Here is a 55,294-nt window from a genome sequence, read left to right as displayed (position 1 = left end):
ATTTACATTGATCTCTTCTGCCAGTTCTCGCACCGGTGGCAACGACGCACCGGGTGCGAGCTGCCCGTTCTGCACCAGGGCGCGGATGCAGTCAGCGATCTCCTGGGCGGATTTGCCTTTGATTTTAGTCATTGTCCTATGCCAATATTTATTTAGACACAGACAAAGTGTATCGGAGTTCAAAGCGCTTGGGTATGTGCGAGCGGCTGACGCTCCCTGTGAATGAGGAGAGGCTGACATGAACGAACGCAGTGCTGATTCACCCACTCAGACCCGCCATGACCAACATGGCTTGTGGCCTGTCGCCGAGACCGTCGACGACTTTCGGCGCAACCTGGCAACGGTCAATGCCCGTATCGAGGCCGCCTGCGCCCGGGTCGGGCGTGACGAGAGCAGCGTCCGCCTCTTGCCGGTGAGCAAGACGGTGGACGAAGCGCGCATCCGTCTCGCCCACCAAGCGGGTTGCCTGATGCTTGGCGAGAACAAGGTCCAGGAAGCCAGCCGGAAGTGGGAGGCGATGCGCGACCTGCCGGCGCTGCGCTGGTCGGTGATTGGCCACCTGCAAACCAACAAGGCCAAGGTGGTCGCCCAGTTTGCCAGTGAGTTCCAGGCGCTCGACAGTCTTCGCCTGGCGGTTGTGCTGGATCGTCACTTGCAGGAAGCGGGCAGGTCGCTCGATGTGTTTGTCCAGGTCAATACCTCGGGCGAAGACAGCAAGTACGGACTGCGTCCTGAGGATGTCGCGGGATTTCTTCGAGAGATGCTGGCGTTTCCTTCGCTGCGCGTGCGAGGGCTGATGACCCTGGCCGTGTTGTCAGCGGAGCCTGCGCGCGTGCGCACCTGTTTCGCACTGCTGCGCAACCTGCGCGACCAACTGCGTCAGGATCTTCCCCCCGAGATCGAGCTTGATGAGCTGTCGATGGGGATGTCCGGCGACTACGAGATTGCCATTGAGGAAGGCGCCACGGTGGTGCGGGTAGGGCAAGCGATCTTCGGTGCACGCAATACGCCTGACTCCCATTACTGGCCTACGGCTTCAACAGCAGATTGAGCTCGATTCACTTATTGAAGGAACGCACCCGATGCACACTCACAGGCTGATTATTCGCCGGCACGACAAGTTACTTGGCCATTTTGATTCCAGTACACCCGATGCTCGGGACGCGATTCGCGAGATCGCCTCGCGTTTTCCCGAATCCGAAGGCTTTGAGGTGCAACTGTTCGTTGCACAGCAGGAGAGGCGCTTGCTGGAGAGCGGCCCCGAAGGCATTCGTCTGATCAGCATTGAGCCCGTTTTCACAAGCGCGGCGCTCGAAGGCTGAGCCACATCGGGCAACTTTTTAAACTTTGCAGCCATCTTCGAGCAACTGCTGACGTTGCGCCATAGTGTCGACCAGTTGCGGGCGATGGAAGAGGCCAGGGTCCGGTCGCTGCGGGGTCACCAGACTATGGTGCCGGGGGAGGCAGTTCACTTGTCTTTCCTGAAATTGCAGGAGGGGATCGCCGGGCTCGAGGAAGTGCTGGCGACCCTTGCCGAAGCTACCGGTGACGTACCCAAACTTTAACCTCTCCAGGCTGAAGGGATGCACTCACGCGCTGTTCGCTCTGGCGCTATCGGTGGACAGCCCACGGACGTCTTAGCGCAGCCTGCGCGATGTCCGGCCGACTCTTCGATCCAGGGCCAGCAGCACACCACCGATCAAGAGCGCTGCGCCGGCGACCATCAAAGGCGACTTGGGCGCCGGAGAGCGCCATCCGCCTTCCACGCTACGCTGCTGATCAGAGGGACCGAACAGGTTGCCTGAAGTCGTGTCGCACTGCGGGCTACGATTCAAAGCGGTGCGCGTCAACCAACCGGAGAGTTGTGGGAAGCGCGGTAGCAGAAAGTGGGCGATGCGAGCCAGGGTTGCTGCGCTTCCCACGGTCGTGCTGTTTCTAGGCGCAATGGCGCACGTGACCATGGCTCTGGCAACCCGATGGGGATCATAGACGGGCGGTGGCGGTTTGAGCGCATGACCGGTGAAGTTGCCACCGTCGCGAAAACCTGGCGTATCCATCACCGCAGGGTAGATGTCGCAGACTTTGATGTCGGGGAATGAATGCAGCTCGCCGCGCAGCGCTTCGCTCAATCCACGCAATCCGTATTTGCTGGCCGAGTAGGCCGCAGCATAGGGTTGCGCGACCCAACTGCCGAGCGATAGGGTATTGATCAATATGCCGCGCCGCTGCGCCTTGAAGTATGGCCAGGCGACATAAGCGCCGCGCAGGTAGCCCAACAAGTCGGTTTGGAGCACCTGTTCATGTGCTTCCAGGGGCGTTGTCTCGAAGTTGCCAACCGCGCCAACCCCTGCATTGTTGATCCAGATGTCGATCCGGCCATTGCCGAAGGAGGCGGCTTGCTCGGCCAGGTTGCGCATGTGGTCGTTGTTGGTGACATCGGTGGGCACCGCCACGGCCGAAGCGCCTCGTTCGGCGCATTCCTGAACAACTTCATCAAGCGTATTTTCATCGCGCGCGGCCAACACCAGGCGAGCACCCTCGGCGGCGAAGGCGTGAGCCGCAGCGCGGCCGATGCCGCTGGAGGCGCCGGTGATAACGACCACTTTGTCATTCAATCTGCCCGCTGTCAGACCCACCCCGGATTCGGGGCGGGCTGGAAAGGTGATGGGATCCGAGGGAGCTGTAAATGGCTGCTCGTGCAGTGGCAGTCGCGCACCGTCGGCCAGGATCAAGGTGAGGCCCTCGATGGTGCCAACGAGCCGGTTTGGGAACACGGGCTCACCGGCGGGATCGAGCTCATCCAGGTAAAACTGGCGGCCCTCCATCCAACCGACGGCGGTCATCAACTCCGGACCCAAATAATATTTGCCGTCCAGGAAAAACCCGGAGAAAGGTCGTGCGCGCTCGAGTTGTTCTACGACGTAGCGCTCTCCGACCTTCATGCCTGTTGATGGATCGATCATGGTGACGCCCTCCGATTCGCTAGTGTTGCGATAGAGGCTCACGCATTACGCAACGTTCAATCGAAGTGACTCAATGGTGCTCCCGGTGCCGCTTCCCGGATGGAGGTTCACACCCTGGCTGCTTGAACATCTTGAGTCTGGAGGGGGCAATACCGCGGGTAATCGGTAAAGCCTTGTTCTCCACCGCCATACATCCCGGCGGTATTCAGCGCATTCAACGGCCAGCCATTAGCGATACGCTGGGGCAGGTCGGGGTTGGCGATAAAGGGCCGGCCAAACGCAATCAGGTCGGCCAGGCCGGCGTTGATCAGGCGGGTCGCGCGCTCTGCGGTGTAAAGCCCGGCGTAGATAATCCGCCCTGAGAACGTGCTTCTAACGTCACGACGAAAGTCTTCGGGCAGGTCAGGGGCATTAGCCCAGTCCGCTTCGGCAATGGAAAGGTAAGCAATGCCTTCCTGTTCGAGCACCTTGATGGCTTCGATGTAGGTGTGGTGCGGGTCATCTTCCACGAAACCAATGTAGACGCGGTCCTCTTGAGTGCTGGTGAACAGTGGGGTGAAGCGTACGCCCACACGGTCGGGTCCGACGACGGCGCTGACGGCTTGTACCACTTCACGTAAAAAACGCAGGCGGTTTTGCAGCGAGCCGCCGTATTCATCGGTGCGCTGGTTGGCGTGGGCGGAGACGAACTGGTTGACCAGATAACCGTTGGCGGAGTGAATCTCGACGCCATCGAACCCGGCACTCAAGGCATTGCGCGCCGCCTGGGCGTAGAGTTCGATCAGTTCCTTGATTTCGGCGACACTCAGCTCGCGCGGCATAGAGGGCTCGACCAGCGTGCCGGTGCCCGGTCCGGTTTCGATAAAGGCTTTGACCTTCTGCGCCTGGATGGCGGACGGTGCGACAGGGGGCGCGTTGTCCGGTTGCAGGGCGCTATGGGACACGCGCCCGACATGCCACAGTTGTGCAAAAATAACCCCGCCTTCGGCGTGTACGGCGTCGGTCACGGTACGCCAACCCTCGATCTGCGCCTGGCTGTAGATGCCCGGTGTCCAGGCATAGCCCTGGCCACGGGGTTCGATCTGTGTGCCTTCGCTGACGATCAAGCCGGCGGTGGCCCGTTGCTGGTAGTAGCGGGCCATCACTTGCGTGGGTACGTCACCGGGCTGCCCGCTGCGTTGGCGGGTCAGGGGCGGCATGACGATCCGGTTTTTCAGCGTCAGCGGGCCCAGCGAAGTGGGTTCAAACAATGAGCGATGCTGCATCGGATATTTCCTTTCGGTTTGAGCGTGGCGGGCTTGGGCATCAGCCACCGCCACGGCCTGGGTCATTGCGGCGCGGGGACGTCGAAACGCCTCCTGAAGGATGAGATTAGCGGTTGTTCAACAGGTCGATCAGGACCTTCGCCGTTTCGCTCGAAGACCCCGGGTTCTGGCCGGTGATCAACAGACCGTCGCGAACCACGTAGGAAGCCCAATCTGCGCCTTTGGAATACAGGCCGCCGTTAGCCTTGAGCATGTCTTCAACCAGGAAGGGCACCACGTCGGTCAGACCGACCGCGTCCTCTTCGGAATTGGTGAACCCGGCCACGTTCTTGCCTTGAACCAGTGGAGTGCCGTCGGGATTTTTCACATGACGCAGGACGCCCGGCGCATGGCAGACCAGGGCCACAGGTTTGCCGTCGGCCTGGAAGGATTCGATCAGTTGGATGGAAATCGGATCTTCCGCCAGATCCCACAGCGGGCCGTGGCCACCCGGGTAGAAAACCGCATCAAAATCGGCCGGCGAGACGCTGTCCAGGCGTACGGTGCTGGCGAGCAATGCGATGGCCGCCGCATCGGCTTCGAAGCGGCGAGTCAGGTCAGTCTGGAAGTCTGGCTCGTTACTCTTCGGGTCGAGCGGTGGCTGGCCACCGTTTGGCGACGCCAGGACGATGTCAGCGTCGGCTTCCAGGAAGGCGTAGTAGGGCGCCGCCAGCTCTTCGAGCCAGAAGCCGGTTTTACGGCCAGTGTTGCCGAGGGTGTCGTGCGAAGTCAGAACCATGAGAACTTTCATTTTGATGTTCCTGTTTTGGATTGAGTGTACGTGGATCTAATTAGACCGGTCGTCTAGTCGATGGGGTTACCTTAAATGCGATTAGACCAGTCGTCTAGTGAAATTCGATTATTTTTTTGCGAACGCCTTCCAGAGCGAGAAAAAAGGGGGAACAGAGAGCAAGAAAGCAGGCGCGAGCGTTGGAGGGCTCGCTCGTTGCGCCAGTACCGTCAAATGTGGAGGACCGTTACCGATCCTTATAGGTCAGGACAGATCGAGCAGCTTGCGAGTTGTCGCCAGCGCCGTTTCGAAGGGCTGGACACTCTTGCTGATCTTGACCATTACGCTGGCACCGACCCACAGCTGATACAGGCTTTGGGCGACCGCATGAGGTGGGTCATCCGACTTCAGGGAACCTTCAGCGATCCCGATTTCAATCGCGCTCGCAATTCGGTCAATGATCCCGGAGGTGCCTCGCTTGAGCACCGCTCGCATCGTTTCCGAGAGATCGGCCACCTCGACACCCAGCTTCACCGCCAGGCACTTGCCCTGGCAGTCCTCGAAAGATTGGGTTTGTTGCCAGACGTCCCAGTACTTCATCAGGCGCTGGGCCATGGTCAGGCCCGGCAGCGCCAGGACGTCATCGAGTTCGGCGAGATAGACCGAGAAGTAGCTTTCCAGCAAGGCTTCGCCAAAAGCGTCCTTGGAGCCGAAGTAATGATAAAACGACCCTTTGGGCACACCCGCAGTGGCCAGGATTTCATTGAGGCCCACGCCGGAATACCCCTTGGCGGCCATGATTCGCTGGCCGACATCTAGGATTTCCTGGCGCACATCAGAGGTTTCGCGAGTCTTTGGACTGTTCATGGTCGGCATGTTATTCCGTACTAGACGATCAGTCTACTCGTGGTGGATTGCCGGCTCATCAGCGCTCGCCAAAGCCCCGCGTATCAACGACGCGAATGTGTCTATCGTCTCATCTCCCTGATGGCGACCCCGAACCATTGCACCCGCAAGGGCTTCCCCAGCGCCAACGAGTCCCGTGCAGCGTCGCTGCAACTCCGCTGCGGATAAAGGCGTGTGGGGCTCAAGGACCGCGACGAACATTTGTACGCAGTTATCCAGCAGTTCCTGAAAAACCAACGCTTTCTCGGTGCTGCCTGCCAACGCCGCGCCCACGGCGTGAAATTCATCGGTGTTGTCTGCCGCGCATTGGATATAGGCGCTGGACAGCACCTGGGCGGTCTCTTTCAGGCTGCGAGGGTGGCTGGACATGGCGTTGCGAAAGGCGCTGACCCGCTCGGTATCGATCCATTTATAAAGCTCGATCAGCAGTCCAGATCGAGTGCCGAAATGGTCGTAGACCACCGGTTTGGAAACACCTGCGCGGACTGCGAGATGCCCCAGGGTCAATCGGTCTGCATCTTCTTCACGCACGATCACTAATGCGGTGGCGAGTAACTGGCGACGGCGGTCGGCGTGCGAAAGCCTTCGCGACGCTGGAGCAGGGGTGGAGCGATTGACGTCTTCTTGCACGGTATTAACCCCAGGGAAAATAAAACCTACCAACGGTAGGTTACGAGTTTCGGCGACTCGTGTTAGCGTTCCTACCAATAGTAGGTTGTTACCCAAAACACAAGGAGAACACTATGTCCATGCATCCAATTTTGTTGATGGGCGGCTCTGGCGCCATTGGCCATCATACTGCCCAGGCGTTGCGCGCCGCTTATCCGGACGTGCCGCTGCTGATCGGCGGCCGAGACCTCGCCAAGACTCAGCACGCTGCCGAGCAGATGGGAGGGGCGCAGGGAGTGGTGATTGATCCCTCGGCCGAAGGCCTTGGCCTGGGGGATCGCCCCGTCAGTGGCGTCGTGGTTTTCTACATGGATCACACGCTGGCAGGGCTGCATTTTGCCCAGAAACGCGGCGTACCGCACCTGAGCATCTCATCGGGCGTTTTTGAAATCGCGCCGCAAATTGCCACTTACATGCACACCCCAGACGCCGCTCCCATCGTCCTCGGTTATGAGTGGATGGTCGGCGCGACGACCGTGTCGACACTGAGTATCGCCCAGGCATTCGGCAAGGTGCATGACATCCGCATCCACGCGCTGGTGGATGAGCAGGACACCGGGGGGCCGACCGTCGCAGCCGATTTCGAACACCTGAACAAAATGTTGCCCGCCGCGTTGACGTGTCGTGAAGGTGCGTACATTTGGCGTGAAGCGCAGGACGCCAAGGTCGGCTTCTGCGCCGTCGATGGCACGCCAATGGAAGCCACGGGCTTCTCGTCCATCGATGTCGTTGGCCTGGCCGCCGCGACGGGGGCACCCAATGTCCAGTTCAACCTGGCCAGTGGCGTGAGTTCAACCCGACGCCAGGGCGGATCAATGTCCACCGAGATCATCATTGAGCTTGCCGGTGTGAATCGCCAGGGTCACTCTCTGCGCACCCGACACGCCTTGATTCATCCGGCGGGCGCTGCACCGCTGACAGGCCTCTGCGTGGCGATGAACCTGGAGCGATTGCTTGGGTTGGACGGTCAGGCACCGACGCCTCCAGGCTTGTACTTCCCCTATCAGTTGCTCGATGCGGCTGAATTCCTAAAACGCCTGGAAGATGAAGGAGGGGAGCTGCGTGAACTGCCGGAGCAGTGAAACTGCTCCGTCGCCTCAGCGCAGCAAAACGAGGCGCACTGAGATAAGGGGGCAGGCCTTGAACAGGCGCGATGGATCATTGCGACCATCGTCCTGTTGGGGTTAGGTTCTCACCGTCGATCACAGCCTTGTTTTCCAATTCCTTGGGTAACACCTTGCGCTGATTTTCTGCGCTTCCCTCAATTTCTGTTGTTTCTTTTCGCCCCATACCACGGCATTCAAATGTTCTGTGCGCCAGGACGGCGCCCGGACTCTCATTTGGTGAAGGATTGCCTGCGCGAAATGGCCGAAAATGGGCGAAAAAGTCCTTCTGTTTACTCTTCAAGTCTCGGTTGTCAGTAGTTGGCACGAAAATAGGTTAATAGTGATTAATCGATTGTTGAACAATCGTGGTCACCCTATTTCCAACTACCGAGAGTTCCCAACATGCAAAACGGTCAGCAGGGAAAGGCCGAGCAGGTGGCGATTCAACTGCGCGAAGACATTATCGGTGGTCGCCTGCTGCCGGGCATGGCGCTGGTTGAAAGCGAGCTGGTCAATGCCTACTGCGCTTCGCGCAATACGGTGCGTGAAGCGTTGCATCACCTGGGTCGGGAAGGGCTGGCCAGTTATGCGCGTAACAAGGGTGTGATCGTTCGCCGTCTGGGACCGGATGATGTTCGCGACATATTCAAGGTGCGTCGCACCCTGGAGTTGCAGGCGATTGCCCAGAGCAAGCCGCTTCGCGAATACCAGTCGGATTTGATGCTCGATGCCATCGAAGCCGCCCAAGTGGCTCAGGATCGCGAGAATTGGCAGGCTTTCGGCACACACAGCCTGAGGTTTCACCAACACATTGTCGGCTTGATGCGCATCCCGTTGTTCAACGAGTTCTTCACCCAAGTGATGGCGCAGATGCGCCTTGTGTTTTCCCTCGCCCCCAATGAAGAGCGCTTCCAGAAGCCCTGGCTTGAGCGCGACCGCTACATCCATGACTTGCTGGTCGAAGGCGACAAAAAGGGCGCAGAAGAAGCGCTCGGCAGTTACCTCAATGATTCCGAACGACTGCTCCTGGACATCTTGGGCAGCCATCCAAAACACTAACGAGGACACATCATGTACAAGGATTATCCAGCGGCTTATCAGGTCAGCAAGGGTGCCGCATTGCAGGTCGACAAAGGCTTTTACGACCGCATTCGCGAAGCGAAGGATGGCCGTACCCTGGTTGAGCAATTCGAAGTGCCGATCCGTACCGGTCGTGCCTGGAAAGTCCCCGCCGGTCATGTGTTTCGTGTGACCACACCCGTTGGCCCCCAGGTGGGCGACTTTAACGTCTGGAACGCCAACGATCCCCGTGAACGCATGTGGGCGGCGCGCACGCGGCAACTGCAAGGCGCGCACGTCACCACTTATGACCGCCTGTGGTCGAACCTGCCGTTCCTGCGTCCGATGGTCACCATCACCGACGATAGCCTGGCCCATTACGGCATCGACGAACATGGCGGTCGCCTGCACGACTTGTTGGGCACCCGCTGCGACCCGTATGTGAACAAGATGCTGACCGGCGAGGATTTTCACCACCACTGCCACTCCAACCTGACGCGCGCGGTACTGCCGCACGGCCTGACCGAGTTTGACGTGCACGACGTGCTGAACATTTTCCAGTGCACGGGCCTCAATCATGACGACATGTACTTCATGAAAGCCTGCCCGGCCCAACAAGGTGATTACCTGGAGTTCTTTGCCGAGATCGATCTGCTGTGCGCGCTCTCGACGTGCCCGGGTGGTGACTTGTCGCTGCCGATGTGGGGCCCGGATGCGCAAGACCCGCTGACGGTCTGCCGGCCGTTGGGCGTGGAAATCTACCGGTTGGATGAAGACCTTCTAGGCGATTGGCAACAACCGGCGCGCGCCAGCTACAACGGCAATCACGGGTTGCTGATCCCAAAGGCCGCCTGGGAAAAGTAAGGGCAAGGTAGCCTTGGCCTGAGGTGATCGCTCACCTCAGGCTTGCCCCTCGGCAGGCTACGCCGAAACCTTCTCGTCCTCAGTCGCCTGCACCGCCTGCGCAAGATCCTCGGTCATGCGCAGCTCCACGCCTGTCGCCGAATACTGTGCCGCCGCAGCGAATGGCGCAGAGGCTACCGGCACCGGGTGCTCACGACGACGCCAGACGAAGAACGCCACCATCGCCAGATTGATCACCGCAAACGCCCAGAACAGACCTGAAGGTCCGGCCCAGGTCATGACCGGCGAGATGGTCATGGGGCTGACGGCGGAACCGAGTGAGTTGATCAGCAACAGGCCCTGGATCATCCGCACCAGCGCGCCATCCGGCGCGCTGTCGGCGGCGTGACTGACCGCCACCGGATAGACCGCGAACACCCCGCCACCGAGCAGGAACATGACCAGCAGCATCGGCCAACCAGACGGTGGCAACAGCACCGCCGCGACCGACAGCGCAGCACAGGCGGCGGCCAGAATGATCAGCACGCTTTGGCGGTCCTTGCGGTCCGACCAGCGCCCGACCGGGTATTGCAGGACCATGGCGCCGAAGATCACCGCGGCCATCATATGCCCGACCTCGGTGACATTCAGTCCGACCTTCTGCAGGTACAGCGGCAGCAGGGTATACACCGCCGCAATGGCCACCCCGGAGCCAAAACAGCCCATGACGCCGGTCGGCGTGATTTTCAGCAACTTGGCCGGATGCAACGGCTCTGCGCGCTCCACCAGCGGCGTAACTTTGGGAAGCATCACGATCGGCACCAATGACAGCGATGCCAGCATGGCGGCAATGGTGAACGGCACCGCGTCGCCCGCGCCCATCACCGTGCCCAGGCTCAACTGCCCCAGCAGGCCTGCGCTGTAGAGCGCGATCATGTACAGCGCCAGCAGGCGCCCACGAATTTTCGGTTCGGCCACCAACAGCAGCCAGCTCTCCACCACCAGGTAAACACCGACAATGGCCCAGCCGTTGATCAGGCGCAGCGCCGACCAGATCCATGGATCGCTGCACAGGCCTTGCAGGGAAATGGTCACCGCGATCAATGCAGCGAAGCAGCTATAGGCCCGAATGTGACCGATGCGGGAAATCAGCCGCTCGTTGAAGATCGACCCCAACGTCAGTCCGATGAAGTACGCCGACGACACCACGCCCACCATCGTCGCAGAGAAACCCATGGCATCCAGGCGCAGCGTCGTCAGCGACGACATCAACGCGCTGCTGATGCTCATGATGAATAAACCCAATAGCGGAGCCAGCGCCATGGACAGCAATTGCACAGACATAACGACCTCAGTGGACAAACAGACAGGTAGCGTTGCTGGCGGTGGCTTTATTGGAATTGTGCAGCGGGCAACTCAGGGCGCGCATCTTAGCGGGCGGCAAGGCGCTGTTGAAGAGCGTGGCCGGAAGATTTCCGCCGAATGTTCACGCGAGCCGATATTTGGCATCTTGTCGAGTTTGCTGGCACTGAACCTTGGCAACGTTGAGGGTGCCTTCAAACGCCTCAAGCGCCGCGTGAACCTTTTGCAGCCCGAGGATCTGCGTCATCAACTCGCGCTTTTTGTCGGTGATCGCCTTGTGTACCGAGTCCCAGGGCAGCGCCTCGCCTTGGTGATCCTTGAGGATCAGCTGCATTTCCTTGAGCTTGAAACCCAGTTGCTGGGCGCATTTGATGAAGGTCAGCAGCTCCACGCTTTGCTGGCTGTAAATCCGATACCTGCCCTCGCGCCGGGGCGGCGCCAGCAAGCCGATGGCTTCGTAGTGACGGATGGCTTTAACGGTCGTACCTGACAACTGGGCGGCTTTGCCGATGTACATGAAACGTCCTTTTTTCACACGAGAGGGGCGCACAAGCGCAACGCCGCATCTTTACACAGCCATGCCCGTTTGCAAGGTCATGCGGCAAGCCCGTGCATCAACGGCGGGCCATATCCCGAGCCTGCTTGAGCCAGGTTTCGCGCTGTTGAGGGGTGGAATCGAGGATCGGCCCGAACGTCAGGGTTTTCAGCGGCTTTATGCCACAGAACGCCAGGGTGGTCTTGCGCATCTGGTGCAGGCCGGGCATGCGGTAGACCCACTTGTAGTACCACGATGGCGTGTCCATGGTGACCAGCAGGTGAGCGGTCCTGCCGTGGAGCAGCTTGGCGGGAAAGGCCTTGCCTTCGCGGTACTTGAAGGCAAAACCGGGCAGGAACGTCCGATCGAGAAAGCCTTTCATCAGGGCCGGTATGCCACCCCACCAGATCGGAAAAACCAACGTCAGGTGCTCGGCCCAGGTGATATCGGCCTGCGCCCTGAGCAGATCGGGTTCCAGAGGCTGGATCTGTTGGTAGCCGTCGTGCAGGATCGGGTCGAAGCTCAAGTCACCCAGGCGGAGCACCCGCACATCGTGCCCGGCACGCCTGGCTGTTTCGACATAACACTCGGCCAGTGCACCGCAGAAACTGTTCGTTGAAGGGTGACCCAGAATCACCAGTACCCGTTTGCTCATGATCACTTCATCCTGAAAATTGGGTATTGAGCATAGGGTGTGCCCTTAGGGGGAGAGTCAACGGATGGCACCCGCAGCGGTTATTGCTGGTGGAGATCGGCAGGTTGCGCGCTGAAAGCGCAGCAGACGACACTCGCTTGGGTGTCCAATCACTGGGTGGTCGCCTTTTGATTCGGCTGGATTCGCTCTAGAATCAGCCCCGCAGTCAACGTGACTGCGCTCGTGAATCAGCAAGGAAGTCGATATGCAATTTGGAAAAGCCATGGCGTTTGCCCTGGCATTGAGTCTTGGTGGATGCGCAAGCTTCACCAAGGATGAAGTGGCGCGGGTGGATCTGCCCTCGATGGCCAGCTACGCGAACAAGCCCAACGTCTATGTGGATTTCGATTTCTATCAGGGCGACCCTGGCAATGCTCAGGCCAACGAGGTTCCGCAGGCACGGGAGATGCTCAAGCCCGACCTCAAGCGTGCATTCAATGAGTCCGGTCTGTTTGGTCGTGTCAGCTTTGACGAGTTTGAAAAGCAGCCAGGTGACTACAGTCTTCGATTGAAGGTGTACAACCACGCGCCAGGGGGTGGGCAGATGGCGCTGGCGTTTATCAGTGGTCTGACCCTCACGATCATCCCTGCACTGGCGACCGACCAATACACCATGAGTCTGGAAACCCTGGACGACCGTGGTCAGTCATTGGGCAAAACCAGTAACCACGACGCGGTGAATACCTGGATGGGCATCTGGTTCCTGCCGCTTGCGGGCAATACGCCCAAAGCGGCTGTCACCGATACCTTCAGTCGTCAGGTCAATGCGCTGCTGAAGAATTGGGTCGACAGCAACCGCCTGAAGTATTCCGCTGTTGATGCCCGCATTCCTCGCGGCTGACCTCGATAGACAAGAGCCGCTATCGCGGCTCTTTCTTTTTGCTCACTTGAGCGCCTGAACGAACTGCGGGTCGCTGTACAGGCTCTTGAGCAACGCCTGCACCATCGGATTGTAATTGTTCGCCGCCGCAGGAATGGCGATCGGTCCGAAGAAGCTGCTGTCCCAATCACGCTGCACGTCTTTGGTGGTTTCATACAGCACCTGGTCACCCTTGCGCAGGGTGAAACGTGCAGCCAGTTCGCCGTGGCCAGTGATCACGCCGGTGTTGAGTTGGCTCTTGACCAGTTGGATCTGCAGCTGCCGTTCGGCGCGAGGGTCAAGCAAGCCGGCGTGACGGAGCTCATCGCTGATCGCGGCCTGAATGTGCAACGGCACACTGCCTTCGGGCGAGGAAATCGGATTCAGGCGAACCATCAGAGAACCCTGTCCAGAATCAGCATTCACCTGCGCATCGCGTACCGGTTGCAACGGCGCGTTTTGCTTGAGCTGCTGGACATTCTGAAAGTCGGGTTCGTAGCGGGTCATGGTCACACCGCAGCCTTGCAACAGCAATGCGCAGACGGGGAGGGCGAGGTAGAGCTTTTTCACGGCATATCCTTGCGTGAGAAGAGGAGAAAGCGATTATCAATTGATCGCGTTGGGGCCATCAAGTGAGCATACCGGTGTAAACCAGGGCGTGGGGCGATCAGTCGAGCTACAGCACGACCCGGTAGTAGTCGTTCCGATCTTCATGGGTCTCTTCCAGCACCGTCCAGCGTACAACACTCGGTGTGTCGTTTAGCGCGGCTTCGCCCGCATCCACGTCAGCCAACAGCAGGCTGATGAACGTGCAGATCTGCTTGCGAACCTCTTCCGGCTTGTCTATTTGCGCAAGGCGCAAGCTGAAGGTCCAGTGGTCTGCTGCGCCGTTTTCCGCTTCCCACCGAAACAGGCGCGCGGTGCCGTCTCGCAGTTGGGTCATGGTGGCGGGAGACAACCCATACATTTTGAAGCCCATGTAGTCCTCAGACTTCACGTTGGTCGGTACACCCCACAGGTTAATGTGAAGCAGAGGCTCCGGGCTCAGGCCTCCCTCGACGTTATCGCAGAGAAAACTCATCTGGAACGCGAGGTGCGCGGTCGGCTCGTGTTTGCGGCTCGGCGTGAGCGGCAACGTCCAGGCGACATCGCTGTAAATCCAGCCACTGGCGTCGGTTCTGTAGCTGCTGCACCACTGGCCTGGTGTGTAGGTGGTGTCCAGCGGGCTTTGGCGGAACAAGTCGCTGACCTCTTGCTTGATTAGGTTCGCCAGTGCTTCGCATTCCCTGGCCACTTGGGACACGAAAGCGATGGAGGCGGTGATGGCTTGACCGGTTTCACTCATTGGCAATGCACTCTCAAGATTGGGGCGGCTGGGGGTGAGCGAAAAACACATGTTCGGATACGTTGGGAAGCTGTGGCTTTGTCAGGTTTGTTCCGAAGCCATTGAAGGGCTTCACGGCCAGCAGCTCCAGGCACTCGCCGACTTGCTTGATCCAGCGTTGCAGTTCAAGTCCGCGACCCATGGGGATAGCGGCGACGGCCGTGAGGATGTCAAACCACGAGCGCATGATCAGCTTGCCTTCCCAGCAATCACGGTGATTCAGGGCATTGCTGGCTGCGCTGGTATCCAGGCCGATAAACAGATGAAGGGCATGTTGCCGCTGGTGCTCGTCGAGATATTTTTCCCATTGAATGTGTAACTGCTCGTCACCGCTCAAGGGCGCTCGCCATTTGAATTCCACCAGCAAAATCCGCGTTTGCGCGCCCCAGGTCAGTGTCACCAGAAGGTCTGGCTCGATGCGTCCGTTATGTGGCCAGAACTCCATTTCGGCATGGGTGGGTGCGCCGGTAGGGAAGGCATGCTCGGGATTGCGATGGCGCACCACCGCGCCCCAGAAAGTGGCGATCGCCGCCGGAGACAGAAAGGCCAGCGGGCCGATCAGCGTCGAGGTGATTTCATCTTCCTCGGCCACCCGTTGTTCGGTGGTTTCATCCCTATGGCCCAGATAGCGGCGATAGAGCCTGGATTTCTTGTGGCTGAATGCGTGCAGCATCAGGCGTCCTTTCTGCGATGGCCCAAGTCGGGGCATCCGCTGTATCGGCCGGATCCGAGCCGATTTGAATTTTACCGTCCACGAATCGCCTGTAGGAGCGAGAGCTCCTGTCCTCTGGAATCATTGGTGGCTGGGTTGCTGGCTCTCGCTGCGAAACCATTCCAGGAGGCTGCGGATCTCCGGCGTGTGCTCCTTGCCCGGTGCGCAGAGGAAGTGATACCCGGTGCCGCAGTCCGTTTCTTCGTCGACCAGTTTTTGCAGGACCCCGGTTTGCAGCTCGTCGGAGATGTGCGACGTGCGCGCCATGGCCACGCCCAGGCCGCGTATGGCGGCCAGCACGGCCATGCTGGAATGGGGGACGGTGAGCGCGCAGTCGAACGGCAACGAAGTGAGTTCGTTCTTCTCCAGCCAGTAATCCCACGACGGCGTGGAGACCATCTCGCCACTGAGCAGGCTGCGCCAGCGCAGGATGATCGGATACCTGAGCACGTCCGCCGCGCTGTCGGGCACCCCCAGGCGGGCGACCAGCGCAGGGCTGCACACCGGGAAAATCTTCTCCGGCAGGATGAACTCCGAGAAGAATCCCGGCCAGGCAGCGTGGTCTTCACCCAGGCGGATGGCGGCTTGCCCGCTGGGGTGGTCGAACCGGGAAAATTCGTGGGTGTTGAGCTGGATGCGAATGTCCGGATGGGCCGCATGAAAACCCGGCAGGCGCGGAATCAACCAGGTGTTGGCGAAGGAGTCATGCACGAACAGTTCGACCATCGACTGGCCCTGGGCATCGCGTTCGAAACGGCCGGCGAGGGCGTTGATGTCCTTGAGAAAACTGCGCACCGTGGGCAGCAGTTCGGCACCGGCCTTGGTCAGTGTCATCACCCCGGCACTGCGATCGAAAAACTGCGCGCCCATGACTTCTTCCAGTTGCTTGATCTGATGGCTGATCGCACTTTGGGTGATGTGCAACTCCAGCGCCGCCTGGGAAAAATTCAGGTGCCGCGCACAGGCTTCGAAGCCGCGCAACGCGGTCATCGAGGGGAATTTCCTAATGGCCATGGCCTGGCCTTGCAAACAATCTCATGGGGCATCAATTCCTTTCATTAACGGCAAGATTTTACATACGGACACAATGTACCTTCACTCTTGCGCGACATGAACCCATGGCCTCCACCGTTCCTGCCTCCAGCGTTGCCGATACGCAACGTACCACCAAGAAAAACACCCTGGTCGCCGCCTGTACCGCCCATGCCGCTCACGATGGCCTGAGCGATCTGGTGTACGTGTTCCTTCCGGTCTGGCAGGATATGTTCGCCCTGAGCTATGTGTGGCTGAGTGTGCTCAGAAGCGCCTATGCCTTGACCCTCGCGACTTTGCAGATCCCGGCGACCACCTTGTCGGCGAAGATCCGCCCGGCGCACCTGCTGGTGATCTCCACGCTGGTGACCGCGCTCGGCTGGTTTCTCGCGGGGCTCGCCGGTAGTGCGGTGGCCCTGGGGGGCGCGCTGGTCATCGCCGGCATCGGCGCCAGCGTGCAACATCCCATCGCCTCGGCCATGGTCGCTCGCGCCTATGGCAGCGCCGCCAAAAGACCTCTTGGGCTGTACAATTTTGCCGGCGATATCGGCAAGTCGGTATTGCCGGCCTCGGCGGCTGCGCTGCTGACCTACGGCACGTACCACAGCGTGGTGATGGCTTACGCCGGTGTCGGCGTGTTGGCCGCGCTGCTGATCTGGACGCTGGTGAGGAATGTCGTGACGCCGGATCCGTCCAAAGTGGCCAAGGTCGCCAAGACGCCCGTGCAGGACAACGCGAAGACCAAGGCCTTTGGGCGCGGCTTCCCGGCCCTGTTGTCGACGGCGGTGCTGGACAGCGCGGTGCGCATGGGCTTTCTCACCTTCCTTCCCTTCATCATCAAGGCCCAGGGTGGCTCACTTGCCCAGACGGGGTTCGCCCTGACGCTGGTGTTCATCGGCGGGGCAGTTGGCAAGTTCTGTTGCGGCTGGTTCGCCGATGTACTGGGCAGCGCCAGAACCATTGTGCTCACCGAACTGCTGACGGCGACATTGATCGCCGTGGTGCTGATGACGTCCCTGGACTGGGCCATGGTGGCCTTGCCGTTCCTCGGGGTCGTGCTCAACGGCACCTCGTCGGTGTTGTACGGCGCGGTCACCGATGTGGTGGACTCAGCCACCCTGGAGAAAAGCTACTCGGTGTTCTACACCGGCACCATCGGCGCCGGGGCCCTGGCGCCGGTGTTGTACGGGTTTGCGGGTGACCACCTGGGCGTGACGGCGGCGGTGTTGATCATCGCGGGAACGGCGGCGGTTTCGTTCTTGCCGGTGACGATCGTCAGCCTGCGGCACCCGCGTATTTTCGATCAGTAACGTTCATTTTTGGCTAAACCGCGCCGCATTCCCGCTCGTCCGGAACGCTTCGACGATGTAGTCCACGAATACCCGCACCTTGGCCGGCAGCAGTTTGCGGCTGGTGTAGTAGATCGACAACGGCGCCGGTTCGGCGTACCACTCGGGCAGCACACGCACCAGCTCACCGCGCTCCAGAAACGGCAGGGCATGGGGCATCGGCAGCAAGGCGATGCCCATGCCGGTGGCCGCCGCGCGGGCGATGGCTTCAGGGTCGTCCAGTACCATCACCGGCCGTACGCCGGCCACCACTTGTTCACCGGCGGCGTTTTTCAGACTCCAGGGCAACAGGCGTCCGGTGCTCAGCGAGCGGCGCAGCAAGCCGCGATGGCGGGTCAGTTCCTGTGGATGCGTGGGCGTGGGATGGTCTTTCAGGTACGAAGGCGAGGCCGCCAACACGATGCGCAGGCGCGCCAATTCCCGAGCGATCAATGCATCGGTGAGCTCGATGCCGCCACCGATCGCCACATCAAAACCCTCGTTGATCAGGTCGACCTGTCGGTTATCGAAATGCAGGTCGGGCACCACGTCTGGATAACGGCGCACGAACTCGTTCATCAGCGGCACGAAGTATTCGCGGCCCACGGTGTAGGCCAGCGAGACCTTGAGCGTGCCCGCCGGCTTGCCCGCGCCTTGACGCAGGTCGGTGAGGGCGTCGCCGATCTCGCCCCAGGGCAGGCGTACCTGGCCATACAGGCGTTCACCTTCGGAGGTCAGTGCGAGGCTGCGGGTGCTGCGCTGGAACAGGCGCACGCCCAGCCGCGCTTCCAGTTGGGCCACGCTTTTGCTGACGGCGGCCGGGGTCAGCCCCATGCGCCGCGCGGCGGCCGAGAAGCTGCCTTCGTCGGCGGCGCAGATGAAGGCGTCGAGGTAACTGCTGAGTTCTGTGTTCATGCCCGCACTTTATACCGTTGGTTGAAACTGAACACGCATTTTTGCGACTACCGCGACCAGGTGGCGGCGACCATCATGTGTTCACACCAACCCACTCCCAGAAGGAAAACATCATGCACACTCCACTCAATGGTAAAGTCGCTTTCATCAACGGCGGTTCCCGCGGCATTGGCGCCGCCACCGCCCGCCGCCTGGCCCGTGAAGGTGCCACGGTCGCCATTGGTTACTTCGCCTCGGCCATCGCGGCTGAAGCACTGGTCGAGGAAATCACCGCCAATGGCGGCCACGCCATCGCCCTCAAGGCGGACGCAGCCGACCCGGTCAACCTCACCAACGCCATCGACAGCGTAGCCGAGCAGTTCGGTCGCCTGGACATTCTGGTCAACAGCGCCGGCGTGCTGATCACCGGCTCCGTGGAAGATTTCTCCCTGGAAGACTTCGACCGCACCCTGGCCGTCAACGTAAGGGCCGTGTTCGTCGCCTCCAAGGCAGCGGCCAAACACATGAAGGACGGCGGTCGTATCATCAACATCGGTAGCACCAACGGCCAACGCATGCCATTCGCCGGCGGCGCAACTTACGCCATGAGCAAATCGGCGCTGATCGGCCTGGTCAAGGGCATGGCACGGGACCTGGGACCGCGTGGCATCACGGTCAACAACGTGGCGCCCGGCCCAGTGGACACTGACATGAATCCGGAGAATGCCGAGTTCGGCGCGACCATGCACGACCTCATGGCCATCCGTCGTCACGGAAAGGCCGATGAGATTGCCGCGATGGTGGCTTATCTGGCCGGTCCCGAAGCGTCGTACGTGACCGGTGGGGATCTGTTGATCGATGGTGGTTTTGCGGCTTGAGGCGAAGGGGCCTCTCCGATCCCCTGTAGGAGCGAGCATGCTCGCGATGGTCGTCAACGATGACGCGGGAAACCTGATGCCCCGCGGCGCGCTTCAGTCCATCGCGAGCAAGCTCGCTCCTACAGGGGTTGTGTGTGTCCGGTCTTTTAGTTGATGACGAAACCGGCACCCACCGGATCATCACGGTCGATCACCCAACGCGCCGTACCCAGGATGCTCGCCGTGCCTTTCACCGTTGGCCTTACGGCGCGGGTGCCGTTGAGGTCCACTTCACCCAGCAGGCACCCCTCGAACGTGCCACTGCCCAACAACCCTTCCGACAGGATCGGCTGGTTCAATCCCATTTTCCCGCGTGCCTCGAACATGGCCATCATTGCGCTGGTGCCCGTGCCGCCAGGGGAGCGGTCCAGCTGCCCGGCGCTGAACACGTGGACATTTTTGTAGAGCGCGCCCTCGATGGTCGCTGGATGCCAGAAGGTGATGAAGTTGAGGTCATTGATGTGCGCCTCGGTCGGGTGCTGGATCTTCAACTGCTTGTTGATCTGGTCCCGAGCAATCAAACCCATACGCGACAGTTCGCTGCCGTTGTCCGGGCTGATACGCAGGTCGCTGCTGCTCAGGTCGACGATGCCAAAGTAGTTGCCGCCCCAGACCAGATCGGCCTTGAGGTCGCCGTAGCCGGGCAACTGGATCGGGATGTCCTGTGCAGCCACGTAGGCCGGTACGTTTTCAAAGCGGGTCCACAGCACCTTGTCGCCTTCGGACTTCACTTCGGCCACCACCAGGCCGGCGGTGGTTTCAAAGCGGATCTTGGTGAGGCCGTCCTTGCCGCGTGGCACCAGGCCCAAGGCGACCATGGCCATGCTCACGGCGATGGTGCCGTGGCCACACATGTGCGAGTAGACGCTGCCGTCCATGTAGATCAGGCCCGCGTCGTATTCGGGGCTGGACGGCGGGGTGAGGAACACGCCGAACATGTCCTTGTGCCCGCGCGGTTCCTGCATCAGGGCTTTACGCAGCCAGTCGTAGTTCTGCTCGAGAAAGGCCCGTTTGGCCAGGATGCTGGAACCTGCCGGGTAAGGAATACCGCTGTGGACGATGCACAGGGGTTCGCCTTCGGTATGGGTGTAGATGACATCGAACGTATCTTGCATGCGCATGAGTGCACTCCTGGCTTTTCGGGACGTATGAGGTGTTGGGTCGTTTGGGGTGTTGCTTGAGTTATTTTCGTTCTGACAAAAGGTCGAGGCCGATGCACAGGTCCAGAATGATCACGGCCACCACCACGACCAGGATGGTCGCGCCTGACGCGGCGGCGATGGTCGGGTCGACGGTGTATTGCACGTAGTTGAAGAGCTTCACCGGGATGGTGTTCAGGTCCGGCGTGGTATTGAAGATCGACAGCTCCACGTTGATCCACGACGAGATGAACGCGAAGATCGACCCGGTCACCAGCCCTGGCCTGATCTGCGGCAGGGTCACCAGGAAAAACGTCGTCCAGGGTGATCCGCCCAGGTCGCTTGAAGCCTCTTCAAGGGCCCTTTGGTCTGGCGTCAGCATCGACAGCACCGAACGCAGAACGAAGGGTGAAATGATGATGGTGTGGCCGATCAGCAAGGCGAGGAAGCTGCGCGTCAGGCCCAGGTAACCGCCGAACTGCAACAGCGCCGCACCGAGCACGATGTGCGGAAACACCAGCGGAGAGGTGAGCGCCGCGAGGATCGTGGCCTTGCCGCGAAACTCATAGCGGGCCATGGCCAGCGCCGCTGGCACGCTGAGCAGCACCGCCACGAAGGTCGCCGCCAGTGCCAGGATCGTGCTGGTGGCGAAGGACGCCACGTAGCTGGGGTCGCTGAGCATCTTGCTGTACCAGTCCAGCGTCCAGCCCTGGGGTGGAAAGGCCAGGAACGAAGTGGCGGTGACCGAGACGCCGAGGATGACCACCAGCGGCAGCAGCATGTAGCCGAGCACGGACCAGGCTACCAGCCTGACCAGGATTTGCGTGATCATGAGTGGCTCCCCCGAATGCTGCCCACGCGTCCGGCGATCCCGACCATGACCAGAGTAAAGATCAGCAGCACCACGCTCAGCGCTCCGCCGTAGTTGAAATCGAACACCGAACTGTATTGCTGGAAAATCAGCATCGACAGCACCGAGATGCGCCCACCGGACAACAGCGCCGGGGTGACGTAGGCGCTCGCCGCCAGGGTGAAGACCATGATGGAACCGGAAATGATGCCGGGCATGGTCAGCGGCAACACCACATGGAAAAACGTCGCCCGGGGGCTGGCGCCAAGATCGTCAGACGCCTGTTCATAGGCGGGGTCCACCTGTGCCAACGCATTGCCGGCGGCCAGTACAATAAACGGCAGCAGGATGTAGACCATGCCGATCAGAATGCCCAGTTCCGTACCGAGGAAGCGTATCGGCGAGTCGATCAGGCCGACGTTCATCAGGCTCTCGTTCACCAGTCCCTTGCGCCCCAGCAGCACCATCCACCCGAACGAGCGCACGATGTTGCTGGTGAACATGGGCACCACCAGCAGGATCACACAGGCACGGCGCCAGGCCCGCCACTTCACGACGCGCACCAGGTACCAGGCCAGCGGGTAGCCGAGCAGCAGCGAGATCAGCGTGGTCAGCGCGGCGATGCGGAATGTCACCAGAATCACGTCCCAGTGGTACTGATCGCCCAGCACCTTGACGTAATGTGACAGGGTGAGGGTCTGGTCGGGACTGTTGGTCAGGCTGGCAAAGATCACCACCGCAAACGGCGCCAGGAAGAATGCGGTGAAGAACGCCAGGGCGCCAAACAGCATCAACGACGGCGCGAGAGCTGTGCGTTTCATACCGCTTCCCCGATCAGGTGCAGGTGTGCCGGGTCGAAGCCCAGGCGCACCGCGCTGCCGGCCCGCAGGTCGGCGCGTGGCAGGCCCATGGTGCGTGCCACCACCGGTTGGCCGTCGATCATCGAATGGACCATGGTGTGGCTGCCCACACTGATCACATCGGTCACTGTGCCGTGCATTTCACATTGGCCGGGGCTGGTCAGGCTCGACGCGTCCAGCACCTGCAAATGCTCGGGACGCAACACTGCGGTGCCCCGGGGCAAAAGGTTTTTCGCCATGTACAGGAAGGGCGTATGCGCAACGGCCAGGCGGATTTCGCCACTGTCACGGGCTTCGTAACCGATCAGGTTGGCCTCGCCGATGAAGTCGGCGACGAAACGTGAAGCCGGGGCGCTGTAGATTTCGCTACTGCTGCCCACCTGTTCGATGCGACCGGCGTTCATCACCACGATGCGGTCGGCGATGGTCATCGCTTCTTCCTGGTCGTGGGTGACAAAGATGAAAGCGATCCCCAGTTTGGCTTGCAGGTGCTTGAGTTCAAGCTGCATGCGCTTGCGCAGCTTCATGTCCAGTGCCGACAGGGGCTCATCGAGCAGCAACAGTTTCGGCTGGTTGACGATGGCGCGGGCCAGGGCCACACGCTGCTGTTGTCCACCGGACATGCCACGGGGGAAACGGTCTTCCAGCGCTTCCAGGCCGACCATCGCCAACGCTTGCCGTGCCTTGAGCTTTGCTTCGTTTCGCCCTATGCCCTGGCGACGGGGCCCATAGGCGATGTTCTCAAGCACCGTCATGTGTGGAAACAGCGCATAGTTCTGGAACACCGTGTTCAGCGGTCGACGGTAAGGCGGCAGGCGACTGACATCCTGGCCGTCGATGGCGATCGTGCCTGAATCCGGTTGCATGAACCCGGCGATCGAACGCAGTAGCGTGGTCTTGCCACAGCCGCTGGGGCCGAGCAGGACGATGAATTCGCCTTGCTGGATGTCCAGCTGGATGTTGTCCAGCGCCTGGAAGGAACCGAAGTGCTTACAGACGCGGTCGATGCTCAACAATACTGACATTGCAGACCCCATCGGTTACTTGGCGGTGACCTTGCGGTTCCAGTCGTTGGTGACGCTGGCGCGTTCGGCGTTGATCTGGCTCCAGTCGAACAGGCGCAAATCGTTAATCGAACCGTTCACACCCCAGGGCAGCTTGCGCGCCACGTCTTGCGCCACTTCGACATCTTTCACCGCCGGGCCCAGGTACAGCTTGGCGGCCAGGCAGGAGGCCGCTTCTTTGGTCAGTGCGGTGTTGATGAACTGCTCGCCCGCCTTGCTGTTTTTCGCACCCTTGATCAGGTGCAGGCGCGCATCGGTGGCCCACACGCCTTCCTTGGGAATGGTGAATCCGATAGGGGCACCTTTGTCGATCAAGTCCCAGGCGCCAACGTTGAAGTGCGCACCGATGATTGCTTCGCCGCTCTGGAAGGCGTTGGTGGCGGCACCCGAGCTGTCAAAAAACAACGCGGTGTCCAGTGCGCCGAGCTTGGTGTAGACCTGCTCCAGATTGGCCCGGTCGATACCCCACACATCGGCCATGAAAAATACGAACGGCACGCCGGACGAATTGGCGGGCGAGGGCAGGGCAATGGCGCCGGCGTACTCCGGATTCCACAGGTCCTTCCAACTGGTGGGCGCTTGCTTGACGTCCTTGGTGTTGTAAGTGAGGCCCAGGGAGTAGTAGCCGCTGCTGACGGCGAAGGTGTGCCCGGCGTTGGTGTAAATCCCCTTGTCCTGGATGTTTTTCAGGTTGGGTATGGCGGCGGAGTCAAGGTCGGCAACCACGCCGGCGTCATAGGCCATTTCGCTGATGCCGCCGTCCATCCAGGCCACGTCGATGGTCGGACTGTTTTTCTGCTGCTGGAGCTTGGCCAGGGTGACGGTCGACGTCCCTACCTCAGAGGCCACTGCGATGCCCGTGGCCTTCGTGAAAGGTTCTGCAACACATTTGAGGAACGCGTCACCCCAGTTGCCGCCGTACAGCGCGACGGTGATTTTTTGCGGGTCGGCCAAGGCGGCCGGTGCGGCGATGCAGCCTGTAACCAATAGAGCGGCGCTGAATTTCTGACCTGTCTTCAGTTTCATCGTATGTCCCCTAGGGTTGTTGTTGGACTGTTCCCCTTGTCTGCATCTTGCTCGTATCACCGATTCGAGCGCTTGCACTGCGGGGTCTTAAAGTTGAATAGTTAGGTCATGCAAAAATTGACGCAGGTTAATCCCGACGACCAACCAACCGCTGCTTCCAATGGTGGTGTGGGCGCTCGTGCGCAGTTGTCCGTGGGTTTTGTTCTGCTGGATCAATTCACCCTGGCGGCGTTTTCCGGTTTTATCGATGTCTTGCGCCTGGCCGGCGACCTGGGCGGCGGCAGTCGGCAGATTCACACCATGTGGCAGGTGATGAGTGTCGACGGCTTGCCGCGAACTTCAAGCGCCGGCATCGCGTTGGAAGTGTCGGGTGGCCTCGCGCAGGATCCGCAAGCGTTCGACTACATTGCCATTTGCGGCGGCAACGACTACCTCAATACCCACATGCCAAGCCATCTGCGCGACTGGTTGCAGCGCGTGGCGAAAAGCAGGACGCGATTGCTGGGCATCTGCACCGGCACCTTCGCGCTGGCGCAGGCCGGCGTGGTGGGCAGTCGTTCGGTGTGTGTGCACTGGAACGTGCTGGATGCGTTTCGTACACGGTTTCCCAAGACCCCCGCAGCCGTCGATCACCTGTTCATCGACGAGGGCGACCTGATCACCTGCGCCGGCTCTACCGCCGCTATCGACTTGGCTTTGCACCTGGTGGCGCGCCATTGCGGGCGGGAGAAAGCCCAACAGGCCGTGCGGCACATGATGTTGCAGGGGATTCGCCAAGGGCGGCAGCCCCAGGCGCATTTTTACGCCAACCTCGAGGACATCAAGGATGAGCGCGTGCGCCAGGCCGCGCACTACATCGAGCAGCGCATGGACAGTCTGCCAGCGCTCGACGCCATCGCCCGATATGTCGGGCTGGGCCGGCGCCAGTTGACGCGTGCCTTCCAACAGTCGCTGGGACTGTCGCCCATGGAATTCCAGCGCTCCCTGCGCATTGAGTATGGCGCGTGGCTGCTGGTGAACAGCCAAAGCAGCATCACCCAGATCGCCATGGATTGTGGCTTCTCAGACGGCGCGCATTTTTCTCGCGAGTTTCGGGCGCGGTTCAACATGTGCCCGCGCCAGTATCAAAACGAGGCGCGGGCGTAAGAGCGTCACGAAGGCGCAGCCATTGCGTCAATCTTTCGCTTGGCCCTGTTTAACCATGGCGCGCCAGGTCTGCACACTGGGGCGCTCCTGCATCCTGGCATGCCACTGACGCAAGGCGACACAGTCATCCGGTACCGCCAGTTTGACCAGCGACGCGAAGATCATGCCTCCCAGCACCGCAATGTCGGCCATCGAAAACGTCTGTCCGGCGACAAAGGGCTGAACCTTCAGAAGACTGTCGAAGTAGCGCATGCCCCTGACTGCCTTTTCGCCCATCCTGATGCCCCATTCGACGTTCTGGTACAGCTCCACCTGTGGGCCGAGCCCAGGTGTGGCGTGGTGAAAATAGACACTCGCCGCATCGAGAAACTCGATTTCTGCGCGTTTGGTCATCATGTGGATCAGCCCTTGCTCAAGCGCCGTTTCGCCCGTAAGTGTGGGGTTGCCGCTCAGCCGGTCCAGATACTGCGTGATGGCCGTGCATTCGGCGATGAGGGTTCCATCTTCGAGCTCCAGCACAGGCAACGTGCCCGAGTAATTGATCGCCAGAAATTCGGGTTTCTTGTGCTCTCCCGTCCAGAGGTTGACCGACAAGAATTCAACGTTGGGCAGCAGGCCTTTTTCCGCCAGCGCGATGCGTACCCGCGCCGGGTAGGGGCCATCGAACCAATCATGAATTTTCATCGAAGGGAGGGAAGGGACGTGGCTGTGCAATTGTGAGTCAGTCATTCGAAGTTACCTGCCTGTCAGTTGGTAGGTAAAGACTGAGCCTGGATTTTCTGGTTGTCAAGCCCCTACCTTCCAGTTGGCAGGTAAACGCAATCAGGATAAAGTCGTGGCATGTCGATAGATCAACTATGCGTACGAGGGTTACCCACGTGAGTGAAAATGCGCGAGAGGCCATTCTGGCGGCGGCCAAATCGGCTGCGCAGTTGCACGGTTACAGCGGCATCAATTTCCGCAGTATCGGGGAGGAGGTGGGTATCCGCAATGCAAGCATCTACTACCACTTTCCGAGCAAGGCGGACCTGGGCGCTGAAGTGGCCCGGCGTTACTGGCAGGACACGCAGGCGGCCCTGGATGCCATTCGGGCGTCCAACAGTGACCCGGCTCGTTGCCTGCAATTGTATTCGTCGATTTTTCGCAAGTCCCTGGAGGACGGCAACCGGCTATGCCTGTCCAGTTTCATGGCGGCCGAATATGAAGATCTTCCGGATCAGGTTTCACGGGAGGTCAAGGCATTTGCAGACGTCAATGTCACGTGGCTTGCGCACGTTCTGGCCGACGCTGGCTGGGATAATGCGCAGGAAATCGAACATCGGGCCCGCGCCATCCACGCCGCCGTTGCGGGCGCGCAACTGATCGCGCGCACGCGCGGGGACATCCGGCATTTCGACGAGCTGGTAATGACTTATCAGCAGGCAGGCTTGATTTCGGTCCAGCGTACGAACACTTCGGCGGCTTGAGCCATCGGTCAGTGCCCCGGGAGCCGGGGCCTGGCCTGTTGCATCACCCGTCAATCGAGGGTGACGTTTTGAACGCTCTTTCACGCCAGCGCTGCGGATTCGTTTTGCCGGTGTGAAGCGGGGCGGATTTTGAACCAGATGGAGTACATCGCGGGCAGGAACACCAGCGTCATGATGGTGCCAACGAACGTGCCTCCGATCAGCGTGTACGCCAGCGTCCCCCAGAACACCGAGTGAGTCAGCGGGATGAACGCCAGGATGGCCGCCAGCGCGGTCAGCAACACTGGGCGCGCCCGCTGTACAGTGGCCTCGATCACTGCATCGAAAGGATCTCGTCCTTCGCGTGTGTTCTGGTGGATTTGCCCGATCAAAATGAGCGTGTTGCGCATCAGAATCCCGGAAAGTGCAATCAGGCCGACCAAGGCGTTGATGCCAAAAGGTTGCTGGAAAAGGAGCAGTGTGGGCACCACGCCAATCAACCCAAGGGGTGCGGTGAGAAACACCATGATCATCGCCGAGATCGAGCGCACCTGCACGATGATGATCAGCAGCGTGAGGGCAATCATGATGGGCAGCAGCGGCAGTATCGCCTGTCCAGCCTTGCCCGATTCCTCGATGGCTCCCGACTGCTCGATCCGATAGCCCTCAGGCAGCTTGTCGATCACCGGCGCCAGTGCCTTGCTGATGACGCTCGAGACGTCCGGCGGCTGCAAGCCTTCGGCAATGTCTCCACGTACGGTGATGGTCGGTGTGCGGTCACGGCGCCTGATGATCGGATCTTCCATGCGCACCTCGACTTCGCCGACCTGGGACAGCGCAATTCGCTGGCCGGCCGCGCCCACCAGCGTCAGGCCTTCGATTTTTGCAGGGTCGAGCCTGATATCACCCTTGGCGCGTCCCACCACCTGGACCGAACGAATGTCCTCCCGGACGGCCGTAATGGGCACACCCGTCAGCAGGAACTGCAACTGCTGCGCAACAGCGCTGGAGGTCAGTCCCAGCGCCTGCAACCGGTCCTGGTCCAGATTGAAATGCAGCGTTGGCACGAGCGGCCCCCAGTCAGTGTTGACGGTTCGCATCATCGGGCTCGCCAGCATCACGGCCTGTACCTGGCTGGCGATTTCGCGCAACGTCGACGGGTCGGGCCCCATGACCCGGTAAGCGACAGGAAACGGCGAGTATGGTCCGAAAACCAGCTGCGTGACCCGGATACGCGCTTGCGGGGCCAGCCCCTGTGCAACGGCTTGGCGAAGACGGAACTTGAGGGCTTCGCGTGCCTCCTGACTGTCAGTCAATACCACGATCTTTGCAAACGACGGGTCCGGCAACTCGGGGGCCATCGCCAGGTAGAAGCGCGGCGCGCCTTGCCCCACATAAGCCGTGACGATTTTTGCGTCATCCTGCTTCTGTAACCAGGCCTCTACAGTCGCCGTGGTCGCACTGGTTTGTTCAATGGAAGTGCCATAGGGCATTTGTATTTCGATCAGCACTTCGGGGCGATCCGAGGTGGGAAAGAACTGTTTCTTGACCAGGCCCATCCCCACGATTGCCACGATAAAGGTCGTGATGACCGTGCCGGCCACCCACCACTTCCGGGCGATGACGCGTGTCAGAATCCTGCGAAAACGATTGTAGTTCGGGGTGTCGTAGATCGCCGCGTGGCCGCCTTCGACCGCCTTGATATCAGGCAGCATTTTCACGCCCAGATAGGGGGTGAAAACGACCGCCACTACCCAGGAAGCAATCAGGGCAATGCCAACGATCCAGAACATGTTGCTGGTGTATTCGCCTGCCGTCGACTGGGCGAAACCGTTGGGCAGAAAGCCGATTGCCGTCACCAGTGTGCCGCTGAGCATCGGTGCGGCCGTATGGCTCCAGGCATACGCGGATGCCTTGATGCGGTCGTAGCCTTCCTCCATCTTCACCACCATCATTTCGATGGCGATGATGGCGTCATCCACCAGCAGTCCAAGCGCCAGAATCAGCGATCCCAGGGTGATCCGGTCGAAGTTTTTCCCGGTGGCCGCCATCACCGTGAACACCACGGCCAGCGTCAGTGGCACCGCTGCGGCTACCACGATACCGACGTGCCAGCCCATGCTGAGGAAGCAAACGAGCATCACGACCAGCAGGGCGACAAAGAACTTGATCATGAATTCGTCGACGGCCGAGCTGATGTTCGCTGACTGATCACTGACTTTTGTCAGCGTCATGCCCAGCGGCATTGCGGCATTGATTTTGTCCGTTTCAAGGTCCAGGGCCTTGCCCAGGTCAAGACCGTTCCAGCCCTCGCGCATCACCAATCCCAGTAACAGGGCTTCCTCACCGTTGTTACGCACCAGGAAGGTGGCCGGGTCTTCGTACCCGCGCTCGACCGTCGCAATGTCCGAAAGCTTCAATGTACGACCCTTGACGACAATGGCGGTGTCCCGGATCTTTTGCAGTTTATCCAGGGCACCATCCAGGCGAAGCACAACCTGCGGCCCGCTGGTTTCAATCGAGCCGGCGGGAGTGAGCGCATTCTGATTGTTCAGCGCGGCAAAAATGTCCTGAGGCGCAACGCCCAACGTGGCCAATCGGTCATGTGAAAAGGAGACGAAAATGCGCTCGGCTTGCTCGCCAATGATGTTCACCTTCTTCACGCCGGGCACATGAAGCAGGCGCTGGCGCAGCGATTCTGCATCCCGCACCAGCAGCCGCTGCGGTTCACCCTTGGCCTTCAAGGCAAACAGGGCAAATGTCACGTCGGAAAACTCGTCGTTGACCATGGGCCCGATCACGCCGGCAGGGAGTTTGATGGCTTCGTCGTCGAGTTTTTTACGCGCCTGGTAGAACTCCTCCTGCACCTGCGAAGGCGGTGTGCGATCGAGTAGCGTCACCATGGTGAAGGCAAGTCCCGGACGGGTGTAGGTTTCCGTGCGGTCGTACCATTTGAGTTCCTGCAGGCGTTTTTCCAATGGCTCGGCAACCTGATCCTGCATCTCTTGTGCCGTAGCGCCGGGCCACGCAGTGATGACAGTCAGTTGCTTGACTGTGAACGGTGGATCTTCGGCGCGGCCCAGTTTGAAGAAGGACAGGGTGCCTGCCACGGCGATCAACAGGATCAGGAACACTGTGATCGAACGCTCGCGAACGGCGATCGCCGATAAATTGAAGCGGCCCTGACTCATGGGCGACCCCCGGCGACAGGGATGTCACCTTCGTCAGCCAATCTCACTTCTTCACCTTCGCGCAGCAGATGCGCCCCTGATGCGACAACCTGCTCACCTGCCTGGATTGCGCCCGTCACCCTCGCGATGTCGTCGCTCAGGCCCACCACCCGCACGGAACGCCAGCTCACTTTCGCCGGTTGCCCGGCGATGACCCACAGGCCACTCCCATTGCCAGGATCAAAAATCGCAGCAATGGGCACTTGCTTGAGTTGTTTATCCGGTGTGCCCTGGGCGATCCGCACGGTGACGGTCGAGCCGAGTGGCGAGTTGGCCAGCGCGCCGTCGAGCACATAACGCGCCTCGAATGTGCGTGTGGCCGGGTCGGAGGCGTCTGACAGCAACCTCAGTTTTGCCGGAACGCTGCCTGTGGTGTTGCCGTACAACGATGCTTGTGCGATGGACCCGGCAGCAGGGCGCAGCGTTTCGGGCAGGTACACGATGGCCTCGCGCTGTCCGGCCCGGGCGAGGCGTACCACGGGCTGTCCCGCAGGAACGACTTGACCGGGTTCGGCCAGCGTTTCCACCACCACGGCATCGGAGTCTGCCTGCAACACCGCATAGCCAGAGGCGTTGCGGGCCACGTCAGCTTGCGCCTCGGCAGCGCTGAGCTGTGCCTTTGCAGTATCAGCAGCGGCCTTGATCTGGTCGTAGGTCGAAGCCGAAACAGCACCCGCGGAAACCAGCTCGCGGTAGCGCGCCTCGTCATCCGCCGTCTGTTTGGCTCGGGCGCGGGCGGCCGTCACCGATTCCTGCTGTGCTCGCGCCTGCAACCCCAGGTCTATGGGGTCGAGGCGCATGAGCGCTTGACCTCGCTTGACCGTCTGTCCTGTGTCGACCAGCCGTTCGAGCACCTTCCCCGATACCCGAAAGCCCAGGTCCGCCTGAACGCGCGCCGCGACGACTCCGGTAAACGAGCGAGAGACCTCGCCGGCGTCCTGAACCGCAAAGGAGCGCACCAGGGGGGCATGCGTGCGCGGGTCGTCAGGGGGAGAGGCGTCACCGCAAGCCGTCAGGACCAAGGGCAACAAACAGGCAGCAAAGGGGGCGGGTCGAAGCCGGCGCATAGGTATGCATACTCAATCGATAGGAAACATACCTTATCTTCAGTTAAGTGACCAAAACAGTCAATCGTCACTTATTCTGATTTTTTCCTCCTCTGGGATGTGTTGGGTATCGACTTGCTACCTATATATAATGAATTTAATGGGTGTCGGCGTGGATTGACAGTTGGTGACCATAACGTAACATGGTCACGAATTCTCATTTCACAAGGTGTCTTGATGCCCCCTTTTCGCGCCGTAGCCCTTCTATTGAGTGTCCACCTGATGACAGGCTGCGCGGTCGGTCCGGACTATCAGCGTCCGCACGCAGTTTTTCCGCAGCGCTACATGGATCAATCTGCTGTCGAGCAGAGGGGCGCCGCCATGCCTGCCAGTCTCGTGACCTGGTGGGAAGGTTTCGGTGATCCGGTATTGACCGACTTCGTTTCCAGGGCGCTGGAGCAGAACCTTGATCTCGCGCAGGCGTCGGCACGCATCACGCAGGCGCGGGCGGGACTGGGGGCGGCGAATGCAGCCCTGGTGCCCTCGGCGAACATCAGTGGGCAGGCTGCGCGCTCCTACCAATCGGTCGAAACTCCGCTCGGCCAGGTGTTGAACTCGACACCTGGGTATGATCGCTATGGGACTTCCTACGAAGTTGATCTGGGCGCGAGCTGGGAGGTTGATGTCTTTGGTGGGCTGCGACGCGCACGCGAAGCCGCGTTCGCCGAGTATCAGGCCTCCGAGGCGGATGGAGTCGCCACTCGGCTCGCCATTGCCGCGCAGACTGCAGACGCGTACATCACGATTCGCGGCTTGCAGGCGCGTCTGGACATTGCCAATCGACAAGTGGAAACCCAGCAGGGGCTGCTGGAAAAAGTCCGCTTGCTCAACGCCAAGGGTCTTGCTGCCGATTATCAGGTTCAGCAGACCGAGGGGGCATTGGCGCAAGTTCAAGCGAGCGTGCCGGTCTTGCAGGTGGGCCTTGACGCTGCGATGAATGCGCTGGACGTGTTACTCGCCACACCGCCTGGCGCCCATCGCGAGCAACTGGCGAAGGCGCAGAGTATTCCCGTTGCGCCGCAAATAACGCAGACGGGGTCTCCGGCGGATCTGCTGCGCCGCCGGCCGGATCTGATCGTTGCCGAGCGGCGACTGGCGGCCTCCAACGCCCGTATCGGGGCGGCGATGGCTGAGTATTACCCCAAATTCTCCCTCGGCGCATTGCTCGGCAGCGCCACGGCGGTCTCCGGTGGCAACCTTTTCACTGGCGGTGCCAGTCAGTCGGCGGGCGTGCTTGGGTTGCGCTGGAGACTCTTCGACTTTGGCCGGATCAACGCTCAGATCGATCTGGCCAAAGGGCAGGAAGCCCAGGCGCTGGCCGTCTATCGCCAGTCAGTCTTACGGGCCACCGAAGATGTCGAAAACGCGTTCTCGTCTCTGGTGAATCGAGACATTCAGGCCAGCACGCTGGCAAAAGGCGAGACATCGTTGACACAGGCTCGCCAATCGACGTTCGTTGCCTACCAGAAGGGCACGGCGAGCCTGATAGACGTCCTGCACGCCGATGAAACCCTGCTGCAGACCGCCGACGCCCGGGCACAGGCGCGAACGGAAGCGGCGAGGGCGGCAGTGGCAGCGTTCAGGGCGCTGGGCGGTGGGTGGCAGCCGACTCAGCCGCAAGGCGTCGCGACAGCAGCGCGATAATCGAAGCCCGGAACAGTCGCGAGCGTTCGCCGTTCAGGGCATGAGGCTGCGCAGGATGAGGTTGCAGGTGAGTGACCGCGCGTCCTCGATAAAGTCGAGGTTGTATTGCAGCAGGAGAGGATTGACGAAAGGCCGCAGAGTCAGGTGGATCGCTTCTACCGTTTCGTCCAGAGGCGTCTTGCGTTCAAACTCACCTGCCTCTCGCCCGTCACGCACGATCTGCAGAATGAACTGCTTGATCTGTGCTTCATAAACCAGCGAACTCGGCCAGCGCTCCGAAGCGGAAAACGCGGCGATGTCGTAGAGCTTGCGGTCGTTGAAGAACAGGTCCACAGCCGTCGCGATCACTGTTTTGACCAAGCGTCGAAACCGCTCCGTTGCGCTGAGAGTTTCCCCGTTGATGGACAGCTCTACGGCGGCGACGATCTGCGTCAAACAATGTGTGCAGATGGCCTCGCCGATCGCCTGCTTGGAATCGAAAAATTTGTAGATATAGGCTTTCGAGAATCCAATGGCCTTGGCCAGGTCCGAGACCGTGGTTTTAGCGTAACCGTACTGACTGAAGTGCTCATTGGCCGCCGCGACAATCTGGTTGCGAATGTCATGATCGGCGGGGCCGCGGGCGGTGGGCGATGCTATCGATGGCTGATTCATCCACGCAGCTTACCCACCCGCCAGCAGGCTGACAACTTGCGAACGACAAGCTGAGCGGTCCCATTTACAGCGGTGAGTCAGCGGCGCCGCGCTCATTCGCCTCATCTCGCTGGCTCGGGGCCTGGCTCGATGTTCGTGACCGCTACCTGCGCCCTCGAAGCTGCTGGGCCAATGTCAGAGGGCTCGTGTCCGGTTCCACCCATTAACCTCAAACTCATCCTTCAACGCTCTGAGCCTCTGGACAGCAGCCTCCGAAAATGGCCTCACCCTGCGCGTCCCGAGATCCACATGCAGCGCCGTCTGCAGCATGCTCGCGCTCAGGTAATTGAGCTCATGATGGTAAAGGTCCACCTGGGTCACCAGGCGTTTGTCGTCAAAACGCACCGGAGTCAGTTCGACCCGCAACGGGTCGCCGGCGCGGACTTCCTTGATGTACTTGACGTTGGCTTCCACGGTGAACAATCCGCAGTTGTGTTCACGTGTGTAACCCTCGCCCAGGCCAAAGCGGTCGAGGATGCGGTGGCCCAGGTCGTCGAGCAACTGCACGTAATACGCCATGTTCATGTGGCCGTAGAGGTCTATCCATTGGTCTTGGACGACGGCCAGTTCATGGGGTTTTGTTTTTGACGGTGGCGTGTTCAACGTGGGGTCTCCATTGATTGCAACATGAGCTTCAATGCGGTGCCATATCGCCGGGCGAGCGCTCTACTGGTGCGTTTTTGTCGCCTTTTTCCAGCTCCCCCGGAAAGACCGAGTGTAGCCAGTTGCGCAATCGGACGATGGCCGGATCGTTCCATTTTCGGGTCGGCGCAATGAAGTAATAGCCGCCCAGACGGATCGTCATGGGCAGCACTTCCACCAGCTCGCCAGCGGCGATTTTTTCGTCCGCCAGCAGCTCGCTGACCAGGGCGATGCCCTGGCCCATGCAGGCGGCTTCCAGGGTCAAGTGTCCATGCCACAGGCGCGGGCCGCGAAGCCTGGGTAGATCGGTGACACCGGCGATGCTCAGCCATTGTGACCAGCGCTGGGTATTGCGTTCGTGAATCAAAGGCAGGCCCAGCATGTCCTCGGCACACAGCACCTCGGGGTAACGATTGCAGAAGGCCGGACTGGCCACCGCGCGTATCAGCGGACGGGCGAACAGTTCGGCGCACAGCTCATCGCCCAGGTTCAGTTCTTCCAGGTAGACGATCTCGGCATCAGCTTCGTTGCGGTTGAAGTCGGGCCGCGTGCTGGTAGGCTCCAGCGTCAGCTCGCGGCCGTTCAGCGCCTCTTCCAGTTCGCCGAGACGCCCCAGCAGGCGCCGTGACGCCAGCCCTGCCATGCAGCAGACGTGCAGGGCGTCTTCGCCCTGGCGCAGGTCGCTGCTGGCGTCGGCAATGATGTCCAGCGCCCGGCGCAGTTGCGCGGCATAGCGCTGGCCTTCGCGCGTCATCTCCAGCCCGCGTCCGGATTTCCTCACCAATTTGGTGCCCACGGCACTCTCCAGGTTCTGGATGTGGCGGGAGATCACCGTGTGCGACACCGCCAGTTCCTCGGCGCATTGACGCACACTGCCCCAGCGGCTGAATCCTTCGAAAGCACGCACGGCGAGCAAGGGGGGAAGGCGGCGATTCATGGTTGTTTCCTGGGTACTCGGACCCTTTGGCTACAGCAAGGCTCATGCCAGCTATCGGTGCGTTTAATGCACCAATAGCGCCTGTTCTAACTGCTTGTTGGAGGGCGTTCGGATAATGGAACTTGATGCCACGGTTCTCGAACTCAGGAGCACAGGTTGAACATTTCAGGACGCGCCGCCATCGTCGGCGCCTATGAATCACCGCGAAGAGACGCCCAGGGCGTGCATCCGTTTGCCATCCAGGTGGAGTGCATTCACGCCGCGCTGACCCAGGCCGGGTTGGCCCTCAATGACGTTGATGGCCTGTGTGTCGCGTCTGGCGACTGGGCTGAAGGTGGTGGCGTCAACAGTGTGACCGAGATGGCCGAATATCTGGGCATCGAACCGCGCTGGTTCGACAGCACCGATGTCGGCGGTTGTTCGTATCTGGTTCATGCCGCCCATGCGGCCACTGCAATCGCGGCAGGACTGGTGGATGTGGTAGTGATCAGTTACGCGGCGTCGCCGCGTTGGTGGCCGTTGAACACGCCATCCTTCGATCCCTTCGTGCTGCCCGCCGGGCCCGGACAATTCGAGCTGCCGTTTGCGCCGACGCTGATTTCCACCTACGCCATGTTTGCCCAGCGCCACATGCACCTGTATGGCACTACCCCGGAACAATTGGCCGAGGTGGCCGTGACCTTCCGCCAGCACGCGGCCGGCAACCCGGATGCCTTTCTTGGTCGCAAGCCGATCACCGTCGACGACGTTTTGAGTTCCTCGATGATCGCATCGCCCCTGCATCGCCTGGACTGCTGCGTGGTCACTGACGGCGGTGGTGCCATTGTCATGACAAGCCGCGAGCGGGCACAGGATTGCCGGCAGAAACCGGTGTACCTCGGCGGCTTCGGCATGGCCACCCAGCGCACGCAAATCAGCCAGATGCCCCGTGACCTCATCACGCCAGCGGCGCGCACCGGGCCTCGGGCTTTCGAGATGGCGGGGCTGACGCATGCGGACGTGGACGTCGCGCAACTGTACGACGCCTTTACCATCACGCCGATGCTGGCGCTGGAAGACCTGGGCTTTTGCCCGCGTGGCGAGAGTGGTCGATTTGTCGCCGATGGCCACCTGAAAATCGGCGGGTCCTTGCCGTGCAATACCGATGGCGGCGGGCTGGCGTCGAATCACCCCGGCAAGCGTGGGTTGCTCGCCCTGATCGAAGGGGTTCGCCAATTGCGCAACGAAGGCCCGGGCGTGCAAGTCGAGGACGCCGAGGTTGCACTTGTACATGGCCTGGGCGGCACGTTCTGCGCTGCCGCCACCCTGATACTGACCGTTTGAGGATCTGCGCATGGCCACTTTCAGCCCCGTGACTCGCGACAACCTGTCTGCCTCCTGGTGGGAGGCCAACCAGGAACAACGCCTGCTGATCCAGCGCAACCCGGTGTCCGGCGCCTGGCAGTGGTACCCCAGGGCTCATTGCGTCGACGACCTGGGCGTTGTGCCCGACTGGGTGCAGGTGTCCGGGCGCGGCACGGTCTTCACCTTTACGGTGATTCATCGCGGTCACACGCGCCTGGATGCCCCTTACGTCTGCGCCGTTATCGAGCTCGAAGAGGGGCCGCTGATGTTGTCGCAACTGCGCGATGTTGCCCTCGAGGACATTTCGATCGGCATGCCGGTGAGGGTTGCGTTCACCGCCCTGGATTCTTCCACCTCATTGCCTGTGTTCCAGGCACGGAGCCACTCATGAGTTCTACCCTGTATTTCGAGGACCTGGCAGCAGACCAGAGCGTCACGTCGTCGCGCATCACTCTGACGGAAACCCACATCGTCCTGTTTGCCGGGCTGACTGGAGATTTCAACCCGTTGCACATGGATGAACAGACCGCGCGGCAAAACCTGTTCGGCCGGCGCATCGCCCACGGCATGTTGGCTCACTCGATGAGCACCGGCCTGCGCTCGAGCATTGATGACTGGGCGATCCTGGCCTTCATGGAGACCCGCCGCCGTTTCGCGGGCCCGGTCTTCGCTGGGGACACCCTGTACTACGTGGCCCAGGTCCAGGAGCTGCGTCGCAGCCAGTCCAATCCGTCCCGGGGCATTGCCAGGGTTTCGATGCGCCTGCTCAACCAGAACGAAGAGCTGGTGCAGGAAGGCGAAGATGTGTTCGCCGTGGCATGCCGGGGAGGGCAGCCGTCATGACCGGGCGTTTGCAGGGCCATGTAGCGCTGGTCACGGGTGGTGCCGGCGGCATCGGCTCCGCCATATGCCAGCGCTTGGCCGATGAAGGCGCCAGGGTCGTGATTGCCGATCTGGGGCCGGGTGCGCAAACGCTGGCCAATGCCTTGGTTGCGCAAGGGCGCCAGGCCTGCGCCGTCACCCTCGACGTATCGAGTCGTGCCAGTTGGCAGGCCGCCGTGGCGGAGCTTCCGGAAGCCTTCGAAGCGCTGGACATTGTGGTTAATGTGGCCGGGATCGTTCGCGATCGTTCGCTAGTCAAGATGAGTGACGAAGAGTGGCAGTCGGTAATCGACGTCAACCTGCGCGGCTCGTGGCTGGGTTGCCAGTTTGGTTTGGCGGCCATGATGGGGAGAGGATGGGGGCGGATTATCAATATCGCTTCCACGGCCATTTTCGGTGCGTTCGGGCAAGCGAACTATTCGAGTGCCAAGGCCGGTGTAGTGGGATTGACCCATACCGTGGCGCTGGAGGCGGCGCGTCATGGTGTACTGGTCAACGCGATTGCGCCGGGTATTGTTGAAACACCGATTCTGGCCAGTGTGCCGGAGGACATAAGAGAGAAATGGATGTCCAGAATGCCCTTGGGACGACCGGCACAACCTTCGGAAATTGCTGCAGTCGTGGCTTTCCTGGCGTCCAACGATGCCAGTTACATGACCGGGCAAGTGCTGATCGTCGATGGCGGCGCGACCACGGGCGACTACTGATCCTGCCGATTCCAGATAACCAAAAAATATCGCAGTCACTGAACGCGAAGGAGTCTCGAGATGGTCGAATTTACACGGCGCAAATTTTTGCAGGCCAGCGGTATCGCCGGCGTGGGCTTGATGGCGGGAGGATTGATCCGGCCTTCATTTGCCGCTGACGAATCGCTGTACGAAGCCGCCCGCAAGGAGGGCGCGCTCAACCTGTATTGGGGCTCATACGAGCAGAAGACCATCGAAGCCATTCGCGACGCCTTCATCAAGCGTTATCCGGGCATCAAGGTCAACTTGCTGCGCCAGGCCTCGCAGACCGTCTACACGCGCTTGCGCCTTGAGCTTCAGAACAATGCTCCCAACTGCGACTCGCTGGGCAGCACCAACATCCTGCATTACCTGGAATTGAAGAAAATCGGCGCGCTGTTGCCCTACAAGCCGGCCGGCACCGAGTTCTTGCCAAGCGAATTCCAAAGCCTGGACAAGGACGATATGTACCAGGTCGGCGCCATCAGCCTGACCTGCCTCAACTACCAGTCGGACAAGGTCAGTTCGGCCCCGGCCACCTGGGAGGCGGCGCTCGACAGTCAGTGGGCCAACAAGCTGACCGTGGGCAGCCCGGCGTTTTCCGGTGACGTGGCCTCCTGGCTCGTGGCCATGCGCAAGAAGTACGGCGACCACTACCTCAAGGAACTGAGCAAGCTCAACCCGAAGGTCGGCCAGTCCAACGTCGATACCGTCACTGACATTCTCTCCGGTGAGCGCTTGGTGGGCCTGGGCGCGCCGTTCAGTTTCTCGCTGACGCAAAGGGCGGCGGGCAACCCTATCAATGTGCAGCCACCGACCGACGGCACCATCCTCAACTTGGGGCTCAACGCCATTCCGCTCAAGGCACCCCATCCGAATGCGGCCAAGCTTTTCTCCGATTTCCTTTACGACCTGGAAGTCTCGCAGATCCTGGCCGCCAACTTCTGGCCGACCCTGCGCACCGATGTGCCCTGGGCCGAGGGTCGCAGCCTGGATCAGATCAAGTGGTACCGCAACCCACCGCAGGACCTGGCGGCGGAAGTGGCCGAGGGGATCGCCAAATGGAAAGAAATCATGGGTTGAACCCTTGCAGGCTTCGGCCTGCAGAGTGACCGTCGTCTGATTCAGGAGTGACCCTTCATGGGCGTTTTTGCAATAGATTCATCACCGGCTGCCTCCAAGGCCGGCATCCGGCGACACCGACCGTGGGTGCGCTGGACCGTGGTCTCAGCCGTGCTGTTGTGCCTGTTTGCACTGGTCGCGCAACCGGTGGGCTGGATTGTCTACAACAGTCTGCACGATGACGCGACACAGCAATGGACACTGAACAACTACGCGCGCCTGATGACTGCCAAGGGCATGTTGGCGCCGCTGGGCAACTCGATCATCCTGGCGTTTTCCACGGCGCTGTTCTCGACTGTGCTTGGTGTGCCGCTGGCCTGGCTGGTGGCCCGCACCAACATGCCAGGGCGTGGGCTGATCCGGATGTTGACCCTCGGCGCGTTCGTCACGCCGTCGTTCATCGGTGCGCTGGGCTGGATCCTGCTGGCCGCACCGAATGCCGGTTGGCTCAACTCACTGTATCGCTACCTGTTCGACAGCACGCAGCCGTTGCTCAACATCTACTCGATGGGCGGTGCGATCTTCGTCTGTGCGATCTACACCGTGCCGTACACCTTCACCATCGTCGCCAGTGCGCTGGATGACATGGCGGTGGAGCTCGAGGACGCGGCGACTACCCTCGGCGCCGGGGTGTTGCGCACGATGTTCAGCGTGACCATCCCGATGGTGATGCCTGCGGTAATCGTCGGCTTCATCCTGTCGTTCATCCAGGGCATGACACTGTTCGGTGTGCCGGCCTTCCTGCTGACGCCTTCGGGCACGGCGGTGGTGACCACCAAACTGGCCGAGTTCTATCAGTTGTTCCCGCCTGAGCTGTACATGGCGGCCGCCTATTGCATGCCGTTGTTGCTGTTGACCGGTGGCTTGTTCTGGGTGCGCAGGAAGATTCTGGGACGCAAGCGCTTCGTCATGATTGGCGGCAAGAGCCGTGCCGGCCGGCGCATTGACCTCAAGGGCTGGCGCTGGGGCGGGTTGGCGTTCGCCTTGATCGTGCCGGTGACGGCGGTGTTGCTGCCGTACTTTGCGCTGATCGTGGTGTCGCTCTCCAAGGCCTGGGGCCAGGGACCGTCGCTTGGCAACCTGACGTTCCACTGGTATCGCTGGGCGATCCTGGAAAATGGCGAAACCCAGGCGGCGATCCTCAACTCGCTGTCCTATGCTGCTGGCGCCGCGACCATCTGTGTGCTGCTCGGCGCGGTGATCGCCTACATCGTCGAGCGGCGGCTCGTGGCGGGCACGACCCTGATCGCCGGCCTGACTAACCTGCCGATCATCATTCCGGGGATCGTCCTGTCGGTGGGTTTCTTCGCCGCCTACACGCAGCCTCCGCTGAGCCTGTATGGCACCTCGGCGATCATCGTCGCGGCGTTTGTTGCCACGTTCCTGCCGATTGCCTATTCCCATGGCGGGGCGATTCTCAAAGGCATCAGCCCTGACCTTGAGCGGGTGGCCCGCATCCTGGGCGCCAGCGAAGCGAAAACCTTCACCAGCATTACCGCACCGTTGATGCGCTCCGGGCTGATCTCCGGCTGGCTGCTGGTGTTCATCCCGGTGATGCGCGAGCTGTCGGTGGCGGTGTTCCTGATCACCCCGAGCACCAACGTCATGACCACGCTGATTTATAACTACAAGGACGGGGGCAATTACGAAGCCGTGGCGGCGGCCAGCGTGTTGCTGCTGGTGGTTACCATGCTGGTGGTGGCGCTCGCGCAATTGCTCAACGTCAAGCTGGCCCGACACAAACGCCCAAGTGCCGGGCTCACTCGTACAGAACCAGGAGCCGCCCAACGAGCCAGATCCACATTCGCAACCTGCAAAAGAGCTTCGGTCAGTTCCAGGCGCTCAAGGGCATAGACCTGGTGGTCGAAGACGGGACACTGCTGGCCTTGCTCGGCCCCTCGGGCTGCGGCAAGTCGACCACGTTGCAGTTGCTGGCCGGTTTCGAAACCCCCAGCGGTGGTGAGATCCGTGTCAATGACCGGGTGATCTCCAGTCCCCAGGGTGTGGTGCCACCGGAGCACCGGGACATTTCCCTGGTGTTCCAGAACTACGCGGTGTGGCCGCACAAGACAGTGGCCGAGAACGTTGCGTTCGGTTTGCAAATCCGCAAGGTGCCTCGCGCTGAACTGGAACAGAAACTGAAGAAAGCCCTGAAGACCGTGCACCTCGATCATCTGGCCGACCGTTATCCGTCCGAGTTGTCCGGCGGCCAGCAACAGCGTGTGGCCCTGGCGCGGGCGCTGATCGTCGAGCCTAGCATCCTGTTGCTGGACGAGCCGCTGTCCAACCTCGATGCCCACCTGCGTGAAGAAATGCGCTTCGAGATTCGCCGCGTGCACGACCTGCTCGGCTTGACCACGGTGTACGTGACCCACGACCAGGGCGAGGCGCTGGTCACGGCCAACCAGGTGGCTGTCATGAACGGTGGCAGTGTCCAGCAACTGGGCTCGCCCCGGGAAATCTTCGAACGACCATCGAATGCCTTCGTGGCGGCCTTCATCGGCAGCAACAACGTTATTCCCGCTCGGGTGAAAGCCGCCGGCATCGCGCAGTTCGGCGAGCAGGCACTGAAGGGCGTTGACCGAAGCGGGGGGAAACCCGGCGAGGAAGTCACCCTGTGCATCCGTCCTTCGAAAGTCCGGGTGGTAGGGCCCGAGCAGGGCGCGGACAACGTCTTGCCCGGCACTGTGCTGCGCACGGCGTATCTGGGCGAGTACTGCGACGTGCTGGTGGACATCGGCCTGGGCGCCACAGTACGGGCGTTCACACCGCCGACTATCGATTATCAAGTGGGGCAGGTGGTGTTGTTGCAACTGCCGGAAGGCGATTGCCACCTGCTGCAACCGGGTAGCCGCGTCACCAGTTGATGGCTCTGTGTCGCCGCGCAGCGACATTCAAATTTCGGTTGAAGAACAAGGTGCAGTGATGAAAGTGAGTGAAAGTACAGAGATCGTTCGACAACGCCGGGGCAGCGTCGAATGGGTGATTTTCAATCGTCCTGATGCGCTGAATGCGATGTCGCCGGCCATGGAAGAAACACTGACCGGGATCTTTCTCGAACTGGCCGTTGACGACTCGGTCAAGGCTTTGGTCCTGACCGGCGCCACTGGCAAGCGTCCTTCGTTCATGGCGGGCGCCGATTTCGGCGCGCTGGAAGATGCCAAAACCGAAGCCGAGTTCCTGGAGTTGGAAGGCCACAGTGAAACCCTGATTGCCGCCCTGGAAGCGCTGAAGTTTCCCACGGTGGCGGCGATTGCCGGCCCCTGTGTCGGCGGCGGAGCCTTGATCGCCGCGGCCTGCGACGTGCGCCTGATCAGCCCATCGGCGCGCTTCGGTTTCCCCATTGCGAGAACGGTAGGCAACTGTCTGAGTGCGTTGAATTATCAGCGCCTGATCGACCTGTTCGGCCCGGCAATGACCAAGGAAATGGTGTTCAGCGCGCGGCTGGTGGAGGCGCCTGGCTTGATCGCCAGCGGCGCCTTTCGCGAGATGGTCGAGGAGGACCAACTGGAGGCCGCCGCCGAGCGCGTCTCCGAGCAGTTGACGCAATTGGCGCCCCTGACGCTGTGGGCGACCAAAACCGTGTTACGCCGCCTTCGCGATGCCCAGGTGGCCAATGTCCGGGACGAAGACGTGTTGTTGCGCTGCTACCAGTCCTGGGATTTTCGTGAGGGCGTTTCGGCCTTCCAGCAAAAACGTTCGCCTGCCTGGCAAGGGTGCTAGGGCGTTCGGTTTGATGGATTCATAACAGCAGAGAACCCGGTTCTCTACCGCAAATACCTAATGTGACCAGGCGATCCTGATAGCCTGGCGGGGTGAACTCATGTCCACGAAAACGCAAAACTCCAATAAAGGTCCACTCAATGGCATACGCGTGATCGATGCCACGCATATGCTGGCCGGTCCGTATGCAACCTGGTTGCTGGCCAGTCTCGGCGCTGAAGTGATCAAGGTCGAACGCCCAAACGGCGGGGACTACACCCGAGGTGTGGCACCGTTCAAGGATGACGGCAGCGTCTATTTCAACAGCGTCAATCGCAACAAGCGCAGCTTGACGCTCAACTTGAAAGATGAAGAGGGCAAGGCGGTGCTGCGCCAACTGTTGTCAACGGCCGATGTGTTCGTGGAAAACAACCGCGCCGGCGCCATGGAACGCCTGGGCTTCGGTTACGAGACGGTACGCGAATACAACCCTGGCGTGGTGTATGCGTCGATCTCCGGGTTTGGCCAGGACGGTCCGTACAAACATCTGCCGTCGTTCGACGTGGTGGCCCAGGCCATGTCCGGCATGATGAGCATCACCGGTGAAGAGTTCGGGCCGCCGGCGCGGGTCGGTATTTCCCTGGGCGACATCGGCTCGGGCCTGTTCACCACGGTGGGCATACTGGCGGCATTGGTCGACAAGGAGCGCAACGGCGGCACTGGCGCGTTCATTGACATCTCGATGCTCGACTGCCAACTGGCGATGATGGAAAACGCGGTTGCGCGGTATCTGCAGGTCGGTGACGTGCCCAAGCGCCTCGGCAGTCGCCACGCCTTGATCGCACCGTTCCAGGCCTTCCCGACGGCGGACGAGCCGATTGCCATCTGCGTGGACACCGAAGAGCAGTGGCAACGCATATGCCTGGCGATGGATCGTGCGGCGTGGATCGACGATCCGCTGCTGCGTGACGGTCCGCTGCGTGCACAGAATCATGCCCACCTTGAACCCCTCATGAAGACCCGCCTGACCGAGTATGGTCGGGAGCATTGGCTCAAGACCCTGCAGGCGGCGGACGTGCCCTGCAGCCCGATCAACACCGTGGCCGAAGCCATTGCCGACCCGCAGGTGCAGCACCGTGGAATGATCGTCGAAGTGCCAGCGCAGTCGGGTAATTGCTACGTGAAACATCCGTTGCACATGCCCTACACACAGATGGTCGACGAACAACCTTCGCCAGGTCTGGGCCAGCACAGTGCCAGTGTGCTGAAGGAGTTGGGTTATAGCGACGATCAGATTGTTTCGTACAAGGCGCGCGGGGTGATCTGAGGCGAAAGTTACTGAAATAAACCCCTGTAGGAGCGAGCATGCTCGCGATGGTCGTAAACGATGACGCTGGTTGCCTGAAACTCCACGGTGCCTGGTCCACCATCGCGAGCAAGCTCGCTCCTACAGGGATCGGGCGGGACATTATCGGCATCGATAGTCACCATCAACTCAATGAAGTTCTCATAAAAATTGTGCGGCGTAACATCGGCTCCATACCAAACAACTACACCACCTGGAGCACACGATCATGAAACGCCAAACTCTTCTCAGCATCGCTTTCTCGGTTTTTGCAGTTAACGCTTTTGCCGCTACCGCCGCTCAACCTGTTGTTGCTGAAGGTGGTTCGGATCGCCTGATCGAACGCCGTGTAGCCGAAGGTGGCTCTGATCGCCTGATCGAACGCCGTGTAGCCGAAGGTGGCTCTGATCGCCTGATCGAACGCCGTGTAGCCGAAGGCGGTTCGGATCGTCTGATCGAACGCCGCGTCGCCGAAGGTGGCTCCGACCGCCTGATCGAACGCCGTGCCGTATGAAGCATGGCTCCCGCGCAACACCCAACAAGAAGCCCGGCCTAATCAGCCGGGCTTTTTCGTGAACGCAGATCCCTTTAGGAGCGAGCCTGTCGAACCGTCGCGATGGTCGTTAACGATGACGCAGGCAGCCTGATGCCCCGCGGTGCCTGGGCCACCATCGCGAGCATGCTCGCTCCTACAGACCAGCGCATTCCGCTGTAGGAGCGAGCATGCTCGCGATGGTCGTCAACGATGACGCTGGCAGCCTGAGGCCCCACGGTGCCCGGGCCACCATCGTCGGAACGCCGCCCGGAGCATGCTCGCTCCTACAGGGGGCCGGTCGATCAGAAGCTGTACTTGGCCGTCAGCATCAGGTTACGGGGAGCGCCGTAGCTGTCGCCGCCGTACTGGGTAGAGGTGCTGATCGACTGGTAGTAGTCACGATCGAAGATGTTGTTGGCGTTGAGTTGCAGGTCCAGATTGCGGTTGACCTCGTAGCCGGCCATCAGATCCGTGGTTGCGTAGCTACCTTGCTTGAGTCGGTATTCGCTCCCATCGTCCAACGCGATGTCGTTGTACATGCGGCTCTGCCAGTAGACGCTGCCACCGACGCGCAGTTTTTCCAGCGGGCCCTGGAAACGGTAGCTGGTGGTCAACTTGAACAGGTGCTCCGGAGTGTCAGTGTCGAAGCGCTGGTTGACGTTCTGCGGGTTGGCATCGTCCTTGAGCGTGTGCACGCGGGCGTAGGTGTAGCCGCCGCCGAGCTGCCAGTTCTCGGTCAGCGCGCCTTGCAGTTCGAAGTCGATGCCCTGGCTGCGAATCTCACCGGAAGGCTGATAGCAGTCGTTCTGAGGGCAGTTCGGCACGAACACTTGTACGGCGCGGTTTTCCTGGTCGACGCGAAACACCGCCAAGCTGGCGTTCAGCGCACCGTTGAAGTACTCGCCCTTGACGCCGACCTCGTAGTTTTTGCCGACGATAGGCTTGAGCGGGGTGGCTGAGGTGTCCTTTTCGCTTTGCGGTGTGAAGATATCGCTGTAGCTGGCGTATGCCGAATGGTGCTCATCCAGGTCGTAGATCAGACCGGCGTAGCGAGTGACGTTGCGAGTGACCTTGTAATCACCCTCCGCATCGCGGTTGTCGTAGTCGTACCAGTCCAGGCGTCCGCCGAGAATAAGCTTCAAGGGATCGGCAAGGCTCAGGCGGGTTGTCGCGTAGATGCTGTCCTGGGTCGTGACTTCGCGCACGCTATCGGTGCGCGTGAAGTTCGGTTTGCCGGCGGTGATTGGCCAATCCATGGCGTAAGGGGCGTAGTTCTGGGTGGTCATGTCGTAGATGCGCTTGCCCGCACCGACGACCAATTCATGGGTGCGCCCGAATGCCTGGAAGGGGCCACTGAGGAAGCTGTCCAACCCGGTCTGATTCTCATCATAGGAAGCCTGCCAGACCGTGCGCTCCAGCGCGGGACCGTTCCAGCGCGACTGATATGAGCCACTGAACAAGCCATTCTGCTCGGCATAGTTGGCGTTGACCTGCAGCTTCCAGTCGTTGGCCAGGTTGTGGCGGAGCTCGGCGAACACCGTGTTGATGTCCTGGTCCTTGTTCTCCCAGGACGTGCCAGGATTGTAGGAACGAGGCAGGTTCAGGTGATGGCCGTCGAGCCCAAGCATGGACGAGCCCCAAAAGTAGTTGGTCTTGTCCTTCTGGTGCGAGAAACCGAGAGTCAGGGTGGTGTCTTCGCTCAGGTCGGCTTCGGTGATTGCATAGAACAGGCCGTGGTTTTCGTCTACATCATCGATGAAGCTGTTGGAATCACGCCACGACGTCACGACACGCCCCCGCAAGGTGCCGCTGTCGTTGAGCGGGCTGGAAGCGTCGATTTCGCCACGGTAGTCGTCCCAACTGCCGGCGGCGCCGGTCAGGGTGACCTTCTGCTCGGCGAGCGGACGTTTGCGCACCAGGTTGATAGCCGCCGACGGGTTGCCAGCGCCAGTCACGAGACCGGTCGCACCACGGACGATCTCGACCCGATCGAACATCGCCAGGTTCGGCTGCACGCCCACCGACCAGCCTTGATAACCGCTGGGGATGCCGTCATACATCAGGTTGTCGATGTCAAAACCGCGCGCCGAGTATTTCTGCCGGCCAGGGCCATCGGACGTGGAGAGGAACAGTCCGGGGGTGTTCTTGACCACGTCGTTGATGCTGGTCATCCCCTGGTCGTCCATGCGCTGGCGGGTGATCACGGTTACGGCCTGGGGCGTTTCGCGCATGGTCAGTGGCAGCTTGGTGGCGGTGGACATGGCGCCGGTGGTGTAGGAAGTGGTGCCTTCGGTGGTGCTGCCCAATTGAGTGCTGGTGATTTCGGTCGCACCCAGCTCGAGAGTGGCCGGATTCGAATTCTCCAGCGCTGCGCTGTTGTCATCGGCCATCGCCGGGGTCAGAGTTGCCATGCAAACGGCCATGGCCAGCAGATCACGTGATGATTTGAAATGGCGCAGTGAGGTGGAGCGCGACATGGTGGGTTTCCTGAGCAGGTTTTAGATAATCTAAGTGATTATGAGAATCGTTAACATTAATTCTGTCAGGATTTTCATGGGCACAAAAGCTTGGGAGGCGAAAAAACCTATGGCACCCATGCATTTGTCCTATTCAAAACGGGCAAAATACTTCACCCGTCCAAGCAGGATTACCCATGCTCAAGTCCCTGATACTCAATGGAAAGCCTTGGCCGACGGAGCATGAACAAGTTGCCGTGCCTTGGTGGAGCTTCACTAAAACAGTGCTGTCTGCTGCGGCGTTGTGTCTCGTGCGTGACGGGGTTGTCGGGCTTGACGAGCCAGTCGCGGAGGGGCCGTTCACGCTCCGTCAGTTGCTAAAGCACCAGGCAGGGTTGGCAGACTATTCGGAACTCAAGGCGTACCACTGCGCCGTTGCCGAAAACCAGGCACCCTGGCCAGTCCATGAAATGCTGCAACGCCTCGACGCCAGTCGGTTGCGTTACGAGCCAGGGACGGCATGGCGCTATTCCAACGTCGGCTACATGTGGGTGGCCAGGTTGATCGAGCGGCTGACCGGGCAACCACTTGAAGAGGCGTTGATCCAGCAAGTCTTTTCGCCCCTCGGTTTAACCCGGGTTCGACTCGTGCAAACACCAGAGGACCTGAGCGATGTGCATCCGCCAACGATGGCGACCTATCACCCCCGCTGGGTCTATCACGGCTTGTTGGTGGGCCCGCTTGACGAAGCCGCTCGACTGCTCGATGGCTTGCTGGCCGGTCGGTTGTTGCCCCCCTCATTGCTAGAGGCAATGCTGGACGCAATCGTGCTCGGCGGTCCCATACCCGGAAGGCCGTGGGCCACGCCCGGCTATGGCCTGGGCTTGATGATCGGTGAAACGAACAGCGGGCACAGGCTGGTTGGCCATACGGGCGGTGGGCCGGGCAGCGTCATCGCGGTATATCAGTGTGTCCATGGCGATCAGGTCGCCACCTGCGCGGTGTTCAGTGAAGGGCATGACGAGGGGGCGGTGGAATCCGCTGCCCTGATGCAGCTGACTTCGCATTCCTGATAGGAATGCTATTTATAAAATCAATGAATTTCTCTTATTGCGAAACGTGACGTAGGTTGGTTCAAGGTCATGGAGAATCGCCTTGAATACAACCCCCGACACCTCAGCTGAAAAGTTCGATCATTCACGAGCCAGTGAATACGCACGGCAAAGTCGTATTGCCCTGGCCGGTTATGATGCCTGCCAGGACCTGGTGGCCTGCATGCTGGCGGCCAGCATTGGCTGCCTGCGACCGGCAAAAATTCTGGTGGTCGGCGCAGGAGGCACGGCTTCCGAGATCATTGCCATGGCCAAGCTCGAGCCGCACTGGCACTTCACAGCCGTTGACCCTTCGCCGCCGATGCTGGAAACCGCCAGGCAGCATCTGGAGTCCAATGGCCTGCTGGACAGGACGACCCTGCACCAGGGCTATGTGGAGGACCTGAAAACGGACAGCTCGTTTGACGCAGCCACACTGGTCGGAGTGCTGCATCACCTCGACGGGGACGAGCCTAAACGCAGGATCCTGCAAACCATCCATTCTCATTTGAAGCCCGGAGCGCCGTTGGTGGTTGCGGGCAATCAGTACGCCTACGCCAGTCAGCCCTTGCTGCTCGCCGCCTGGGGACAGCGCTGGCGGCAGCATGGCGCTTCGGCGGATGAAGTGAAGGCCAAGCTCGGGAAGATCCTGCAAGGCGCCGACCCTCCACACTCCGAGGCCGCCGTACAAAAACTGCTGTACGACGCCGGCTTCGGCGATGCGACGCGGTTCTTCAGCAGCTTGTTCTGGGGGGCGTGGTTGACGCAAAAGCAGGTCTGACACAACCAAAAAAGGCGCCGTCCGTGAGGACGCCGCCTTTTTTGGTGATGAACCCGCCGTGTCAGATCTGGGCCTGACCACCGTCGACGAACAGCTCGATGCCGTTGACGAAGCTCGCGTCGCTGGAAGCGAGAAAGAGCGCCGCGTTGGCGATCTCTTCAGGTTCACCGACACGCCCCATCGGAATCTGTGAGGCCAGGTAGTCCAGCAGGCCTTGCTGCTGCGCCGCGTCGGGCCCTGCCAAGTCAACCAGGCCAGGCGTGCGGGTGGCGCCAGGGCTGATGGTGTTGATGCGCACGTTGCGGTCCTTGAGGTCGAGGATCCAGTTGCGGGCGAAGGAACGCACCGCCGCCTTGGACGCCGAGTACACGCTGAAGGCCGGGGTGCCGGAGCTGCCCGCCGTGGAGCCGGTGAGAATCACCGAGGCGTGGTTGGCCAGCAGGGGCAGCGCCTTCTGCACGGTGAACAGCACACCCTTGACGTTGCGGTCGAAGGTGTCATCGAAGTGCTGCTCGGTGATCTCGCCCATCGGTAGCATCGAACCTCCGCCGGCATTGGCGAACAACACGTCGAGGTGGCCGTGTTCGGCGCGGATTTTTTCGTACAGCGCGTCGAGTTGGTCGAGCTGGGTCGAGTCCACTTGCACGCCGGTGGCGTTGCCGACCAGCGCGACGGCTGCATCCAGCTCCGCCTGGCGACGGCCGGTGATGTAGACATGCGCGCCTTCCTCGGCGAAGCGTTTGGCGGTGGCCAGGCCGATGCCGCTGGTGCCGCCGGTGACGAGTGCGATTTTGCCGTTGAGTTTGCCGTTCATTTCGCTGTTCTCCAGTGGGGTAGTTCGTTGTGATGGGAGAAGCGTATCGACGATCGGATGGTTTCAAAATAGAATTGTCAGAAACCCATCGTTGCAGAAATGAAATGAGCAAATTACCGGACTTTGAAGGCTTGGCGATGTTCGCCAAGGTGGCGGAGGAGGGCTCGTTTGCCGCCGCGGCGCGCCTCATGGGCGTCTCGGTGCCCACGGTGTCGCGGGCCGTGGCGCGGCTGGAAGAGCGATTGGGCGGGCGTCTGTTCAACCGAACCTCGCGTCAATTGTCGCTGACCGAGTTCGGTTTGAGCATGGCGGCCAAGGCTGGCGACATCTATCGCCAGGCCGAAGAAGTGGAGAGCGAAGCCCAGGATCTGTCCGTGCAACCCCGCGGCCAGGTGCGCCTGGCGGTGCCGATGTCGTTCGGCCTGCGCTGGGTTGCGCCGCTGATGCCCAAGTTGATGCGCCTGTACCCGGAGCTTGCCATCGACCTGCATTTGTCCGACGCCTCGGTGGACCTGATCGCAGACGGCTTTGACGCGGCGCTGCGGATCGCGGCCCTGCCGGACTCATCGCTGGTGGCCCGGCGTATCTGCGCGGTTACCCAGTTGCTGGTGGCGTCCCCGGGCTATCTCAAGGAACACGGCCGGCCGCAGCACCCGCGCGAACTGGCCCATCGCCAATGCCTGAGCTACGCCTACCGTGCACGCACCCAGGTGTGGCGATTCACCCACCACAGCGGCGCCGAGGAGGACGTGGCACCCAACGGGCCACTTCGGGTAACCAACTCGGATGCGATGATCCCTGTGCTGCTTGAAGGGCTGGCCATTTCTGAACTGCCGGAGTTCATGGCCAGTGAGTACCTGGCGGACGGGCGCCTGGAACAGGTCCTTCCCGAGTGGAGCATGACGCGCGGTGGCCTGTACTTCGTCACGCCGTCGGCGCGTACCCGCCCGGTGAAGATCAGGGTGCTGTCGGATTTTTTTGCCGAGCATCTGGCCGATCCGGTATGGCGCTGGCCGAGTTAACCCCGGCTGCCGGGGGTCGAGGGGAGGTCGATGCGCGTTCATCTCACCCGATGGAATGTTTGCCCGACACGCAGGTCAACCGAGCAACATACCTGCGAGTCCCGCACATGCCCATTGCTGACGACACCATCGCGTATCTGCGCAATCACTCTCTCCTGCTGACCACGGCAGAATCCTGTACTGCCGGCGCGATCGTGATGTTGCTGTCGGAAGTCGAGGGCAGCGGTGAGGTGATCGAGTGCGGCTACGTGGTTTATTCGCCTCAGGCCAAGCAGCGCCTGTTGCACGTCAACCCGCACACCATCGAGACCTTCAACCTGACCAGCGTTGAGGTCGCCAGCGAGATGGCAGCGGGCGCGCTTCGCGACAGCACGGCCAATGCGGCAGTCGCTACCACAGGCATTCTCGGCCCCGACGATATGGACGGCATCCCGGCCGGCACCGTGTGTTTTGCATGGGCATTTCAACTGGCGGGCGAGCAATGCCTGTTCAACCGCAGGCATCGTTTCTTTGGCACGCGCTGCGAGGTGCTCGAGCAGGCCACGGAATATGCGTTGCAGTGGCTACCGCATTTCCATGGCCGAGCGCTCAAGGGTGAGCGAGGGTAGTGACTGATGAACGACGAAACTCGACACCCGGACCTGGAAAGCCGCAAATACCCTGTGCGTGAGGACATGGCGTATCAGATCAAGGTCTGGCGCTTCGAACGCTTTGGTTGGTACATGCTGGTTTTGCTGATGATCCTGGGGCTGGCGGGGCTGTTCTCGCGTGGTTTGCTCAGCTCGCGTGACGTGCTCAGCGACGACGGCCGGGTCCGCGTCGAGTATGAGATGTTCCACCGCAATGGCTCCACCAACGCGATGAAGATCAGCTTGAGCGGCGAACCGGAGTCGACGTTGGAGTTGGAGGTGGCCGGTGAATTGCTCGATGGTTTCAGCATCGAAACGCTGCAACCCGAGCCAGTACGCTCCCGTAGCTCCGCGCAGGGCATGCGCCTATGGATTCAGGCCGATACCAAAGGCCAGGCCAGCGTATTCATGACCTTGCGCGGCGATGGGCTGGGGCTGTTTCGCAGCACCATCATTCTGCCAGGCACCAACGGCGTGAAACTCACCCAGTTCATTTTCCCTTAGGTGACCTATGGATTCGGTATTGCGTGCCGCGGGCATGTATCTGGCCCTTATGGTGCTGTTCAAGATCGCCGGAAGACGCTCGTTGGCAGAGCTGACCACTTTCGATTTCGTCTTGTTGATGATCATCGGTGAGGCGACCCAGCAGGCGCTGTTGGGCGACGACTTTTCGTTGACCAATTCGATGCTGGTGATTGTCACGCTGATTGCCGTGGATGTCGGTCTTTCCCTGCTCAAGCAGCGTTCGCGCTGGATGTCTCGGCTGATTGACGGGGAGCCGACCATCATCGTCGAGAACGGCAAGCTGCTGCGTGAACGCTTGCGTCATGCCCGCCTGGTGGAGGCCGACGTCATGGAGGCTGCCCGTTCCAGCCAGGGCATCGAGACCCTGGAGGAGATCAAGTTCGCGATCATCGAGCGCAATGGCAAGATCTCGATCATTGCTCGCGACAGTTGACCGGCAATTGCTTTGAACACCTGCGCGTCGGTGGCACCTAATCCTTTACAGTCTCTGGAGGATAGAAAAATGACCGAAGCAACCAGCTACTTCTCGATCGCCCTTGCGGTGATCATTCTGCTCGTCGATCTGTGGGCCATCGTCAGCGTGTTTCGCAGCGACAAGACCGTGGGTGTCAAGGCCGCATGGGCCATCGGCCTGATCGTCTTCCCCGTACTGGGCCTGATCGTATGGGGCGTCGCCGGACCTCGCGGTATCAAGGAAGGGCCCACCTCACCGGAACACAGCAAAGGCTAAGCCTGAGGACGTCCGTTTGCCGAGAATACTCACGTCAGAGGTGAGCGAAACCGAACTCTCTGCACGCGATGCACAAATGTTCGGTTCACCCAAACAGCGTCTGGATTTTTATCGTCGGGAGATCCAGTACGAGACCAGCATTTTGTCCAACCGGACCAATGCCTACCTGACGGCGCAATCCTTCCTGGTGATCGCTTTTGCCTCCTGCATGGCCAACGTCAACCCCGAATGGGGGAAGTTGTTCACGCTGGTGGTGCCGCCGTTTCTGGCGCTGCTCGGCGTGCTCAGCTCGCTCAATGCCTGGCCGGGTATTCGTGCGTCCTATGACATCATCGATCACTGGTACTACAAGCAGAGCGAGCTCTTGCGCGCTGAGCCCGTGATGGGGCTGGCATACGATGACTCACCCTTGTTCAGCGAGCGCGAATCCAGCCACAAGGGTTATCGCAAGGCGTTGCTGTTTTCCGTCCGAACCCCGTGGCTGTTCGCCGGGTTCTGGGTGCTGCTCACGGCTTGGTCGTTGTTCATTCAGGTCACCAATCCGGGCGCGTAGGCGTCAGGCGCCTTTGCCGAATCCAGGCTCGGCGCGAACGGGGCCGGCGCTGAGCCTCACCGGCACGGATTTCGCCGCCGGCACCTTGCTGCGCTCGGCATGGTGCCAGAGCGGCACCAGTGGATTGCATTCAGGGTAGTAAGCGCCCGCGCACCCCTCGGGAATGTCATAGGCGATGATCTCCAGAGGTCCGACCTGGCGAATGACACCCGACTCGACTGCCGTGGTGACCCACACCCGGTCACCGGTTTCGAACCCCAGCCGCACGATGTCGTTGTGATGCATGAAGATCACTTCGCGGGTATCGCTGACGCCGCGAAAGCGATCCTCGTAGCCGTAGATAGTGGTATTGAACTGGTCGTTGCTGCGCAGCGTCATCAACTGCAACACGTCTCGCGGGCTGTCGGAGGGCGTGACGTCATCGTCTTCGTCCAGCGTTCCGGGGGTGATGAACTGCGCCTTGCCACTTTCGGTCAGCCATTCGCGTTGCGCGGCGGCGATGGGCCGGTGGAAACCACCTGGCTCCTGCATCCGTGATTCCATGTCGTGGAAGATGGTTGGATAGATCAGCGCGATGGCTTTTCTGACGGATGCGTAGTCTTCACTCCAGCCTTGCCAGTCGACGGCATTCGAGGCGTCGAGGGTCGCCATCGCCAGGCCGGCGACGATGCTCGCCTCGGCACGCACGTTCGGCCCGACGGGCTGCGCACTGCCATGCCAACCGTGGATGCAGCCCGTGCTGTCTTCGGTGGTGTAGGTCTGCTCGACGCCGTTCTGCCGGTCGATTTCTATTCTGCCCAGGCAGGGCAGCAGCCACAGGTTCTTCACCGGCAACAGATGGGTGCGGTTCAGCTTGGTGGCGACCTGTACGTTCAAATCCAGCGTTTGCCAGGCCGGCTCCATGCGGGTGGTGTCGGGGACGGCCCGAAGAAAGTTACCACCCAACCCGATGAAGCCGCGAACGCTGCCGGCAATTATTCCTTCACAGGCATCCACGGTGCACAGCCCCATCTGCTCGGGCACCTTGAAGCCCAAGTGCTGTTGGATCAGCTGAACCGGCACTTTTTTCGGATCTTCAGTGATGCCCACCGTGCGCTGGCCCTGCACATTCGAATGTCCGCGAACCGGACACACCCCTGCGCCGGGTTTGCCGATGTTGCCGCGCATCAGCAGCAGGTTGACCAGCATCTGTACGTTTTCCACGCCGTGTCGGTGCTGCGTCAGGCCCATGCCGTAAATCATCATCACTCGTTGGCTGTGGGCGTAGGTGGTGGCAGCGGCCTCCATGGCACCCCGGCTCAGGCCGGATTTGCGTTCAAGCTGCTGCCAGTGATGCCCGCGTACGGAGGTCGCGAATGCCTCGAAACCGTGGGTGTGCGTGGCGATGAACTCATCATCGACTACAGCAGGTTGGCCATTGCTGCGTGCATGGTCGTCCATTTCCAGCAGTGCCTTGGCGATGCCGATCATTGCAGCGGTGTCGCCGCCAATTGCCACCTGGTGATATTGGGTGCTGATCAGTGTCGATTCAGGCGTGAGCATTTCGGTGGGCGACTGCGGGTTGACGAATCGCTCGAGCCCGCGCTCCCGCAGGGGATTGAAGGTGATGATCGGCACGTTGCGTTTACGCACGTCCTGGAGCTGGTGGAGCATTCTCGGGGCGTTGCTGCCCACGTTCTGGCCGAAGAAAAACAGGCAGTCAGTGTGGTTGAAATCATCCAGGGTCACTGTGCCGACAGGCACGCCGATGCTTTCTTGCAAACCGACCGAGGTGCTTTCGTGGCACATGTTTGAACTGTCGGGCAGGTTGTTGGTGCCATAGGCCCTGGCAAACAACTGGTACATGAACGAGGTTTCCAACGAGGCACGGCCAGAGGCGTAGAACACCACGCTGTCAGGCACCATCGTTTTGAGTTGCGCGCCGATCTCGCGATAGGCCTCGTCCCAAGTGGTTTCCCG

The 55,294-nt window shown here is 60.8% G+C and carries 58 protein-coding genes and 1 pseudogene (2 of these 59 only partly in view); 30 read left to right on the top strand and 29 right to left on the bottom strand.

Annotation, left to right across the window (positions count from 1 at the left end):
- A protein-coding gene (locus AB4O36_RS13835) for an aminotransferase class I/II-fold pyridoxal phosphate-dependent enzyme (protein WP_460142035.1) crosses the window boundary here: on the bottom strand, nt 1-132 show its 5' portion. The gene continues 1,164 nt to the left of window position 1, outside the view; only the first 132 of its 1,296 coding nucleotides appear in the window; the start codon lies at nt 130-132; its stop codon lies beyond the left edge, outside the window.
- 106 nt (nt 133-238) lie between these two features.
- On the opposite strand from AB4O36_RS13835, the gene AB4O36_RS13830 reads away from it, so the two are divergent.
- Complete coding sequence (locus AB4O36_RS13830) at nt 239-1,051, top strand: YggS family pyridoxal phosphate-dependent enzyme (protein WP_460142034.1); 813 nt, start codon at nt 239-241, stop codon at nt 1,049-1,051.
- Nucleotides 1,052-1,082: 31 nt separating this feature from the next.
- Complete coding sequence (locus AB4O36_RS13825; RefSeq protein WP_460142033.1) at nt 1,083-1,322, top strand: cytoplasmic protein; 240 nt, start codon at nt 1,083-1,085, stop codon at nt 1,320-1,322.
- Nucleotides 1,323-1,340: 18 nt separating this feature from the next.
- Here the strand turns inward: AB4O36_RS13825 and AB4O36_RS13820 are convergent, their stop codons facing one another.
- The 6 genes from AB4O36_RS13820 to AB4O36_RS13795 form a co-directional block, all read right to left on the bottom strand.
- A complete protein-coding gene (locus AB4O36_RS13820) occupies nt 1,341-1,472 on the bottom strand; it encodes a hypothetical protein (RefSeq protein ID WP_460142032.1) in 132 nt (43 codons plus the stop codon).
- Between the two features lie 165 nt (nt 1,473-1,637).
- Nucleotides 1,638-2,963 (bottom strand): SDR family oxidoreductase, encoded by a 1,326-nt coding sequence (locus AB4O36_RS13815; protein WP_460142031.1) that lies wholly within the window; start codon nt 2,961-2,963, stop codon nt 1,638-1,640.
- 107 nt (nt 2,964-3,070) lie between these two features.
- Nucleotides 3,071-4,228 (bottom strand): alkene reductase, encoded by a 1,158-nt coding sequence (locus tag AB4O36_RS13810; protein ID WP_460142030.1) that lies wholly within the window; start codon nt 4,226-4,228, stop codon nt 3,071-3,073.
- 106 nt (nt 4,229-4,334) lie between these two features.
- Entirely contained in the window at nt 4,335-5,018 is a 684-nt protein-coding gene (locus tag AB4O36_RS13805; protein WP_460126072.1) for a type 1 glutamine amidotransferase domain-containing protein, read from the bottom strand.
- 243 nt (nt 5,019-5,261) lie between these two features.
- Nucleotides 5,262-5,864, bottom strand: coding sequence for a TetR/AcrR family transcriptional regulator (locus AB4O36_RS13800; protein WP_460126070.1), 603 nt, complete (start codon nt 5,862-5,864; stop codon nt 5,262-5,264).
- 33 nt (nt 5,865-5,897) lie between these two features.
- Nucleotides 5,898-6,533, bottom strand: coding sequence for a TetR/AcrR family transcriptional regulator (locus AB4O36_RS13795; RefSeq protein ID WP_460126068.1), 636 nt, complete (start codon nt 6,531-6,533; stop codon nt 5,898-5,900).
- Nucleotides 6,534-6,646: 113 nt separating this feature from the next.
- Here AB4O36_RS13795 and AB4O36_RS13790 point away from each other — a divergent pair, with 113 nt between their 5' ends.
- The 3 genes from AB4O36_RS13790 (at nt 6,647) to AB4O36_RS13780 (ending at nt 9,601) form a co-directional block, all read left to right on the top strand.
- Nucleotides 6,647-7,654, top strand: a complete 1,008-nt coding sequence (locus tag AB4O36_RS13790) for an NAD(P)-dependent oxidoreductase (RefSeq protein ID WP_460142029.1) — start codon at nt 6,647-6,649, stop codon at nt 7,652-7,654.
- A gap of 426 nt (nt 7,655-8,080) precedes the next feature.
- The gene (locus AB4O36_RS13785; RefSeq protein ID WP_460142028.1) at nt 8,081-8,737 is read left to right on the top strand and encodes a GntR family transcriptional regulator; all 657 of its coding nucleotides are present in this window, start codon (nt 8,081-8,083) and stop codon (nt 8,735-8,737) included.
- 12 nt (nt 8,738-8,749) lie between these two features.
- On the top strand, nt 8,750-9,601 hold the full coding sequence (locus AB4O36_RS13780; protein ID WP_460126062.1) for an urea carboxylase-associated family protein: 852 nt from the start codon (nt 8,750-8,752) through the stop codon (nt 9,599-9,601).
- A gap of 57 nt (nt 9,602-9,658) precedes the next feature.
- Here the strand turns inward: AB4O36_RS13780 and AB4O36_RS13775 are convergent, their stop codons facing one another.
- The 3 genes from AB4O36_RS13775 to AB4O36_RS13765 form a co-directional block, all read right to left on the bottom strand.
- The gene (locus tag AB4O36_RS13775) at nt 9,659-10,924 is read right to left on the bottom strand and encodes an MFS transporter (protein WP_460126060.1); all 1,266 of its coding nucleotides are present in this window, start codon (nt 10,922-10,924) and stop codon (nt 9,659-9,661) included.
- A gap of 142 nt (nt 10,925-11,066) precedes the next feature.
- Entirely contained in the window at nt 11,067-11,459 is a 393-nt protein-coding gene (locus AB4O36_RS13770; RefSeq protein ID WP_460126058.1) for a MerR family transcriptional regulator, read from the bottom strand.
- 97 nt (nt 11,460-11,556) lie between these two features.
- On the bottom strand, nt 11,557-12,132 hold the full coding sequence (locus AB4O36_RS13765; protein WP_460126056.1) for an NAD(P)H-dependent oxidoreductase: 576 nt from the start codon (nt 12,130-12,132) through the stop codon (nt 11,557-11,559).
- A 244-nt stretch (nt 12,133-12,376) separates the two neighbouring features.
- Between AB4O36_RS13765 and AB4O36_RS13760 the strand changes: the two genes are divergently transcribed.
- The gene (locus AB4O36_RS13760; protein ID WP_460126054.1) at nt 12,377-13,012 is read left to right on the top strand and encodes a hypothetical protein; all 636 of its coding nucleotides are present in this window, start codon (nt 12,377-12,379) and stop codon (nt 13,010-13,012) included.
- Between the two features lie 42 nt (nt 13,013-13,054).
- Here the strand turns inward: AB4O36_RS13760 and AB4O36_RS13755 are convergent, their stop codons facing one another.
- From AB4O36_RS13755 to AB4O36_RS13740, 4 genes are all read right to left on the bottom strand, one after another.
- Nucleotides 13,055-13,600 (bottom strand): hypothetical protein, encoded by a 546-nt coding sequence (locus tag AB4O36_RS13755; protein ID WP_460126052.1) that lies wholly within the window; start codon nt 13,598-13,600, stop codon nt 13,055-13,057.
- A gap of 106 nt (nt 13,601-13,706) precedes the next feature.
- Nucleotides 13,707-14,375 carry a hypothetical protein gene (locus AB4O36_RS13750; protein ID WP_460126050.1) on the bottom strand — a complete coding sequence of 223 codons (669 nt, stop codon included), beginning with the start codon at nt 14,373-14,375 and terminating at the stop codon, nt 13,707-13,709.
- Nucleotides 14,376-14,388: 13 nt separating this feature from the next.
- Nucleotides 14,389-15,087: a hypothetical protein gene (locus tag AB4O36_RS13745; RefSeq protein WP_460126048.1), complete on the bottom strand. Its 699-nt coding sequence runs from the start codon at nt 15,085-15,087 to the stop codon at nt 14,389-14,391.
- A gap of 120 nt (nt 15,088-15,207) precedes the next feature.
- Nucleotides 15,208-16,116 (bottom strand): LysR substrate-binding domain-containing protein, encoded by a 909-nt coding sequence (locus AB4O36_RS13740; RefSeq protein ID WP_460142027.1) that lies wholly within the window; start codon nt 16,114-16,116, stop codon nt 15,208-15,210.
- A 128-nt stretch (nt 16,117-16,244) separates the two neighbouring features.
- Here AB4O36_RS13740 and AB4O36_RS13735 point away from each other — a divergent pair, with 128 nt between their 5' ends.
- Nucleotides 16,245-17,468 carry an MFS transporter gene (locus tag AB4O36_RS13735; protein WP_460142026.1) on the top strand — a complete coding sequence of 408 codons (1,224 nt, stop codon included), beginning with the start codon at nt 16,245-16,247 and terminating at the stop codon, nt 17,466-17,468.
- A 3-nt stretch (nt 17,469-17,471) separates the two neighbouring features.
- On the opposite strand, the gene AB4O36_RS13730 is transcribed toward AB4O36_RS13735, so the two are convergent.
- The gene (locus AB4O36_RS13730) at nt 17,472-18,401 is read right to left on the bottom strand and encodes a LysR family transcriptional regulator (protein WP_460142025.1); all 930 of its coding nucleotides are present in this window, start codon (nt 18,399-18,401) and stop codon (nt 17,472-17,474) included.
- Between the two features lie 113 nt (nt 18,402-18,514).
- On the opposite strand from AB4O36_RS13730, the gene AB4O36_RS13725 reads away from it, so the two are divergent.
- Nucleotides 18,515-19,258 carry an SDR family oxidoreductase gene (locus AB4O36_RS13725; protein ID WP_460142024.1) on the top strand — a complete coding sequence of 248 codons (744 nt, stop codon included), beginning with the start codon at nt 18,515-18,517 and terminating at the stop codon, nt 19,256-19,258.
- A gap of 146 nt (nt 19,259-19,404) precedes the next feature.
- On the opposite strand, the gene AB4O36_RS13720 is transcribed toward AB4O36_RS13725, so the two are convergent.
- The 5 genes from AB4O36_RS13720 to AB4O36_RS13700 all read right to left on the bottom strand — a co-directional run bounded on the left by AB4O36_RS13720 (nt 19,405) and on the right by AB4O36_RS13700 (nt 24,236).
- Nucleotides 19,405-20,418: a proline racemase family protein gene (locus AB4O36_RS13720; RefSeq protein WP_460142023.1), complete on the bottom strand. Its 1,014-nt coding sequence runs from the start codon at nt 20,416-20,418 to the stop codon at nt 19,405-19,407.
- A gap of 61 nt (nt 20,419-20,479) precedes the next feature.
- Entirely contained in the window at nt 20,480-21,268 is a 789-nt protein-coding gene (locus tag AB4O36_RS13715; RefSeq protein WP_460126036.1) for an ABC transporter permease, read from the bottom strand.
- The gene (locus AB4O36_RS13710) at nt 21,265-22,107 is read right to left on the bottom strand and encodes an ABC transporter permease (protein WP_460142022.1); all 843 of its coding nucleotides are present in this window, start codon (nt 22,105-22,107) and stop codon (nt 21,265-21,267) included. Before AB4O36_RS13710 ends, AB4O36_RS13715 begins: the two co-directional genes overlap by 4 nt.
- Nucleotides 22,104-23,171 (bottom strand): ABC transporter ATP-binding protein, encoded by a 1,068-nt coding sequence (locus AB4O36_RS13705; RefSeq protein ID WP_460126032.1) that lies wholly within the window; start codon nt 23,169-23,171, stop codon nt 22,104-22,106. Before AB4O36_RS13705 ends, AB4O36_RS13710 begins: the two co-directional genes overlap by 4 nt.
- A gap of 15 nt (nt 23,172-23,186) precedes the next feature.
- Nucleotides 23,187-24,236: an ABC transporter substrate-binding protein gene (locus AB4O36_RS13700; protein ID WP_460142021.1), complete on the bottom strand. Its 1,050-nt coding sequence runs from the start codon at nt 24,234-24,236 to the stop codon at nt 23,187-23,189.
- 108 nt (nt 24,237-24,344) lie between these two features.
- On the opposite strand from AB4O36_RS13700, the gene AB4O36_RS13695 reads away from it, so the two are divergent.
- Complete coding sequence (locus AB4O36_RS13695; protein WP_460142020.1) at nt 24,345-25,382, top strand: GlxA family transcriptional regulator; 1,038 nt, start codon at nt 24,345-24,347, stop codon at nt 25,380-25,382.
- A gap of 27 nt (nt 25,383-25,409) precedes the next feature.
- Here the strand turns inward: AB4O36_RS13695 and AB4O36_RS13690 are convergent, their stop codons facing one another.
- Nucleotides 25,410-26,066 (bottom strand): glutathione S-transferase, encoded by a 657-nt coding sequence (locus tag AB4O36_RS13690; RefSeq protein ID WP_460142144.1) that lies wholly within the window; start codon nt 26,064-26,066, stop codon nt 25,410-25,412.
- A 194-nt stretch (nt 26,067-26,260) separates the two neighbouring features.
- Between AB4O36_RS13690 and AB4O36_RS13685 the strand changes: the two genes are divergently transcribed.
- On the top strand, nt 26,261-26,848 hold the full coding sequence (locus tag AB4O36_RS13685) for a TetR/AcrR family transcriptional regulator (protein ID WP_460142019.1): 588 nt from the start codon (nt 26,261-26,263) through the stop codon (nt 26,846-26,848).
- 80 nt (nt 26,849-26,928) lie between these two features.
- Here the strand turns inward: AB4O36_RS13685 and AB4O36_RS13680 are convergent, their stop codons facing one another.
- Together AB4O36_RS13680 and AB4O36_RS13675 are read right to left on the bottom strand one after the other, a co-directional pair.
- On the bottom strand, nt 26,929-30,018 hold the full coding sequence (locus tag AB4O36_RS13680; RefSeq protein ID WP_460142018.1) for an efflux RND transporter permease subunit: 3,090 nt from the start codon (nt 30,016-30,018) through the stop codon (nt 26,929-26,931).
- Nucleotides 30,015-31,124, bottom strand: coding sequence for an efflux RND transporter periplasmic adaptor subunit (locus AB4O36_RS13675; protein ID WP_460126022.1), 1,110 nt, complete (start codon nt 31,122-31,124; stop codon nt 30,015-30,017). Before AB4O36_RS13675 ends, AB4O36_RS13680 begins: the two co-directional genes overlap by 4 nt.
- 216 nt (nt 31,125-31,340) lie before the next feature.
- Between AB4O36_RS13675 and AB4O36_RS13670 the strand changes: the two genes are divergently transcribed.
- Nucleotides 31,341-32,807 carry an efflux transporter outer membrane subunit gene (locus AB4O36_RS13670; RefSeq protein WP_460142017.1) on the top strand — a complete coding sequence of 489 codons (1,467 nt, stop codon included), beginning with the start codon at nt 31,341-31,343 and terminating at the stop codon, nt 32,805-32,807.
- Nucleotides 32,808-32,840: 33 nt separating this feature from the next.
- Here AB4O36_RS13670 and AB4O36_RS13665 read toward each other — a convergent pair whose 3' ends face one another.
- The 3 genes from AB4O36_RS13665 to AB4O36_RS13655 form a co-directional block, all read right to left on the bottom strand.
- Nucleotides 32,841-33,461 (bottom strand): TetR/AcrR family transcriptional regulator, encoded by a 621-nt coding sequence (locus tag AB4O36_RS13665; protein WP_460142016.1) that lies wholly within the window; start codon nt 33,459-33,461, stop codon nt 32,841-32,843.
- A gap of 174 nt (nt 33,462-33,635) precedes the next feature.
- Nucleotides 33,636-34,103, bottom strand: a complete 468-nt coding sequence (locus tag AB4O36_RS13660; RefSeq protein WP_460126016.1) for an acyl-CoA thioesterase — start codon at nt 34,101-34,103, stop codon at nt 33,636-33,638.
- Nucleotides 34,104-34,134: 31 nt separating this feature from the next.
- Nucleotides 34,135-35,079 carry a LysR substrate-binding domain-containing protein gene (locus AB4O36_RS13655; RefSeq protein ID WP_460142015.1) on the bottom strand — a complete coding sequence of 315 codons (945 nt, stop codon included), beginning with the start codon at nt 35,077-35,079 and terminating at the stop codon, nt 34,135-34,137.
- Nucleotides 35,080-35,235: 156 nt separating this feature from the next.
- Between AB4O36_RS13655 and AB4O36_RS13650 the strand changes: the two genes are divergently transcribed.
- From AB4O36_RS13650 to AB4O36_RS13600, 11 genes and pseudogenes are all read left to right on the top strand, one after another.
- The gene (locus AB4O36_RS13650) at nt 35,236-36,402 is read left to right on the top strand and encodes an acetyl-CoA acetyltransferase (RefSeq protein WP_460142014.1); all 1,167 of its coding nucleotides are present in this window, start codon (nt 35,236-35,238) and stop codon (nt 36,400-36,402) included.
- A 10-nt stretch (nt 36,403-36,412) separates the two neighbouring features.
- A complete protein-coding gene (locus tag AB4O36_RS13645; protein WP_460142013.1) occupies nt 36,413-36,814 on the top strand; it encodes a Zn-ribbon domain-containing OB-fold protein in 402 nt (133 codons plus the stop codon).
- On the top strand, nt 36,811-37,266 hold the full coding sequence (locus AB4O36_RS13640; RefSeq protein ID WP_460126008.1) for a MaoC family dehydratase: 456 nt from the start codon (nt 36,811-36,813) through the stop codon (nt 37,264-37,266). Before AB4O36_RS13645 ends, AB4O36_RS13640 begins: the two co-directional genes overlap by 4 nt.
- On the top strand, nt 37,263-38,012 hold the full coding sequence (locus tag AB4O36_RS13635; RefSeq protein ID WP_460142012.1) for an SDR family oxidoreductase: 750 nt from the start codon (nt 37,263-37,265) through the stop codon (nt 38,010-38,012). The genes AB4O36_RS13640 and AB4O36_RS13635 overlap by 4 nt, the downstream gene beginning before the upstream one ends.
- A gap of 60 nt (nt 38,013-38,072) precedes the next feature.
- Nucleotides 38,073-39,113 carry an ABC transporter substrate-binding protein gene (locus AB4O36_RS13630; protein WP_460142011.1) on the top strand — a complete coding sequence of 347 codons (1,041 nt, stop codon included), beginning with the start codon at nt 38,073-38,075 and terminating at the stop codon, nt 39,111-39,113.
- A 57-nt stretch (nt 39,114-39,170) separates the two neighbouring features.
- Complete coding sequence (locus AB4O36_RS13625) at nt 39,171-41,006, top strand: ABC transporter permease (RefSeq protein WP_460142010.1); 1,836 nt, start codon at nt 39,171-39,173, stop codon at nt 41,004-41,006.
- 5 nt (nt 41,007-41,011) lie between these two features.
- A complete protein-coding gene (locus tag AB4O36_RS13620; RefSeq protein ID WP_460142009.1) occupies nt 41,012-42,019 on the top strand; it encodes an ABC transporter ATP-binding protein in 1,008 nt (335 codons plus the stop codon).
- A gap of 58 nt (nt 42,020-42,077) precedes the next feature.
- Nucleotides 42,078-42,875, top strand: a complete 798-nt coding sequence (locus tag AB4O36_RS13615) for an enoyl-CoA hydratase (RefSeq protein ID WP_460142008.1) — start codon at nt 42,078-42,080, stop codon at nt 42,873-42,875.
- Between the two features lie 100 nt (nt 42,876-42,975).
- Nucleotides 42,976-44,181, top strand: a complete 1,206-nt coding sequence (locus AB4O36_RS13610; protein ID WP_460142007.1) for a CaiB/BaiF CoA transferase family protein — start codon at nt 42,976-42,978, stop codon at nt 44,179-44,181.
- Between the two features lie 38 nt (nt 44,182-44,219).
- Nucleotides 44,220-44,432, top strand: coding sequence for a hypothetical protein (locus AB4O36_RS13605; protein WP_460142006.1), 213 nt, complete (start codon nt 44,220-44,222; stop codon nt 44,430-44,432).
- A pseudogene (locus tag AB4O36_RS13600) lies at nt 44,429-44,704 on the top strand (phage infection protein); the annotation flags it as partial. The gene AB4O36_RS13605 and the pseudogene AB4O36_RS13600, both read left to right, overlap by 4 nt.
- A 332-nt stretch (nt 44,705-45,036) precedes the next feature.
- On the opposite strand, the gene AB4O36_RS13595 reads toward AB4O36_RS13600, so the two are convergent.
- A complete protein-coding gene (locus tag AB4O36_RS13595) occupies nt 45,037-47,211 on the bottom strand; it encodes a TonB-dependent siderophore receptor (RefSeq protein WP_460142005.1) in 2,175 nt (724 codons plus the stop codon).
- A gap of 176 nt (nt 47,212-47,387) precedes the next feature.
- Here AB4O36_RS13595 and AB4O36_RS13590 point away from each other — a divergent pair, with 176 nt between their 5' ends.
- Nucleotides 47,388-48,263: a serine hydrolase domain-containing protein gene (locus AB4O36_RS13590; RefSeq protein WP_460142004.1), complete on the top strand. Its 876-nt coding sequence runs from the start codon at nt 47,388-47,390 to the stop codon at nt 48,261-48,263.
- Nucleotides 48,264-48,345: 82 nt separating this feature from the next.
- A complete protein-coding gene (locus tag AB4O36_RS13585) occupies nt 48,346-49,062 on the top strand; it encodes a class I SAM-dependent methyltransferase (RefSeq protein ID WP_460142003.1) in 717 nt (238 codons plus the stop codon).
- A gap of 61 nt (nt 49,063-49,123) precedes the next feature.
- Here AB4O36_RS13585 and AB4O36_RS13580 read toward each other — a convergent pair whose 3' ends face one another.
- Nucleotides 49,124-49,876 (bottom strand): SDR family NAD(P)-dependent oxidoreductase, encoded by a 753-nt coding sequence (locus AB4O36_RS13580; RefSeq protein ID WP_460142002.1) that lies wholly within the window; start codon nt 49,874-49,876, stop codon nt 49,124-49,126.
- Between the two features lie 104 nt (nt 49,877-49,980).
- On the opposite strand from AB4O36_RS13580, the gene AB4O36_RS13575 reads away from it, so the two are divergent.
- From AB4O36_RS13575 to AB4O36_RS13550, 6 genes are all read left to right on the top strand, one after another.
- Entirely contained in the window at nt 49,981-50,898 is a 918-nt protein-coding gene (locus AB4O36_RS13575) for a LysR family transcriptional regulator (RefSeq protein ID WP_460142001.1), read from the top strand.
- Nucleotides 50,899-51,005: 107 nt separating this feature from the next.
- Nucleotides 51,006-51,506 (top strand): CinA family protein, encoded by a 501-nt coding sequence (locus AB4O36_RS13570; protein WP_460125980.1) that lies wholly within the window; start codon nt 51,006-51,008, stop codon nt 51,504-51,506.
- Nucleotides 51,507-51,512: 6 nt separating this feature from the next.
- Nucleotides 51,513-52,031: a hypothetical protein gene (locus tag AB4O36_RS13565; RefSeq protein ID WP_460142000.1), complete on the top strand. Its 519-nt coding sequence runs from the start codon at nt 51,513-51,515 to the stop codon at nt 52,029-52,031.
- Nucleotides 52,032-52,038: 7 nt separating this feature from the next.
- On the top strand, nt 52,039-52,485 hold the full coding sequence (locus tag AB4O36_RS13560; RefSeq protein ID WP_460141999.1) for a DUF421 domain-containing protein: 447 nt from the start codon (nt 52,039-52,041) through the stop codon (nt 52,483-52,485).
- 69 nt (nt 52,486-52,554) lie between these two features.
- On the top strand, nt 52,555-52,782 hold the full coding sequence (locus AB4O36_RS13555) for a PLD nuclease N-terminal domain-containing protein (RefSeq protein ID WP_460125974.1): 228 nt from the start codon (nt 52,555-52,557) through the stop codon (nt 52,780-52,782).
- Nucleotides 52,783-52,798: 16 nt separating this feature from the next.
- Nucleotides 52,799-53,335 carry a hypothetical protein gene (locus AB4O36_RS13550; RefSeq protein ID WP_460125972.1) on the top strand — a complete coding sequence of 179 codons (537 nt, stop codon included), beginning with the start codon at nt 52,799-52,801 and terminating at the stop codon, nt 53,333-53,335.
- Nucleotides 53,336-53,338: 3 nt separating this feature from the next.
- Here the strand turns inward: AB4O36_RS13550 and AB4O36_RS13545 are convergent, their stop codons facing one another.
- A protein-coding gene (locus AB4O36_RS13545) for an FdhF/YdeP family oxidoreductase (protein WP_460141998.1) crosses the window boundary here: on the bottom strand, nt 53,339-55,294 show its 3' portion. It continues 378 nt past the right edge of the window; only the last 1,956 of its 2,334 coding nucleotides appear in the window; the start codon falls outside the window, past its right edge; the stop codon is at nt 53,339-53,341.

The organism is Pseudomonas sp. S2_E01, assembly GCF_054668365.1.
The sequence above is the reverse complement of the archived record's forward strand: the minus strand, read 5'-3'. Positions and strand labels throughout refer to the sequence as shown.

Coding starts and splice junctions, on each gene's coding strand:
- AB4O36_RS13710 (WP_460142022.1), bottom strand. CDS start 22,107: ATGAAACGCACAGCTCTCGCGCCGTCGTTGATGCTGTTTGGCGCCCTG.
- AB4O36_RS13555 (WP_460125974.1), top strand. CDS start 52,555: ATGACCGAAGCAACCAGCTACTTCTCGATCGCCCTTGCGGTGATCATT.
- AB4O36_RS13735 (WP_460142026.1), top strand. CDS start 16,245: ATGGCCTCCACCGTTCCTGCCTCCAGCGTTGCCGATACGCAACGTACC.
- AB4O36_RS13805 (WP_460126072.1), bottom strand. CDS start 5,018: ATGAAAGTTCTCATGGTTCTGACTTCGCACGACACCCTCGGCAACACT.
- AB4O36_RS13690 (WP_460142144.1), bottom strand. CDS start 26,066: ATGAAAATTCATGATTGGTTCGATGGCCCCTACCCGGCGCGGGTACGC.
- AB4O36_RS13700 (WP_460142021.1), bottom strand. CDS start 24,236: ATGAAACTGAAGACAGGTCAGAAATTCAGCGCCGCTCTATTGGTTACA.
- AB4O36_RS13695 (WP_460142020.1), top strand. CDS start 24,345: ATGCAAAAATTGACGCAGGTTAATCCCGACGACCAACCAACCGCTGCT.
- AB4O36_RS13595 (WP_460142005.1), bottom strand. CDS start 47,211: ATGTCGCGCTCCACCTCACTGCGCCATTTCAAATCATCACGTGATCTG.
- AB4O36_RS13810 (WP_460142030.1), bottom strand. CDS start 4,228: ATGCAGCATCGCTCATTGTTTGAACCCACTTCGCTGGGCCCGCTGACG.
- AB4O36_RS13825 (WP_460142033.1), top strand. CDS start 1,083: ATGCACACTCACAGGCTGATTATTCGCCGGCACGACAAGTTACTTGGC.
- AB4O36_RS13830 (WP_460142034.1), top strand. CDS start 239: ATGAACGAACGCAGTGCTGATTCACCCACTCAGACCCGCCATGACCAA.
- AB4O36_RS13655 (WP_460142015.1), bottom strand. CDS start 35,079: ATGAATCGCCGCCTTCCCCCCTTGCTCGCCGTGCGTGCTTTCGAAGGA.
- AB4O36_RS13645 (WP_460142013.1), top strand. CDS start 36,413: ATGGCCACTTTCAGCCCCGTGACTCGCGACAACCTGTCTGCCTCCTGG.
- AB4O36_RS13800 (WP_460126070.1), bottom strand. CDS start 5,864: ATGAACAGTCCAAAGACTCGCGAAACCTCTGATGTGCGCCAGGAAATC.
- AB4O36_RS13740 (WP_460142027.1), bottom strand. CDS start 16,116: ATGACCGCGTTGCGCGGCTTCGAAGCCTGTGCGCGGCACCTGAATTTT.
- AB4O36_RS13715 (WP_460126036.1), bottom strand. CDS start 21,268: ATGATCACGCAAATCCTGGTCAGGCTGGTAGCCTGGTCCGTGCTCGGC.
- AB4O36_RS13635 (WP_460142012.1), top strand. CDS start 37,263: ATGACCGGGCGTTTGCAGGGCCATGTAGCGCTGGTCACGGGTGGTGCC.
- AB4O36_RS13790 (WP_460142029.1), top strand. CDS start 6,647: ATGTCCATGCATCCAATTTTGTTGATGGGCGGCTCTGGCGCCATTGGC.
- AB4O36_RS13770 (WP_460126058.1), bottom strand. CDS start 11,459: ATGTACATCGGCAAAGCCGCCCAGTTGTCAGGTACGACCGTTAAAGCC.
- AB4O36_RS13780 (WP_460126062.1), top strand. CDS start 8,750: ATGTACAAGGATTATCCAGCGGCTTATCAGGTCAGCAAGGGTGCCGCA.
- AB4O36_RS13680 (WP_460142018.1), bottom strand. CDS start 30,018: ATGAGTCAGGGCCGCTTCAATTTATCGGCGATCGCCGTTCGCGAGCGT.
- AB4O36_RS13605 (WP_460142006.1), top strand. CDS start 44,220: ATGCTCGCGATGGTCGTAAACGATGACGCTGGTTGCCTGAAACTCCAC.
- AB4O36_RS13625 (WP_460142010.1), top strand. CDS start 39,171: ATGGGCGTTTTTGCAATAGATTCATCACCGGCTGCCTCCAAGGCCGGC.
- AB4O36_RS13670 (WP_460142017.1), top strand. CDS start 31,341: ATGCCCCCTTTTCGCGCCGTAGCCCTTCTATTGAGTGTCCACCTGATG.
- AB4O36_RS13760 (WP_460126054.1), top strand. CDS start 12,377: ATGCAATTTGGAAAAGCCATGGCGTTTGCCCTGGCATTGAGTCTTGGT.
- AB4O36_RS13615 (WP_460142008.1), top strand. CDS start 42,078: ATGAAAGTGAGTGAAAGTACAGAGATCGTTCGACAACGCCGGGGCAGC.
- AB4O36_RS13775 (WP_460126060.1), bottom strand. CDS start 10,924: ATGTCTGTGCAATTGCTGTCCATGGCGCTGGCTCCGCTATTGGGTTTA.
- AB4O36_RS13730 (WP_460142025.1), bottom strand. CDS start 18,401: ATGAACACAGAACTCAGCAGTTACCTCGACGCCTTCATCTGCGCCGCC.
- AB4O36_RS13785 (WP_460142028.1), top strand. CDS start 8,081: ATGCAAAACGGTCAGCAGGGAAAGGCCGAGCAGGTGGCGATTCAACTG.
- AB4O36_RS13705 (WP_460126032.1), bottom strand. CDS start 23,171: ATGTCAGTATTGTTGAGCATCGACCGCGTCTGTAAGCACTTCGGTTCC.
- AB4O36_RS13665 (WP_460142016.1), bottom strand. CDS start 33,461: ATGAATCAGCCATCGATAGCATCGCCCACCGCCCGCGGCCCCGCCGAT.
- AB4O36_RS13630 (WP_460142011.1), top strand. CDS start 38,073: ATGGTCGAATTTACACGGCGCAAATTTTTGCAGGCCAGCGGTATCGCC.
- AB4O36_RS13725 (WP_460142024.1), top strand. CDS start 18,515: ATGCACACTCCACTCAATGGTAAAGTCGCTTTCATCAACGGCGGTTCC.
- AB4O36_RS13675 (WP_460126022.1), bottom strand. CDS start 31,124: ATGCGCCGGCTTCGACCCGCCCCCTTTGCTGCCTGTTTGTTGCCCTTG.
- AB4O36_RS13565 (WP_460142000.1), top strand. CDS start 51,513: ATGAACGACGAAACTCGACACCCGGACCTGGAAAGCCGCAAATACCCT.
- AB4O36_RS13580 (WP_460142002.1), bottom strand. CDS start 49,876: ATGAACGGCAAACTCAACGGCAAAATCGCACTCGTCACCGGCGGCACC.
- AB4O36_RS13745 (WP_460126048.1), bottom strand. CDS start 15,087: ATGCTGCACGCATTCAGCCACAAGAAATCCAGGCTCTATCGCCGCTAT.
- AB4O36_RS13560 (WP_460141999.1), top strand. CDS start 52,039: ATGGATTCGGTATTGCGTGCCGCGGGCATGTATCTGGCCCTTATGGTG.
- AB4O36_RS13575 (WP_460142001.1), top strand. CDS start 49,981: ATGAGCAAATTACCGGACTTTGAAGGCTTGGCGATGTTCGCCAAGGTG.
- AB4O36_RS13765 (WP_460126056.1), bottom strand. CDS start 12,132: ATGAGCAAACGGGTACTGGTGATTCTGGGTCACCCTTCAACGAACAGT.
- AB4O36_RS13750 (WP_460126050.1), bottom strand. CDS start 14,375: ATGAGTGAAACCGGTCAAGCCATCACCGCCTCCATCGCTTTCGTGTCC.
- AB4O36_RS13815 (WP_460142031.1), bottom strand. CDS start 2,963: ATGATCGATCCATCAACAGGCATGAAGGTCGGAGAGCGCTACGTCGTA.
- AB4O36_RS13640 (WP_460126008.1), top strand. CDS start 36,811: ATGAGTTCTACCCTGTATTTCGAGGACCTGGCAGCAGACCAGAGCGTC.
- AB4O36_RS13610 (WP_460142007.1), top strand. CDS start 42,976: ATGTCCACGAAAACGCAAAACTCCAATAAAGGTCCACTCAATGGCATA.
- AB4O36_RS13720 (WP_460142023.1), bottom strand. CDS start 20,418: ATGCGCATGCAAGATACGTTCGATGTCATCTACACCCATACCGAAGGC.
- AB4O36_RS13570 (WP_460125980.1), top strand. CDS start 51,006: ATGCCCATTGCTGACGACACCATCGCGTATCTGCGCAATCACTCTCTC.
- AB4O36_RS13590 (WP_460142004.1), top strand. CDS start 47,388: ATGCTCAAGTCCCTGATACTCAATGGAAAGCCTTGGCCGACGGAGCAT.